The 57,671-nt window shown below is 58.6% G+C and carries 47 protein-coding genes (1 of these 47 running past the window's edge); 24 read left to right on the top strand and 23 right to left on the bottom strand.

Going from position 1 to position 57,671, the window contains the following annotated elements; all coding sequences use genetic code 11:
- Positions 1 to 46 precede the first annotated feature (46 nt).
- A complete protein-coding gene (locus tag AC5FXY_RS00005) occupies positions 47 to 391 on the bottom strand; it encodes a hypothetical protein (RefSeq protein WP_493554574.1) in 345 nt (114 codons plus the stop codon).
- A gap of 321 nt (positions 392 to 712) precedes the next feature.
- Between AC5FXY_RS00005 and AC5FXY_RS00010 the strand changes: the two genes are divergently transcribed.
- Complete coding sequence (locus AC5FXY_RS00010) at positions 713 to 1,015, top strand: hypothetical protein (protein WP_493554575.1); 303 nt, start codon at positions 713 to 715, stop codon at positions 1,013 to 1,015.
- Positions 997 to 1,395, top strand: coding sequence for a GNAT family N-acetyltransferase (locus AC5FXY_RS00015; protein ID WP_493554576.1), 399 nt, complete (start codon positions 997 to 999; stop codon positions 1,393 to 1,395). Before AC5FXY_RS00010 ends, AC5FXY_RS00015 begins: the two co-directional genes overlap by 19 nt.
- A 49-nt stretch (positions 1,396 to 1,444) precedes the next feature.
- Here AC5FXY_RS00015 and AC5FXY_RS00020 read toward each other — a convergent pair whose 3' ends face one another.
- Together AC5FXY_RS00020 and AC5FXY_RS00025 are read right to left on the bottom strand one after the other, a co-directional pair.
- Positions 1,445 to 2,413: a PorP/SprF family type IX secretion system membrane protein gene (locus tag AC5FXY_RS00020; RefSeq protein WP_493554577.1), complete on the bottom strand. Its 969-nt coding sequence runs from the start codon at positions 2,411 to 2,413 to the stop codon at positions 1,445 to 1,447.
- 88 nt (positions 2,414 to 2,501) lie between these two features.
- Positions 2,502 to 7,382: a DUF8696 domain-containing protein gene (locus tag AC5FXY_RS00025; RefSeq protein WP_493554578.1), complete on the bottom strand. Its 4,881-nt coding sequence runs from the start codon at positions 7,380 to 7,382 to the stop codon at positions 2,502 to 2,504.
- Positions 7,383 to 7,976: 594 nt separating this feature from the next.
- On the opposite strand from AC5FXY_RS00025, the gene AC5FXY_RS00030 reads away from it, so the two are divergent.
- From AC5FXY_RS00030 to AC5FXY_RS00050, 5 genes are all read left to right on the top strand, one after another.
- Positions 7,977 to 8,384, top strand: coding sequence for a hypothetical protein (locus AC5FXY_RS00030; RefSeq protein WP_493554579.1), 408 nt, complete (start codon positions 7,977 to 7,979; stop codon positions 8,382 to 8,384).
- Positions 8,381 to 9,214 (top strand): tetratricopeptide repeat protein, encoded by an 834-nt coding sequence (locus AC5FXY_RS00035; protein WP_493554580.1) that lies wholly within the window; start codon positions 8,381 to 8,383, stop codon positions 9,212 to 9,214. Before AC5FXY_RS00030 ends, AC5FXY_RS00035 begins: the two co-directional genes overlap by 4 nt.
- Before the next feature lie 199 nt (positions 9,215 to 9,413).
- Positions 9,414 to 9,860 carry a hypothetical protein gene (locus tag AC5FXY_RS00040; RefSeq protein ID WP_493554581.1) on the top strand — a complete coding sequence of 149 codons (447 nt, stop codon included), beginning with the start codon at positions 9,414 to 9,416 and terminating at the stop codon, positions 9,858 to 9,860.
- A 526-nt stretch (positions 9,861 to 10,386) separates the two neighbouring features.
- Entirely contained in the window at positions 10,387 to 11,886 is a 1,500-nt protein-coding gene (locus AC5FXY_RS00045; protein WP_493554582.1) for an alpha/beta hydrolase, read from the top strand.
- Positions 11,887 to 11,990: 104 nt separating this feature from the next.
- The gene (locus AC5FXY_RS00050) at positions 11,991 to 12,392 is read left to right on the top strand and encodes a hypothetical protein (protein WP_493554583.1); all 402 of its coding nucleotides are present in this window, start codon (positions 11,991 to 11,993) and stop codon (positions 12,390 to 12,392) included.
- Between the two features lie 268 nt (positions 12,393 to 12,660).
- Here AC5FXY_RS00050 and AC5FXY_RS00055 read toward each other — a convergent pair whose 3' ends face one another.
- On the bottom strand, positions 12,661 to 13,089 hold the full coding sequence (locus tag AC5FXY_RS00055; protein WP_493554584.1) for a hypothetical protein: 429 nt from the start codon (positions 13,087 to 13,089) through the stop codon (positions 12,661 to 12,663).
- 463 nt (positions 13,090 to 13,552) lie between these two features.
- Between AC5FXY_RS00055 and AC5FXY_RS00060 the strand changes: the two genes are divergently transcribed.
- Both AC5FXY_RS00060 and AC5FXY_RS00065 read left to right on the top strand, forming a co-directional pair.
- On the top strand, positions 13,553 to 13,780 hold the full coding sequence (locus AC5FXY_RS00060) for a hypothetical protein (RefSeq protein WP_493554585.1): 228 nt from the start codon (positions 13,553 to 13,555) through the stop codon (positions 13,778 to 13,780).
- A 306-nt stretch (positions 13,781 to 14,086) separates the two neighbouring features.
- Positions 14,087 to 14,533 carry a hypothetical protein gene (locus AC5FXY_RS00065; RefSeq protein ID WP_493554586.1) on the top strand — a complete coding sequence of 149 codons (447 nt, stop codon included), beginning with the start codon at positions 14,087 to 14,089 and terminating at the stop codon, positions 14,531 to 14,533.
- Between the two features lie 105 nt (positions 14,534 to 14,638).
- Here AC5FXY_RS00065 and AC5FXY_RS00070 read toward each other — a convergent pair whose 3' ends face one another.
- The 3 genes from AC5FXY_RS00070 to AC5FXY_RS00080 form a co-directional block, all read right to left on the bottom strand.
- Entirely contained in the window at positions 14,639 to 16,315 is a 1,677-nt protein-coding gene (locus AC5FXY_RS00070; RefSeq protein ID WP_493554587.1) for an SBBP repeat-containing protein, read from the bottom strand.
- Positions 16,316 to 16,541: 226 nt separating this feature from the next.
- Positions 16,542 to 17,705, bottom strand: coding sequence for an SDR family oxidoreductase (locus AC5FXY_RS00075; RefSeq protein ID WP_493554588.1), 1,164 nt, complete (start codon positions 17,703 to 17,705; stop codon positions 16,542 to 16,544).
- Between the two features lie 299 nt (positions 17,706 to 18,004).
- The gene (locus AC5FXY_RS00080; RefSeq protein ID WP_493554589.1) at positions 18,005 to 18,433 is read right to left on the bottom strand and encodes a nuclear transport factor 2 family protein; all 429 of its coding nucleotides are present in this window, start codon (positions 18,431 to 18,433) and stop codon (positions 18,005 to 18,007) included.
- 371 nt (positions 18,434 to 18,804) lie between these two features.
- On the opposite strand from AC5FXY_RS00080, the gene AC5FXY_RS00085 reads away from it, so the two are divergent.
- Positions 18,805 to 19,755 (top strand): hypothetical protein, encoded by a 951-nt coding sequence (locus tag AC5FXY_RS00085; RefSeq protein ID WP_493554590.1) that lies wholly within the window; start codon positions 18,805 to 18,807, stop codon positions 19,753 to 19,755.
- A gap of 15 nt (positions 19,756 to 19,770) precedes the next feature.
- On the opposite strand, the gene AC5FXY_RS00090 is transcribed toward AC5FXY_RS00085, so the two are convergent.
- Positions 19,771 to 20,259 carry an ankyrin repeat domain-containing protein gene (locus AC5FXY_RS00090; RefSeq protein ID WP_493554591.1) on the bottom strand — a complete coding sequence of 163 codons (489 nt, stop codon included), beginning with the start codon at positions 20,257 to 20,259 and terminating at the stop codon, positions 19,771 to 19,773.
- Positions 20,260 to 20,458: 199 nt separating this feature from the next.
- On the opposite strand from AC5FXY_RS00090, the gene AC5FXY_RS00095 reads away from it, so the two are divergent.
- The 3 genes from AC5FXY_RS00095 (at position 20,459) to AC5FXY_RS00105 (ending at position 22,303) form a co-directional block, all read left to right on the top strand.
- Positions 20,459 to 20,857: a YybH family protein gene (locus AC5FXY_RS00095; RefSeq protein ID WP_493554592.1), complete on the top strand. Its 399-nt coding sequence runs from the start codon at positions 20,459 to 20,461 to the stop codon at positions 20,855 to 20,857.
- Between the two features lie 248 nt (positions 20,858 to 21,105).
- Positions 21,106 to 21,420, top strand: coding sequence for a hypothetical protein (locus AC5FXY_RS00100; protein ID WP_493554593.1), 315 nt, complete (start codon positions 21,106 to 21,108; stop codon positions 21,418 to 21,420).
- 247 nt (positions 21,421 to 21,667) lie between these two features.
- Entirely contained in the window at positions 21,668 to 22,303 is a 636-nt protein-coding gene (locus AC5FXY_RS00105; protein ID WP_493554594.1) for a L,D-transpeptidase family protein, read from the top strand.
- 13 nt (positions 22,304 to 22,316) lie between these two features.
- Here the strand turns inward: AC5FXY_RS00105 and AC5FXY_RS00110 are convergent, their stop codons facing one another.
- On the bottom strand, positions 22,317 to 22,964 hold the full coding sequence (locus AC5FXY_RS00110; RefSeq protein ID WP_493554595.1) for a CatB-related O-acetyltransferase: 648 nt from the start codon (positions 22,962 to 22,964) through the stop codon (positions 22,317 to 22,319).
- 46 nt (positions 22,965 to 23,010) lie between these two features.
- Here AC5FXY_RS00110 and AC5FXY_RS00115 point away from each other — a divergent pair, with 46 nt between their 5' ends.
- The 4 genes from AC5FXY_RS00115 (at position 23,011) to AC5FXY_RS00130 (ending at position 25,714) form a co-directional block, all read left to right on the top strand.
- Complete coding sequence (locus tag AC5FXY_RS00115) at positions 23,011 to 23,475, top strand: VOC family protein (protein WP_493554596.1); 465 nt, start codon at positions 23,011 to 23,013, stop codon at positions 23,473 to 23,475.
- 1 nt (position 23,476) lies between these two features.
- Positions 23,477 to 23,845, top strand: coding sequence for a cupin domain-containing protein (locus AC5FXY_RS00120; RefSeq protein ID WP_493554597.1), 369 nt, complete (start codon positions 23,477 to 23,479; stop codon positions 23,843 to 23,845).
- A gap of 28 nt (positions 23,846 to 23,873) precedes the next feature.
- Positions 23,874 to 24,416, top strand: a complete 543-nt coding sequence (locus AC5FXY_RS00125; RefSeq protein ID WP_493554598.1) for an NUDIX hydrolase — start codon at positions 23,874 to 23,876, stop codon at positions 24,414 to 24,416.
- Positions 24,417 to 24,610: 194 nt separating this feature from the next.
- Positions 24,611 to 25,714 (top strand): hypothetical protein, encoded by a 1,104-nt coding sequence (locus AC5FXY_RS00130; RefSeq protein ID WP_493554599.1) that lies wholly within the window; start codon positions 24,611 to 24,613, stop codon positions 25,712 to 25,714.
- A gap of 150 nt (positions 25,715 to 25,864) precedes the next feature.
- Here the strand turns inward: AC5FXY_RS00130 and AC5FXY_RS00135 are convergent, their stop codons facing one another.
- Positions 25,865 to 27,262 (bottom strand): DUF5723 family protein, encoded by a 1,398-nt coding sequence (locus tag AC5FXY_RS00135; protein WP_493554600.1) that lies wholly within the window; start codon positions 27,260 to 27,262, stop codon positions 25,865 to 25,867.
- Positions 27,263 to 27,418: 156 nt separating this feature from the next.
- On the opposite strand from AC5FXY_RS00135, the gene meaB reads away from it, so the two are divergent.
- Positions 27,419 to 28,396, top strand: coding sequence for a methylmalonyl Co-A mutase-associated GTPase MeaB (meaB, locus tag AC5FXY_RS00140; RefSeq protein ID WP_493554601.1), 978 nt, complete (start codon positions 27,419 to 27,421; stop codon positions 28,394 to 28,396).
- Positions 28,397 to 28,412: 16 nt separating this feature from the next.
- On the opposite strand, the gene AC5FXY_RS00145 is transcribed toward meaB, so the two are convergent.
- The 7 genes from AC5FXY_RS00145 to AC5FXY_RS00175 all read right to left on the bottom strand — a co-directional run bounded on the left by AC5FXY_RS00145 (position 28,413) and on the right by AC5FXY_RS00175 (position 37,508).
- Positions 28,413 to 28,811, bottom strand: coding sequence for a VOC family protein (locus AC5FXY_RS00145; RefSeq protein ID WP_493554602.1), 399 nt, complete (start codon positions 28,809 to 28,811; stop codon positions 28,413 to 28,415).
- A 105-nt stretch (positions 28,812 to 28,916) separates the two neighbouring features.
- Positions 28,917 to 31,523 carry a DUF5916 domain-containing protein gene (locus tag AC5FXY_RS00150; protein ID WP_493554603.1) on the bottom strand — a complete coding sequence of 869 codons (2,607 nt, stop codon included), beginning with the start codon at positions 31,521 to 31,523 and terminating at the stop codon, positions 28,917 to 28,919.
- A gap of 172 nt (positions 31,524 to 31,695) precedes the next feature.
- Positions 31,696 to 34,209, bottom strand: coding sequence for a M56 family metallopeptidase (locus AC5FXY_RS00155; RefSeq protein WP_493554604.1), 2,514 nt, complete (start codon positions 34,207 to 34,209; stop codon positions 31,696 to 31,698).
- A complete protein-coding gene (locus AC5FXY_RS00160; RefSeq protein WP_493554605.1) occupies positions 34,196 to 34,618 on the bottom strand; it encodes a BlaI/MecI/CopY family transcriptional regulator in 423 nt (140 codons plus the stop codon). Before AC5FXY_RS00160 ends, AC5FXY_RS00155 begins: the two co-directional genes overlap by 14 nt.
- A gap of 318 nt (positions 34,619 to 34,936) precedes the next feature.
- Positions 34,937 to 35,308, bottom strand: a complete 372-nt coding sequence (gene folB / locus AC5FXY_RS00165; RefSeq protein ID WP_493554606.1) for a dihydroneopterin aldolase — start codon at positions 35,306 to 35,308, stop codon at positions 34,937 to 34,939.
- A gap of 137 nt (positions 35,309 to 35,445) precedes the next feature.
- Positions 35,446 to 36,459: a DivIVA domain-containing protein gene (locus tag AC5FXY_RS00170; RefSeq protein ID WP_493554607.1), complete on the bottom strand. Its 1,014-nt coding sequence runs from the start codon at positions 36,457 to 36,459 to the stop codon at positions 35,446 to 35,448.
- Between the two features lie 101 nt (positions 36,460 to 36,560).
- Positions 36,561 to 37,508, bottom strand: a complete 948-nt coding sequence (locus AC5FXY_RS00175) for a WD40 repeat domain-containing protein (protein ID WP_493554608.1) — start codon at positions 37,506 to 37,508, stop codon at positions 36,561 to 36,563.
- A 119-nt stretch (positions 37,509 to 37,627) separates the two neighbouring features.
- Between AC5FXY_RS00175 and AC5FXY_RS00180 the strand changes: the two genes are divergently transcribed.
- The gene (locus tag AC5FXY_RS00180; RefSeq protein WP_493554609.1) at positions 37,628 to 38,287 is read left to right on the top strand and encodes a 4'-phosphopantetheinyl transferase family protein; all 660 of its coding nucleotides are present in this window, start codon (positions 37,628 to 37,630) and stop codon (positions 38,285 to 38,287) included.
- 17 nt (positions 38,288 to 38,304) lie between these two features.
- On the top strand, positions 38,305 to 38,910 hold the full coding sequence (locus AC5FXY_RS00185) for a redoxin domain-containing protein (RefSeq protein WP_493554610.1): 606 nt from the start codon (positions 38,305 to 38,307) through the stop codon (positions 38,908 to 38,910).
- A 160-nt stretch (positions 38,911 to 39,070) separates the two neighbouring features.
- Here the strand turns inward: AC5FXY_RS00185 and AC5FXY_RS00190 are convergent, their stop codons facing one another.
- The 3 genes from AC5FXY_RS00190 to AC5FXY_RS00200 all read right to left on the bottom strand — a co-directional run bounded on the left by AC5FXY_RS00190 (position 39,071) and on the right by AC5FXY_RS00200 (position 44,234).
- On the bottom strand, positions 39,071 to 39,973 hold the full coding sequence (locus AC5FXY_RS00190; protein WP_493554611.1) for a transglutaminase-like domain-containing protein: 903 nt from the start codon (positions 39,971 to 39,973) through the stop codon (positions 39,071 to 39,073).
- A 384-nt stretch (positions 39,974 to 40,357) separates the two neighbouring features.
- Positions 40,358 to 41,821 (bottom strand): T9SS type A sorting domain-containing protein, encoded by a 1,464-nt coding sequence (locus tag AC5FXY_RS00195; RefSeq protein WP_493554612.1) that lies wholly within the window; start codon positions 41,819 to 41,821, stop codon positions 40,358 to 40,360.
- 13 nt (positions 41,822 to 41,834) lie between these two features.
- A complete protein-coding gene (locus AC5FXY_RS00200; protein WP_493554613.1) occupies positions 41,835 to 44,234 on the bottom strand; it encodes a beta strand repeat-containing protein in 2,400 nt (799 codons plus the stop codon).
- A gap of 994 nt (positions 44,235 to 45,228) precedes the next feature.
- Here AC5FXY_RS00200 and AC5FXY_RS00205 point away from each other — a divergent pair.
- Together AC5FXY_RS00205 and AC5FXY_RS00210 are read left to right on the top strand one after the other, a co-directional pair.
- Entirely contained in the window at positions 45,229 to 46,560 is a 1,332-nt protein-coding gene (locus AC5FXY_RS00205; protein WP_493554614.1) for a M23 family metallopeptidase, read from the top strand.
- Positions 46,561 to 46,571: 11 nt separating this feature from the next.
- Complete coding sequence (locus tag AC5FXY_RS00210) at positions 46,572 to 47,147, top strand: hypothetical protein (protein ID WP_493554615.1); 576 nt, start codon at positions 46,572 to 46,574, stop codon at positions 47,145 to 47,147.
- A 385-nt stretch (positions 47,148 to 47,532) separates the two neighbouring features.
- On the opposite strand, the gene AC5FXY_RS00215 is transcribed toward AC5FXY_RS00210, so the two are convergent.
- The 3 genes from AC5FXY_RS00215 to AC5FXY_RS00225 form a co-directional block, all read right to left on the bottom strand.
- The gene (locus AC5FXY_RS00215; protein WP_493554943.1) at positions 47,533 to 49,161 is read right to left on the bottom strand and encodes an acyl-CoA carboxylase subunit beta; all 1,629 of its coding nucleotides are present in this window, start codon (positions 49,159 to 49,161) and stop codon (positions 47,533 to 47,535) included.
- A gap of 167 nt (positions 49,162 to 49,328) precedes the next feature.
- Positions 49,329 to 50,366 carry an MlaD family protein gene (locus AC5FXY_RS00220; protein ID WP_493554616.1) on the bottom strand — a complete coding sequence of 346 codons (1,038 nt, stop codon included), beginning with the start codon at positions 50,364 to 50,366 and terminating at the stop codon, positions 49,329 to 49,331.
- Between the two features lie 74 nt (positions 50,367 to 50,440).
- Positions 50,441 to 51,196 carry an N-acetylmuramoyl-L-alanine amidase family protein gene (locus tag AC5FXY_RS00225; protein WP_493554944.1) on the bottom strand — a complete coding sequence of 252 codons (756 nt, stop codon included), beginning with the start codon at positions 51,194 to 51,196 and terminating at the stop codon, positions 50,441 to 50,443.
- A 154-nt stretch (positions 51,197 to 51,350) separates the two neighbouring features.
- Between AC5FXY_RS00225 and AC5FXY_RS00230 the strand changes: the two genes are divergently transcribed.
- Together AC5FXY_RS00230 and AC5FXY_RS00235 are read left to right on the top strand one after the other, a co-directional pair.
- The gene (locus tag AC5FXY_RS00230; protein WP_493554617.1) at positions 51,351 to 54,149 is read left to right on the top strand and encodes a putative LPS assembly protein LptD; all 2,799 of its coding nucleotides are present in this window, start codon (positions 51,351 to 51,353) and stop codon (positions 54,147 to 54,149) included.
- A 425-nt stretch (positions 54,150 to 54,574) separates the two neighbouring features.
- A protein-coding gene (locus tag AC5FXY_RS00235; protein ID WP_493554618.1) for a M43 family zinc metalloprotease crosses the window boundary here: on the top strand, positions 54,575 to 57,671 show its 5' portion. Its footprint extends 419 nt past the window's final position; the window shows 3,097 of its 3,516 coding nt (coding positions 1-3,097); the start codon lies at positions 54,575 to 54,577; its stop codon lies off the right edge, out of view.

Here is a 57,671-nt window from a genome sequence, read left to right on the forward strand (position 1 = left end):
AGACGCTTTTAGAGAAGGTGTACGTTAGTTATGAAAACGTTATATATTAATGTATTTCTATCAATGTTCCTTTGTTTGAATTCTGTAATTTTAAATAGTCTTCAATGTATAGCATTCTACTGCTGATATTATTTGATTTTTCTATTGAAAAGTAACTGTCGTGATGATTGACAATGATTTTATCTTCCTCACAGGTTATGATTCCTTTGAAATAATCATCAAATCCTTGAAGTTTCGGAATCCGAATATAATTATTTTCCGGCATTCTATTTAAAGCGTATTTTCCAGGGATAAATAAAACCTCTCTATTTGTAAACCCTGAGTAAATCAAAACTGTTACATCTTTATTGCAAGTTCTTTCGTGATAATAAATAAGTTCTGTGGTAGGCATGAAGACCCACCACAGAACAGTAATTATAGCACATGATGTTACAAGGAGCAGAAGTCGTGTTTTCATAGGTTATTGGCTGGCTATTTCCACATACTGTTCCAAAAGTAATTTAAGTAACGTCCTAGACCTGATTTGATGGCCTTGTAGGTTAGAAGGTCTTCCCTCATCAAGCTCGAGCTTATAGCTCGTGCGTGCAATTCGGGCGGGGCTGCGCCGCGTCCGGCTCGCCACCCCAGCGGGCCGGCTTTGTGTACTCCCTCCTGCTTCCCCTACGAACCATTTCTTACTATTGTCCCTGCTTTTATCCGCTTTCCAGCCTCTATGGAGCACCCATTAGCTAACCCGATCTGGAACGCTTTGCTGACCGGCAACCAGTCCTTGGCCATCGGCGACGAGCTGGCGCGGGTGTTTCCGCGCGACGTGGGTGCCTTAGCGGGACTGGCCGACTACTCCCCGCGGGCCTTTGCCCGCCTGCACGCACTGACGCCGCCCGCGGCCACGGTGGTGCTGTTCACCGCGGAATCCATAGACATCCCGGCCGAATGGCAGGTGACGCTGCACAAGGAGCTACAGCAGCTGGTGTACCCGCTGGCGAGGCTCCGGCCGTGGCTGGCAGCCGTATAGTGGCGTTGCAGGAGTTGGATGTGCCCGCCATGCTGACCCTCACGGCCCTAACCAATCCGGGGCCGTTCTTGCCGCGCACCATTGCCTTTGGCAGCTATTACGGCATTTTCCAGGGCGGGCAACTGGTGGCCATGACCGGCCAACGGCTGCAGCCTTCGCCCTACACCGAAATCAGCGCCGTGTGCACTCACCCCGCCCACCTAGGCCAAGGGTACGCCAACGAACTGGTGCGTCATCAGCTGGGGCTGCTTCTGGCGGCCGGCCGCACTCCGTTTTTACACGTGTACGAAGACAACACCAGCGCCTACGGCCTGTACCGGAAGCTGGGCTTCGTGCTGCGCAAGCAGCTGTGCCTATACGTGCTCCAAAAGCACGGCTAGCCACCTTTTCGGGCATAGCATCATAGTACAGCCCACCACGCGACAGGCCTTACCAGAACCTGTTGGTACACACCACCTGTCGCTTCTTTTTGATTCGCAGCCCCACCAGCACTTCATGGCTACCGCCGTGGTAGCCGGCCAGCTCAGACAAGCCGGCATCGTAAGAATACCCTACCGTGAACTGCTCGTAGTTCAGGCCCACCAGTGCCACCACCGCATCGGTGGCGCGCCAGGAGACGCCGGCCCACAGCAGGTCCTGATACTTGAGTTTAGCATTGAGGTCGACGGAAAGCGGGGCTGGGTTCATGGCTTTCACCAGCACCGAGGGCACCAATGACCAATCGGTGCCGAGCGGTACCCGTACCCCGCCCGTGGCGAAGTAGTGCCGCTCCAGCCGGTTGCCCGCGCCCGCGCCCAGCGAGTTTGAGCCGTAAGCGAAGTCCAGCCGATTGGCCAGCAGCTGCGCGCTGGACAGCCCCACGTAAAAATCGGAGCTGTACACCCACAGGCCAATGGAGCCATCGACCACCCGCGCGGCTTCGCTGGCCGCCACGGTGGTAGGGTCGAAGAATTGCAGCTTGGTGCCGTCTACCGCAAACTGCTGCAGGCCTACCGAGGCGCCGAGGGCGGCCCGCAGGTTGGGGCGCAGTACCAGGTTGTAAGCATACGAAACGTAGGCCCCGCTGCGGCTGGTGGGGCCGGTTTCGTCCTTGTACACCATGCCCCCTATGGCGTGAAACGGCCGGCGCAGGTCGCGCAGGGTACGCTTGTTGGTGGTGCGCCACCTGCCCAGCGAGGAGCTGGCCGTGGCGTAGTAGGTTTTGGGGGCGCCTTGCAAGCCCGTCCACTGGGTGCGGTAGCTCAGCTTGACATCGATGTAATCTTCCACCCCCGTTGCGCCAGGATTGAGGATGTAGTTATTGTTCATGTACTGGCTGTACTGGGGCTGCTGCTGCGCCCAGGCGGGCACGCTGGCCAGCAGCACCGGAAGCAGCACGAGGGTTATAAGTGTTTTCATATTAAGAAAGGCCTGGGTCACGCGAAGAAGAAGGAGGTCGGGCCAGGCTGCGCCGGCCCGTAGTGGACCGGCGCAGTAGCACCTTCGGTTAGTACAGAATGGTAATCGAACCGCTGTAGGACCTGCCAAGCGGGCCTTTCGTGACGATGACGTAGTAGTAAGTGCCCACCGGAGCCGGCTGGCCGTTGATGTCGCCGCGCCACTCGTTGGACCGGCTGTAGTTGTTGATTGAAAATACCTTATTGCCCCAGCGGTTGAAAACGGTCACGGTGTTGTCGGGGAACTGCTCGATGAACTCGATCTGCCAGGTATCGTCGCGGCCGTCGCCGTTGGGCGTGAAGGCGTTGGGAATGCGAATGGGTGGGCGCACAGTTACCCTTACCTCATCGGAGTCGGCGCAGCCGCCAGCCCCGGCCGAGAGGGTGTAGATGGTAGTGACGGTGGGCGAAGCCATGGGCCGCAGCGAATCACCACCCACGAAGGTGAGCCCGGCGGCCGGCGTCCACCGCACGCGGTAGTTGCCATCGGCCCGGCCATCCAGCCGCACCGAGGTGCCCGCCAGAATTTCTTTATCGGGGCCGGCGTCCACGTCGACGGGCGGCTGAATGCGTACGGGCACCGCGTTGGAAACGGCCGTAACTGCCTGGTCGCAGCTGTTCACGGTGATGAGGCGCAGCGTCACGGTCTGGCCGGCACGCAGCGTGGTGCTGGTGAATACCGGCCCCGTAGCCCCGGGTACATCAGCGCCATTTACCTGCCACTGGTACTGGGGGGCCGGGCCGGGTTCCGTCACGCTTGCAATGCTGAAGGTGAGCGGGGCGCCCAGGCACACTGGCTCGCCGGGCTGCACGGCAATGCTGAGCGCAGGCGCCGGCGTGGGAGTACGCGTGACGGTAACGGTGGCAACAGCCGGCCCGGTGCTGCACAGCCCGGCTGTGGGCGTTAGCTCCACGCGCACCTGGTCGCCGGTAACCACCGTGCTGCTGGTGAAGGTGGGGCCAGAAGTCACAGCCACGTTATTCACAAACCAGTTGAAAGTAGGCGCAGCCCCGGCGTTGGTGGCCACGGCCGTGAAGGTTAGCGCCGTGCCGGGGCACTGCACGGGTGGGGGTGCCACGCTCACGGTGGGCGTTACGGCGGGCAGTACGCGCACCGTCACCACGTTGGATACCGCTGCGGAGCAAATACCCGTGTCGGAGCTTACCCGGCGCCGGAAGTACGTGGTGGCCGTGAGGGCACCCGGCGCGTAGCTGGGCCCGGTGGCCCCGCCGATGGCAGCCCAGCTGCTGTTGTCAGGCGAAGATTCCCACTGGTACACAAAGGCGCCGGTGCCGCCACCCGGGGCCGCCGCGCTGGTAAGCGGGGCCGGCAACACGCCGGGACAGATTTCCTGATCGGCCGCGATGCTGCCCGCAGTCAGCGGCGGCAGCACGTTGATGACGACGGAGTTTGAGTACTCCGGCCCGCAAGCACCGGCCGATACGCGGCGACGGAAGTAAGTAGTGCTAGGAAGTGCGCCGGGCGCAAACGTGGGTCCAGTAGCGCCTGGTATATCCGTCCAAGCCGCGTTGTTCGGCGACGATTCCCACTGGTAAGAGAAGCTGCTGGTGCCGCCGGTGGGCGCCGTGCTGGTGAGCGGGGCGGGTGTGCTGCCCGCGCAAATGGTCTGATCCGCGGCTATGGTGCCAGCCGTCAGAGGAGGCAGCACCGTAATCGTGACGACGTTGGACACCACCGGCGCGCAAGCCCCGACAATGGCCAGGCGGCGGAAGAAAGTAGTGCTCGTGAGCGAACCGGGTGCGAAGGTGAGGCCGGTAGCCCCGCCGATGGCGCTCCAGTTGGTGTTGTCAGGCGACGATTCCCACTGGTAGGCAACCGTACCGTTCCCACCCGTGGCGGGGGCTGTGCTGGTCAGCAGGGCGGGCGTAGCGCCCGAGCACAGCGTTTGATCTGCAGCGATGGTTCCCGCCGTAGGGGCCGGCAGCACCGTGATAGTGACCGGGGGCGAAAACTGCGGTACGCAGTCACCCGACGTCACCCGGCGGCGGAAGAACGTGGTGGCCGTGAGCGGGCCGGGCGCGAGAGTGGGACTCGTAGCCCCGCCAATGGCTGCCCAGGTGATATTGTCAGGCGAGGATTCCCACTGGTAGGCAAACGTGCCGGTGCCGCCGGTGGGCGCCGCCGTGCTGGTGAGCGGGGCGGGTGTGCTGCCCGCGCAGATGGTCTGGTCGGCGGCAATGGCACCAGCCGTCAGGGCGGGCAGTACCGTGATGGTGACGGAGGATGAAAACTCCGGTCCGCAGGCGCCGGACGTTACCCGGCGCCGGAAGAAGGTAGTACTTGTGAGCGGACCCGGCGCGAAGGTTTCGGTCGTAGCGCCTGGTATATCCGTCCAGGCCGCGTTGTTCGGCGACGATTCCCACTGGTAGGCGAAGCTGCCGGTGCCGCCGGTGGCGGGGGCGGCGCTAGTAAACGGGGCCGGCGTAGCGCCCGGGCAGATCGTTTGGTCGGCGGCGATGATACCGGCCGTGAGCACCGGCAGCACCGTGATGGTAACCACATTGGACAAGGCCGGCGCGCAAGCGGCGCCGGTGCTGGCACGGCGGCGGAAGGAGGTGGTAGCCGTGAGCGGGCCGGGCGCGAAGGTTTCGCTCGTAGCTCCGCCAATGGCCGTCCAGGTCGCGTTGTCAACGGACGATTCCCATTGATAGGCAATGGTACCCGTACCGCCCCCGGCGGGAGTGGCACTGGTAAGGAGAGCCGGTGTGCCACCGGCGCACACGGTTTGGTCGGCAGCGATGGTGCCCGCCGCCAGGGCGGGTACTACAGTAATGATAACCGGGCCGGACACCGCGGCGCAGGGCCCAGAGGTTACCCGACGCCGGAAGGAAGTAGTAGTGGTGAGCGGGCCCGGCGTGTAGATTTCGGCCGTAGCGCCCCCAATAGCCGTCCAGGTTGTGTTGTCGGTAGAAGACTCCCACTGGTAGGCGAAGGTGCCACTGCCGCCCGCAGCGGAGGCCGTGCTCGTCAGGGGCGCCACGGGGCCGCCCGCGCACACGGTCTGGTCGGCGGCAATGGTGCCCGCGCTAAGCACCGGCAGCACCGTAATGGCTACCGAGGCGGTAAAGGTGGGCGTGCAGTAAGGACCCGACTGATCGGGCAGCAATAACTGGGCGCGGCGGCGGAAGTACGTAGTGCCGGCAGGCAGCGCCGCCGCCGGCTGGTACGTGGGGCCGGTAGCCCCGCCAATGGCCGTGAAGGTGACGTTGTCGGTCGAAGATTCCCACTGGTACACCAGCGGCAGGCTGGGGTCGCCGGAAGCGGCGGCGGTACTGGTGAGCAAAGCCGGCGCCGTGCCGGCGCACAGCGTTTGGGGGGCCCCGATGCTGCCGGGCACAGGCACGTCGGGCACCCGAATGATGCCCTGGGTTTCGCGGCAAAAGCAGTCATTGGTGATGCGCAGCGTAACGGTGTAGTCGCCGGGGGCCGCGTAGGTGTGCACCGGGTTTTGCTGCGACGAGGTGGTGCCGTCGCCGAAAGTCCAGGAATACACCAGATCGGGGGTCTGGACGGCAAAGCTGGACTGGAAAGAGATTTGCCGGCAGGCGGTGATCTGCGCTCCTATGCCAACCCGGAGCAGGGAGCTTTGGTTGAAGTTGGGCAGGCCCAGGCCGCTGCGTCGCCCGCCCAGCTGCAGGCTATCGGAAGCGTAGCCCACGGAAGCTCCCAGCGAATCGGGGTAAGCAATGAAGCCCAGGGTGGGCTGGTTTTCGCGGGCTACGTAAATTTTCCCGTCGGGGCCGGCCTGCATCGAGCCCAGCCGCGCGGTAGCGTTCCGGCCAAGCGGAATGGCCTGCTTGCTGGCCGGAATGTTGGTAGCTGTCAGGTCATACTGCAGCAGTTGGGGCGGATCGAGCACGGTGGCATAAAGCCGGCTGCGGCCGGGCGAAAACTCCACCCCGTAGTAGCCGCCTTCGCCGCTGTCGATGATGCGGGGGTTGCTTACCACGCCGGTTTCGGCATCGAAGTCAAATAGCTCGACGCTGCTGCTGGTACCACCGGGGGTTTCGCTGAAGCGGGCCACGGCCAACTGCTCGCCGTCGGGGGTCACTTTCATCTGGCCGCGGTAGCCCTGGGCGGCGGCGCTCGGTGAGTGCACGGAGCCCACGCTCGAAATAATGGGCGCGGGTTGCACGCCAGCGGGCGTCACGCGGTAAGCCAGGAAGGCGTCGCCGCGGTTTTCGGTGCCGGTGGTAGCATTGCCCCAGCCGTGCACGATAATCCAGATGTCGCACCCGTTCTTGTGAAACACGCCCGTCATCTTTTCGGCCGTACCGCGGGTGAGCAAGGTGTTTTTGGTAGCGGCCACCACCTCGCCCTGCCCGCCGGGGGGAATCACGATTTCCGAATAGCTCAGGCCTTTGGGGCCGCCCGCGGCATCCTGGGTAAAAATGAAATAGCGCACGGGGGCGCCCGGCGCCACTATCCCCGGCCGCCGAATGGCCAAGGGCCCGTCGGTGGTGAGGCGGTTGCCGCCCATTCCGGTGCCGTTGAGCATGATACTGTGATTGCGGCTCCAGACGGTGTCACCGTTGCTGTAGAAGAGCAGGTTGCCCGTACCGTCCGACATCACGGCCGAGCCGGCGGGCGCCACCATCTGCCCGTCGGTCAGCACCGTGGGCGGAATGGAGTCCGTGGCCTGGTTGAAGTCCAGGCCCGCTTTGTGGCCGAAGTACCAGTTGTTGATGTACTTCTCATCCTGGCTGCACTCCGGGGGCGGTGTACCTTGCGCAAGGACTCCGGTGGCCGCGCCGCGCAGCACCCAAAGCAGCAAAAGCAGCCACCAACGGGCCGCCGTACGCATCCGCTGGGCAAAGCATCTACCGCCAGCGCTGGCCGGGCGGCCCCGCTGGGGTGAGCTTGCAATGGCGGTACTGGTGGAAGCGGAGATGTAGAACACTGCAGGCATAGAAAGCGGTGAAGTGAACAGGCAAGCAGACCGTGTGCAGGAGATACAACACTCGCCGCCCCAGTTATTTTGAAACCGATGGTCAGCTGCACTAAAAAAAAGCGCTGTCCACGGGTCTTATTAGCCCTACGCACTATTGGGCAGGAGCGTCTAAACAATTCAGTAACGAATTGAACGCCATTTACTTGTTAGGCACACACATAACTTTCTCCTGACAACAGGCCAGTCTGCTGCATGTTGCTTTTACGAGGCTATCGGCTGGCAGGTACGGGCATCAAGCGCCAGCTTCAGCCTGGGCAGGCGCGACGGCCACTTGTCTTGCAATAATGCACTTGGCACAGCAGTTATGTATTGAAACGCCTCCCTCCCAGCGGCCAGCTTTTTTGGCGGTGTTCGGCCCCGGCCTTTCGCTGGACTGTTCTATCGATTGATGACAAAACGGTATCTGTTTTTAGGAGTTGGGCTGCTCGCCTCAGCACTCATCGGGCTGCTTTACTGGCAGTCCTCGTCTGGCAAACTTGTACTACCCGCCGCCCAATCAGCCAGCCCGAAGGCGCCACAGGGCAACGTGGGGACATAACCTACGACCCGGCTATGGACCACCCCGGCTTCAAGCCGTGCGACTTGCGGGAGGGAGTGCAGTATTACCACACGGGCACAACCTACACCGGCGGCACGCAGGCGTTGCGGCGCTTTTTCCTGCAGGGCGCGGAGCTGCCCCACAGCGCGGCTGCGCACCACGGCTACGTCACCATTCGGTTTCTCATCAACTGCCGCGGCGAGACGGGCCGGTTCCGGGTCATGCAAATCGATACCGCCTACCAGCCGACGCAGTTTGCGGCGCCCCTGGTCCAGGCCCTGCTGAGCCGCACCCAATCCCTGCGCGGGTGGAAGCCGGGCACCGTCACCCGCCCGGGCATGATTCAGGGGGAAGTGCCGGACAGCTACTACTATCTGTTGTTCAAGATTACCGATGGGCAAGTAGTCGACGTGATGCCATGAGGAACCTATTCCTCACCTTAATCCTGCTGGCTCTCGGGCCGGGGCTCCGGGCCCAATACGTCAACTGCAACCTGTACCCGGTGGGCAGTCCCTGCCGCCGGGCCTGCGAGCTGTACGAGTCAGACCAGCGGCGGGCCATGCCGCAAGGCAGCGCCGCTTCGCAGCAACGGTTCGACGAGGTGCTGGCCATCTGCCCCACGTTTGCGCCCGCCTATCGCGAAAAGGCGGTACCGTACCTGAAGCGGGGTGATTTTGGCACCTGGAAGAAGCTCATCGATGAGGCCGTGCGGCTGCAGCCCGCGCAACACCTGGGTTACCGCGGCTGGTGCCGCTTCGCGTTCCTGCGCGACTACCGCGGCGCCCGCGCCGACCTTACCCGGCTCCTGTCCCTCAGCGGCGGCAACCCCGGCGGCAGCAACAACGGCGACTACGACCTGCGCATCGTGCTGGCGCTCTGCCAACGCGAACTGGGCGACAGCCGCGGTGCCCTGGCCCTTTTCGATCAATGCATAGCCGCCAACGAAAAGCTGCAACGCGTGGGGCTGTACGACTACCTGCACCGGGGCGTGACCAAGCTGCGGCTGGGCGATTATGAAGGCGCATTGCGCGATTTGGAGCGCGAAACGCAGCAAAACAAAACTTTAGCCGACACCTATTATTACCTCGGACTGGTACACCTCCACCGGCAAAACCGCACTCAGGCGCAGCGCCATCTAACCCAGGCCAAAAGCCTCTTTTTGCAAGGATATGGCCGGCACGACCCGTACACGGAAAGCCTGGATCAGGTTTATCTGGCCGATATCGACCAAGCCCTTGCAAGCCTGAAATAGCCCGCAGCCAAACGCATTCTACAGCGCTTCTCCCCATGGAAACGGTCGGCAGCACTTTTACCAGGCCGCCGACTGCACCTTGTTACAAAGCAGAACTTCCAACCAGCTTGTTGCCCTAATTATTCGGCTTCGTTTGGCCTCAGCTGGTCAACATACTCCAAAAGTTTCAGTTACTTTTATTAAAGAATTATAATATCACATGAGTCCTACAGCGACTAGTCCAGTGTATCGGGAGGTGAAGAATGTCTTCGGCCGGGTGTTCTACCGCATTGAGTACAAAAGCTTGTTGAACATTGTAGAAGCCGAATGGTACGGCACGGCCACGCAGCAGGATTTGAAAAACGCCGTGGTTGCTGGATTGGAGCTGCACGAGCTTTCGCATTGTGCTTACCGCTTAAATGACAACACTGGATTTTCGGGCCCTTGGGCCGATTCGGTGGCTTGGCTGGAAGAAGAATGGCTGCCGCGGGCGCACGCGGCCGGCATCCGGTATCTGGCCCACGTGGCGCGAACGGGTTCTTTTGGAGAGCAAGCCGGCGAGGCCGTATTGCGCGGTAAGATTGGCTCTCAAATAGAGGTTGCTATTTTCTCCAATAAGCACTCTGCCATTAAGTGGTTAATGAAGAAGCAACAACTGCAGGCGTAAAAGGCTCTGCCTACACCAGACGGGCCCGGGCTGGCCAGCAGTCGGTCAGCTTATCTGAAGACATAATGTTGGTGGTGCATTTGGTGTAGGCGCGGCGTTTCAAGCAGGAAGAGGCTCACCCCGCCGTCCAAGGCTTATGGACAATAACACAAAAGGACCGCGCTGCTTCATCTGACGAACGTGCAGGCGAAGCAAAGCGCAAGCCTGATCAGGCGTGGTAGAGGGGCCTTCGGTACGTTTATCAGTGCTAGTTGCACAGTCTGGCACGAGCTTGTGCTGTTTTGGGCCAAGCAACTCCTTCCCGCAGATGGTAATTTCTGACCGGCCCGCCGCCGTTGCGAGCCAGCTTGGTTTCTCCCAATTCTTCCGCCGCATAAGTAGTGGTAGGCTGTCCCTAAGCAGCCCTACCCCACAGGAAAAGCCCGCTTGCGCAGGCAGCGTTGGGTTCAAGCCAGCTCCACTCCTACCGAAGCCGTTTATATTGGCCGCCAAATATATTTTGGCAGTCAGCAATCCGCATTCGGCTATGAGCAAATGGGCGGTAATTCTTTGGCTAGGATTGGTAGTGAGCGGAGCACGGGCCCAATCGGCTGCGGAAGCGAACGGTCCCAAGCAACAATACCTAGCGGAGCAGAAAAGCACAGGCAAGATTTTCGGGGCGTATTTCTATCCCCGGTATAGCCAGCTGCATGCTTTGGCGCCCGAGGCCTTCGTGGCCCGGATGGATTCGGCCCGGCAAGTGTTTGATGCCTTGCTCAACCGGCATGCATCGCGGTTGGATGCCCGGTTTGTAGAGGAACAGCGCACCGAAACCCGCTATTACTTCGACCGCCTGCTGCTGGATTACCCCGACGCCCACCACACTCACACCGGCCAGATGGCACCTTTGCCGGCGGCCGTCACGCGGCGCCTGCGCCGCAACCTGGCCGACTTTGACAAGCCGGAGCTGCTCACCAACGACGACTTCAAACAGTACTTCCGGGCTTACCTGCGGCTGCAGGTGAAGCAGGAGCTGCGCAAGCCTGCCTATGCCCACCACGACAATCAGTGGCTGCAAGCTACTTGGCAGTTGCTGCCGCGGCTCGTCCGCAACCAACAGTGCCGCGAGTACTGGCAACAGGAATACCTGTACGCCCACCTCGACAACCACGGCGTGAAGAACACGGCTGACTTGGTCAGCAGCTTCAACGCCAGCTGTCAGGACACGGCCTACCGGGGCAAGATCAATAGGCTGTACGAGCAAGAACTGGCCGGCCGGCGCGGGCACCTGACGCGCACCTACAAGACCGTGGGGACGCAGGCGCTGGATCTGCACCTCTTTGGGGCGGCGCCGGCCGGCACCAGGCAGTCGCGGCCGGCCATCGTGTTCTTCCACGGCGGCAGCTGGTCGGAAGGCAAGCCGGACTGGTTTTTCGGAGCCTGCGAAGACTTTGCCAAGCGTGGCTGGGTGGCTTGCGCCGTGGAATACCGTACAATGGACCGGCATAACACCCTCCCCTTTGCCGCCGTGCGCGATGCTCGCTCGGCTATGCGCTGGCTGCGCCAACACGCCGCAGAGCTGGGCCTTGACACAGCACGCATTGTGGCCACGGGCAACTCGGCAGGCGGGCACCTGGCCGTGGCTACCGCCCTCGCCACCGGTCACGACGAATCCACAGATGACCTGCGCTGGAGCCCACGCCCCAACGCAATAGTGGCCAATGCCGGCGTGTACGACCTCACTACCCCAGGCAACGCCTGGATCAGTAAAGATTTGGCTGATAAAGCGCAGATCCGCAGCATCTCGCCCGTGCACCTGATCCGTCCCGGCTTGCCGCCCATGCTGCTGCTGCACGGCACCCACGACGGCAACGTGCCTTTTGCCACCGCTGAGGCCTTCTGCCAAGCTGCCACTGCCGCTGGCAACCGCATCGACCTAGAGACCTTGCCCAACGCTGGTCACTTTATCTGGTTTGACCCGCGCTTTGGCAAACAAGCCACGGAACGCCGCAACACTTACTTGCAAAGGCTGGGTTATCCTATGTAACCAGAGCGCATAGCTCCAAGCCCATTTTCCCTTATACCACTCTGGTCGCTCAAGTAGCCATGGCGGCGCGGGGCGTTACTTCCCATACCTTAGCCAACCAATCCATGCTGTTTCAGCAAATGCAGCCTTCCTTCACACCAAAAAAGCTCTTCTTGCTAGATGGCTTGGGTGGCTTGCTGTCGGCTTTGCTGTTAGGCGTCGTCCTCGTGCAGTTTGACCACATTTTCGGAATGCCTCGAAAGCCGCTGTACTTTCTGTCCTTCGTAGCGTTCCTGTTTTTTATCTATTCGCTTGCTTGTGCCTTGTTCACCCCTGCCAACTGGAGGGTTTTTATGCGGGTAATTGCCGGGCTAAACCTGGCGTACTGCGGCCTCACCATGGGGTTGCTGTTTTATTGGCGCCAACAGCTTACTATGATGGGCCTACTCTACTTCATCAGTGAGCTGATTCTTGTAAGTGGCCTGGCGGCTATCGAACTGAAAACGGCTGCGGCAACGGGTAGATAACCGCTTGCACACCTCTCCCACGAAACCTTCACCAGCAGAATGCTCTATACAGGGCCCGGGCCTTTCGTGCCGGCTGCGCATCGACCGAGGCCTTGGGGTTTTTCGGGTGCTTTTCCTGAACGTCCTGTCGAGCGAAGCCGAAACAGCACGCCTGCTAGCTCTATGCACCTCCCCACCCCTATTTTACGCACCGGTCCGCTTCTTTTCTCCCCACTTTCCGGTTGCTTGAGCAGCCGCACGGGCCAGTTCTTTATCGAAAAAGCCAGGGCTAGCGTGCAAGTAATTGCCGTGACCATGTCCCAAAGAACCGCCGGTGCGGCCAGGCTACTACTGCCACGAGGCCCAGCATTACAACGCCCATCCACAGATTGGCGCGGTCGAAGCAGAGGTGAAACAGGAAGACGTTGAAGGCAACGGGCGCCTCGAGTACCACTGCCAGCCTCGGATAACGGTTGAAGAGCAATAGCAGACCAGCTACCGTTTCGATGATTTTGGCCGGGGCCAGGAAGCCAGAGTCTATCATCAGGTGCATAAAATCGACGGGCACCACCGAGACCAGCGACTTAAGGCCCAGGACCACACTCAAGCCGCTGAGCCCCGTACCAAGCAGCAGTAACCCGGTGAACAAACGAATAATGGTAATGAGTGCGTTGGCGGGCTTCGTAGGTACAAGGGACGCTTGGGCTGTTGTACTCATAGCAGCAATGGATAAGTTTTTTCTCGCCCTCGATCAGCTTTTGTACTTGTGGTGGCGCAGTTACAGGAGCTAAACCTATTACCCGTCGAGGTGGCAGACAATAGCATTTTCATGTGCCCTAAGTAGCCGGAGTCTGCAATCAAGCCTGGATTTGAAGGGTACTGATTCGCCACAAAGCGGCCTTGCCATCATGCCTGCCCCAATAATTTAGCCTCTTTCTGCTTTCTAAGTCGTTCTGTCCAGCAGAAGGTTGTAGCTCTCGCTAGACGGAACAATGCGCGGTTGGCAACACAACAGGAAACACCACTGGGCCGCTAAAAAGGGCTGGTTGGGTTCCTACCCTGCTGCCTCTCCCATCACCTACAGCGCAAGGCGAGTGGTCTGAGCCTAGACTTTGCTGAGATGCAAACGCGTCCCATTTATGTTTACTTTTCCATTCCGTCAAGCCTAACCCAAAACATACATGACTGCTGCCTTTCGACTGCCGCGCTGTTTTTATGGCTACTTGCTCTTGCTTCTCGGCCTGTTGCCAATTATGATGGCTGGGCACCAGTTATTAATACTGATGATTAACATCTTTGGGGGTACGGTTCCACTTTCGCGCAACTTGGTGCTGGCAGGCGAGGCACTCGTGGCAGCAAGCATAGCTGCCCTTGTGCTGCGCAAAGCATTTCAGCTGACGGATAGATAAATAAGCAGCCTACGAAGTGGCTTTACTCTGCTGCTGCTATAGCAACCGCGGCGGCATTGGGCAGGTGGGCATGGCCCTTAACTGGAACCGCCGCATAAGAGGTTAAGTAGAAATAAGAAGAAAGAGCAAGAAACCGACTGAACAGCATGCGTGGTTTCGTGGAACGCGGGTCTGAGCGTGGAGACATGCCAAACTTCCCCTTCATCGACAAACCCACATGGTTTTCCTTGAAGGCCGGCAGCCCAACTACATCCGCCCAGAACCGAATAGCTTTGAAGTAGCTTCTACCAAACGACCCTTTGCTTCATGCGCATCGACGAAACTGAACAGGAAGACTCCGACATCGACTGGTTTGCCGTGGATAGCGACGGGCACGTCGTCTATTTTTCCTCCGGGGGCGGCGTGTTGCCTGAGTCGGTAGCCGCATCGGAGGAAGCGCTGCTACAGCTGCACCAGTACTTCCTGACGCTGCCCGAAACACCCTCGGCGGCGCTGGTACAAGTGGAACCCAACGCCGGGCGCAGTGGGCGCAGCGCCGAGGGCTTTGTGCGCTATGCCCGCCGGGGGTTGTTTGCCTTCGACAAAACCCGACTCAACGAGCATCGGGACACGCAATATCACTTGGTGGCTCGCCCCACGCAGCCCCTTACTATCACGGACCTGCCGGGGCAGTTGGCGGCGCTGCTACTCCGGACGCAGCTGCCGCTGCCGGTGCTGGAGGCTACGCAGGTAAATACGGCCAGCATCGGGTAGTACCCGATTTTCCTTATCCCGTTTCGGTCGTCGGCAGAATCGATTTTAAACCAAAAAAGCCAGGCAAACAGCCCGGCTTTTTTGGTTTAAAATCGGCGTTGGTGCCTAGCGCACCGACAGACGCGTGGTGGCTATCTGCCCATTGCCGAGCGTAGCCCGTAGCTGGTACACGCCCGGGGTTAGCCCCGCCAGCGACACTTCATACTGGCCAAGTGTGGTATTAGGCAAGGCTTGTTCCCGTACCACCCGGCCCAGCGCGTCGGTTATTGTCAGCTGCCCACCGCCGGAAGGCAGCACCAGCGTGGTGCGGCCGGAAGCCGGATTAGGATAAGCGCTCAGGGCAAAATCGGCTGCTTTGGCGCGGGCACCGGTAACGGTGCCACCCGCAGTCAACTTGGCCACGATGCCGTTGACGCCAGTATTGGGGCTAGTGACCGAGCCAAAAGTCACGTCGCCCATCACTGCTCCGGCCAAGTAAGCATTGCCTGCAGCATCGGTGGTCACGTCGAGGAAAATGCCTTCATCGGAGCTGGCGGCAAAAGTGGGGCTGGTGGCCCACAGTGCGTTGCCCTGCCCATCGAAGCGGGCCACGTAAGGACGTTCCTGGTTGGCCGTGAGCGTGGTAGCGCCCAGCGTGAGCGTACCTTCCCAAAAGCTCACTATGTAGATGCCGCCCCGGCCATCGTAGGCCACGCCAGGGATGTTGTACTCATTGCCTACGCTGCCAGCAATTCGCCGCGACCAAAGCGGCGTGCCTTGGGCATTGTAACGGGCCAGGAAACCGGCGCTTTCGTAAGAAAACGAGCCGACTTGTACCTCATCGGCGAAACCGGCTACTACTACACTGCCAGATGCGTCCACGGCTATGGATTGGCCACCATCAGGGTTGGTGCCGCCGGCCCGTTGGGCCCACAGCGCGCTGCCCTGCGGATCGTATTTGGCCACGAACAGGTCCTGATCGGTAGTGGTGGTATTCAGGGCGATGGTGCCAAACTGGGAGGACTCGCTGATGTTACCAGTCAGGTAGGTGTTGCCGGCGGCATCGGCTGTCAAGGCATTGCAGTAGTCGCTTGCAGGGCCACCCGCCCGCCTTGCCCAGATAGGGGTGCCCGCCGACGAGAGCTTGCACAGAAAAATGTCGTTGCTGGAGGCCGTCAGCTGATTGCTTGCACTACCAAAGCTGAGCATTCCATTGAAGTCGCCCGCTACGTACACGTTGCCAGCGCCGTCAGTAGCTATTCCGGTCAGGTAAGCACTACCACCCGTTACTTGGCCCATTTTCGACCACAGGAGCTGGCCTTGCGGGTCAAGCTTCAGGATGAAGGCATCTTCGTCAAATGCTGAGGTCGTGAGCGTTACGGAGCCCATGGTGAGGCCGCCGCTGAAATAACCGGCGAAATACACGTTGCCAGTGGCATCTACAGCCAGTGCAGCATCGAACTCGTCTTCGCTTATTTCCACATGTCGCACCCAGGCCAAGGAGCCATTGGGGTTCAGTTTGGCTAGGTAAAGATTGACGTCGCTCGGTCCTTCCGTGATGGTGGTTCCGCCGATTTGAATGCTGCCTTCGAACCGACCGTAAACAACCTGGCTGCCATCGGCCGCCATCACTACTTTTTGCGTGATGCTCGACGAGTTGGACGGGGTAGCATTGCTCAGTCGCAGTACCGATGACCAGGCAGGAGGTGCCACCTGTGCCTGAACTGGTGAGGCACTCAGGCCCAATGTAGCTGCCAGACCCAAAGCTGGTAATACAGCTCGTAATGAAGTAGAAATACGCATGTGGTAGAAGTAAGAAAACCCAGAGTTGACGTCAAAGGTATCTTACTTCGGAGCCGGCACCGCATCCGGCCTCGCAAATCCGTGCTAGCACGTAGCCTGGCATTTACGCACCGCTTTGCCCGGTTCGGCGGGCCACCTGCTACATAGTATTGCCATCGGAGAGCAGGCCCTTAAAGCAAGCGCCCGCGCCGTTCGGGAAGAAAGGCGCGGGCGCTTAAACTTTAGACTAAGGAGTCACGTCGGGGGTAAGCGGCGTGGGTGGCGGCAGCGACACGGGCTCCTGGTAGCGCTCGGTCACGCCGTGGTCGTGGATGTGCACCACACCCCGCTCGCCCTGCAGATTGGCGATGGAGGCGCCGGCCCGGGGCTGCGTGGTGTTGGGCTTGCGCTTGCCGGTGAGCCACCAGGTAGCAGCAGCGGTGGCGGCGGCCATGAGCGTAGCCGTCAGCATCGGGGAGCGGTTGGCCCGGGTGTACAGGCTGGTTTTCATGACGTAGCCGGGATGGTCGCCGTGCACCTGCCCATCGCGGCCAGGCTGGTGCAAGGAGCCTTGGGGATTACGCGGCCGCTCGTCGCGCTTCTGCTCCTTCACCATGATGTTTTCGCTGATCTTATCCATCATGCGCGGGGCATGCTTGTTGAAGGAGCTCATCATCTTGCCACCCCCTCCGATATAAACATCACGCTCGGGGTGCGTGGCAGCGTGCAGAATGGCTTTGGCTACTTCCTCGGGCTCGTACACGGGCGGGGGCAGTTTGGGCTCTTTGTCCATGTAATTGCGGGCGTGCTGCGGAAAGGGAGTGTTGATGGCCGCCGGCTTGATGAGCGTGACCGATATAGGCGCTCCTTCCTCTTCCAGCTCCATGCGCAGGGCATCGGTAAATCCTTTGAGGGCGTGCTTGCTGGCGCTGTACATGCCCTGCAGCGGAAGGGCCACGTCGGAAGCCACGCTACCCACGTTGATCAGGGCACCGCCGCGGTTTTTGAGGTGGCGCACGGCGGTGAGCGAGCCGTACACCATGCCCCAATAATTCACATCGAACAGGCGCCGGTGGTCTTCGTCGGTTCCCTCTTCCAGGCGCCCCCAGATGGATACGCCCGCATCGTTTACCCACGTATCGAATCCGCCAAAATGCGCAAAGGCAGTTTCGGCGATGCGTTCGATGTCGTCCTGGTTGGCTACGTCGGCGGCCACGGCCACCACGCGGGCGCCCTGGCTGCGCAGTTGCTGCTCGATCTGGTGCAGCTGAGCTTCGTTGCGAGCAGCCAGCACCAGCTGGGCACCTTTAGCGGCCGCAATTTGGGCCGTTACCAGCCCGATGCCGCTACTGGCGCCCGTGATGACGAGGGTTTGTTGCTTGAGGGGTTTGAGCTTGACCTTGGTTGCCATTCGTCAGTTGCTTTACGCGGTGAAACATCCTTTCTGCCAGCCGGTGCCGCTACGCAGCTGCCATAATCCATACGCAGGGCCAGTGGCAGAGATATTGACCAGTTTGCAAACCAAACGTGCTAGCGAAACTGATTCCGGTACCAGACTAGCAAGGTGGAAGACAAAGGCGGCAAAAGTCAGACGACTGATTGAGAGCCAGCCGTTTTCACCATCTGCCCTTGTGTACGTAGTGAGCCCATTGCCTACCCCTGCTTTTGCGCTCAGTAGATAAAAGCAGCTGCCAACCAGCCTACTGCGGCTTACCGGATAAAGGTTACCCGCCGGATAAGCCCGTTTTCGACTTCGTAAACGGCCATGGCCTCCAGCACCTTGCCGTCGGGCAAGCCGGTTACGCGCTCGTGGTCGATGATGCGGTTACCGAACACGGAGCGGTGCACAATTTCACAATGAAGCTTGGGGGCAGAAGCGAAGAACTGCGCGTAACTGACTGCCAACTTATCCCGACCAGTAAGCTGCACGGTAGCCGGAAATTGCAGCAGTTCCACGTTCTCGGCGTACGTCGCCGCAAACTTGGCTACGTCGCGGGCATTGTAAGCATCTAGTTGCCGCTGCACCAGCTGCACGGGTGTTTCGGCCACAGTCGAGGTGCTGGTGGCAGGCTTTGCAACCGACTGTGCCTGGGCTTTGCTCAGCATCAGGACCCCGCAGATAAGGAGTAGTTTTTTCATGACCCGCTTGAGTTGAAAGTTCTATTCTCTGGCTTCTTGAACAAGCAGCAAAATATCAGAGCCAAGCTACTTATTCGAGAAGGTATCCTGCCCGGAAGTCAAAGCAGTTTAAGAAGCAAACACAAAGTACAGTTCAGCCCATTACTCCCAGCTTCGGCATCCTCAGCCGGGTGGTCCACGGCTGGATGGCCAAGTAGCACGGATTTACATGTAATTAATTACCAGGTGAATAAGTCCCTAAAAAAGGCTTTCAACCCCTGGCCCACATCATCATGTGAGGTCGGTTTTGCAACGAAAAGCCGCATACTTGGTCCGTCAATCAATTATTCAACTGCCCCCGGTTTATGCCCAGCTTTCGTCTTGCTTACCACATGCCCCTACTTTCTTTCCTGCTGCTAGGCCTTGCCAACACCAGCTGTGTGCGGCCCAGCGCTACCGCGGAGCGTGGTTTGTCGGCGCCTGATTTTGCGGCCCTCACCACGGGACCGGCAGAACTGGTGGGCCTAGGCACGCTGTCGACGGCAGCTAATGAGTACAACCCCAGCCTGACGCCGGATGGCCGCACGCTGGTATTTGCGCGCAGCCAACCCGACTTCAAGGAGGCCCGCATCATGATAAGCCGGCTGGAGCGCGGGCAATGGCAGGTACCGCAGCCGGTATCGTTCACTGATGAGCGTTATGCCGACTCTGACCCTACTTTCGCTCCCGACGGCCGCACGCTGTACTTTGCCTCCGACCGCCCCGCGCCCGGCCGCGACTCTACGCGCCGCGACACGGACCTGTGGCAAGTATCCTGGGACGGCCGTAGTTGGGGCCAGCCGCAGCACTTGGGCACCACCCTCAACGGCAAAGGCATGGAGCTTGGACCGGCTTTTCACGCGGGCTACCTGTACTTCAGCTCGGCCCGGCGCAGCGGCCTAGGAGGCCTCGATGGCTACCGGGCACGCCTGGAAGCATCGGGCTTTGCCGCACCCGAAAACCTGGGCAATATGCTGAACACGGCCGCTTCGGAAAGCGACCTGGAAATAACCGCTGACGGACGCTGGCTGCTGTTCTGGAGCGACCGGCCCGGCGGCTCCGGCGAAGCCGACCTGTACGCCGCTCCCCGTACCGAAACCGGCTGGGGCCCAGCGGTACGACTGCCCGGCGAGCTGAACTCGGCTCGGTTTGACTTCACCCCCACGCTATCGGCCAACGGGCAATGGCTGTACTTTGCCAGCACCCGCACCACGGCCGCTGGGGGCAGCTCCGAGGTACTGAACGGACAGGCCAACCTGTACCGGGTGCGCCTGCAGGCCGCTCGGCCCACAGCGCGCCGGTAGGTAACGGACGTTGGCTTACTGCGGCAGCAGTTGCAGGGCGTGCTCGTTGCCCTGCTGCAGGGCCAGGTCGCGGGCCGAGAGGCCGCGTACGTCGCGGATGGTGGTATCGGCCCCGGCTTCCAGCAGCACCGGCACGATGTCGTGCCGCCCAAACAAGGTGGCAAACATCAGGGCCGTGCCCCCGTTGCCGTTGCGCTGGTTCAGGTCGGCGCCGTACTGAATGAGCAGGCGAGCAATTTCGGGGTAGCCTTTAAAGCTTACGCCCATCAGGGCTGAGTTACCGCTGACATCCTGCGCGTTGGGGTCGGCGCCGGCATCCAGCAGCACTTTGGTTGCCTCCAGATGCCCATCGTAAGCGGCGATGATCAGCGGCGTAAAGCCGCGGCCGTTAGGCTGGTTGATATCGATGCCCGTGGCGATGAGCTCTTGCAGCAGGGCCACGTCGCCCCGGCGGGCGGCATCGATCAGCACATCTTCGGGACGGTCGGAGGAGAAAGAATTCATTGACATCAGATGAATGTTGACGAATGTTTTGCTGACTACTACGACAATAAACAAAACCGGTGGCGCTTGGTCGGTAGTACGTGCGTCCCGGCCACGGCCAGCTTTTGGGCAAAGACTCAGGCCAATGATTGGTGATTAGTCCCTGATTCCGTTACCTTATCAGAGTTTATCTTTTGTTCCTCAATCCGTTCCCGTTCCCATGGAAGCATTAACCCTGAGCATCACCGACGAAATTCAGCAGGCCAACTCCCGCTTCGAAACCTTGTTCGGCCGGGGCGACACAGCTGGCCTGGCCGCCCTCTACACCACCGATGGCATGCTGCTCCCTACCGGCAGCGAGCCGGTGCAGGGCGCTGAAGCCATTGCTACCTATTGGAAGCGCCTTATGGATGCCGGCAACAAGCACGTGGTGCTGCATGCCGTGGAAGTAGAGCAGGTAAATGAGCACACCGCCGTGGAGCTGGGCACCTACCGCCTCCACGACTCCGGCAATCAACTACTTGATCAGGGTCAGTACATGGGCGTGTGGAAGCGCAAAGCGGGCCAGTGGATGCTGCAGCGCGACATCTGGAACAGCACCCAATCGGCACAGCGCTGATTTCGCGTACCGACTGCCTCCTTGCTTCTCGCCCCCCGTGCCGCCCGGCACGGGGGGCGAGTCGTTTTTTCGGTAGCTATAAAGCTGATTCCTCCTGGGCGCTACTCCTTGGGCCATCCGTGGCATTTATCAGCCCCGGCTAGCTAAGGAGCCAATCTTGAATCTGGCGTACCAACCAAGACTTCCGTCTAGCGGTGACTTTCGCGTACACCCTGCGTAGAAGAAAACCATACTTACAGCTCATGACCATGGATTCATCGTTTCCCGTTGGCCCCGCCGGCACCTTTTCCACCAGCCCCACAGGCGTGTATACCCAGTTTGAGCAAGACGGCCAGACCGTGACGGTAGTCAAACTGCAGGACGCCATTCCCGACGGCGAACCGGGCCTACAGGAGCACTTATGCAGCCGCCTGGGCATCGGCCCCCAAACGCCGCTGCTGGTGCTGCGCTCTGAGGGCGCACCGGTATTGGTGCACGGGCCGGCGCAGGAGCTGTACGACAGGTTTATCTCGACCAAAACCGACGCCGTCACCGAACACACCTGGAAAACGCTGCCGTCGTAGCACACCGACGACGGTCCAGTTCCTAGTGTAGGTGCCGCACTGACGCCCAAGAGCGCATCAGAAAACAACCATAGAACATCTATATGAAGATGCTCGCATAATGCCGAGCTTCGCAGCAGCGTTATGGCGGCATTAGCTGCTGATGCTGTCCTGTATGCGCGTCCTGATTTTCTTATTGCTCCTGCCCGTTTTCGCTTTTCGGGCTTCCGAACCTGACTTTCGGGCTGAGCAACATTGCTTCCCGCGCGTGCGCACCGCTTACGCCAACCGCTGGGCCGGGCTGCAAGCCGATTTGCGCCGCCAAGGCATTCGGCCCGATGAGTTGGAGCTGTTTCTGCGCGCCTTCAAAATAGGCCGCCGGCTGGAAGTGTGGGCGCGCAACCAAGGCCAGGGCCAATTTCGCCTGTTCCGCTCCTACCCCATTGCCGGCACCTCTGGTACGCTGGGCCCGAAGCGCCGCTCGGGTGATGGGCAGGTGCCGGAAGGCTGCTACCAGATCGACCGGTTCAACCCCAACAGCCTTTACCACCTTTCGCTGGGCCTCGATTACCCCAACGCTGCCGATCTGGCCTGGGGCGAACCCAACCCCGGCGGCGACATCTTCATCCACGGTTCCGACGTTACCATCGGCTGCTTGCCCATTACCGATGCGCTAATGGAGGAGCTGTACGTACTGGCCGTGGAAGCCCGCGCCGCTGGTCAGCAGCAAATGTTAGTTCACATCTTCCCGTTTGAGCTGACCGAAGCTGCCTTACAAGCTCGCCACACGGAGCGCTACTACGCTTTCTGGCAAAACCTGGCCCCTGCCTACCGCTACTTCGAGCAGCACCACACGCTGCCCGAAGTAAGCATCGAGCCGACAGGCAGCTACGTGGTGCGCTAACACAAGACCGCTTTTACTCCGCCCGCTCCAAAGCCTCCAGGTCGCGGGAGCAGATGGCGGCGAGGTTGCGGGTGATTTTGGCTGCATCCCAGTCCCACCAGGCTACTTGCTCCAAGCGGGCGATGGTGGCCTCATCGAAGCGCATGCGCACGACGGTGGCGGGGTTGCCGGCCACCACGGCGAAGGGCGGCACGTCCTTGGTCACCACGCTGCGGGTGGCGATGATGGCGCCGTTGCCCACGGTCACGCCGGGCATCAGCAGCGCTTCGTAGCCGATCCATACATCGTGGCCGATGGTCAGGTCGCCTTTGTTGGGCCAGCTGTCGGCGTCGAAAGCGGTTTCCCAGCCGTTGCCGAAGACCGGAAACGGGTAAGTGCTAAGCAAATCGGTGCGGTGGTTGCCGCCGTTCATCACAAACTTTACCCCCGAGGCTATCATGCAAAAGCGCCCGATGCGTAGCCGGTCCTGGCTGAAGGGAAAGTGGTAGAGCACATTACGCAGGAAGTTGCGCGGATCGTCAAAATCGTCGTAGTAAGTGTACTCGCCTACTTCGATTCGCGGGTCGTCGATGATATTTTTCAGGAATACCAGCCGCTGCTGACCAGGCATCGGATAGATTGCAGCCGGATCGGGACCGTGGGCAATGGGAAGTTCAGCCATTCGTTCACCAGTAGAAAAAGGACCATACATCGGTAGCCGCAAACTTATGCATAAGCCTTTACTCTCCGCCCGCTACGCCCACACCAATCTTATTGCCGAGGATTGGGAACGGCTGGCGGACTTCTACCAACGCGTATTCGGCTGCGTGCCTGTGCCGCCGCAGCGCCACTTCCGGGGTCCATTGCTGGAGGCCGGAACCGGCGTGCCGGGCGCCAGTCTGCAGGGCGTACACCTGCGCCTGCCCGGCCACGGCGACGATGGCCCCACGCTGGAAATCTTCGAGTACGACCCGCTGGCCAACCGCGCCCGCACCGCCGCCAACCGCCCCGGCTTCGGCCATATTGCCTTCGAGGTGCCCGATGTAGCGGCCGCCCGCGACGTGGTGCTGGCCGAAGGCGGCAACCGCCTCGGTGATGTAGTGACGCTGCAAACTGCCACCGGCGCTCAGGTAACCTGGGTGTATGTCACTGACCCCGAGGGCAACATCATCGAACTACAATCCTGGACCTGATATGACGCTGCAAAAAGTAAATCTGGAAGAGAAATTCGGCCTGTTCGCGGAGCAGTGGCAGCCCAAAATCGTGGGCGAGCTAAACGGGCAACACGTGAAGCTGGCCCGCTTGCAGGGCCCTTTCGTGTGGCATCACCATGAGCACGAGGACGAATTGTTCTTCGTAGTGAAAGGCACGTTGCGCATGGAGCTGCGCGAGCAGGAGGCGGTCCTCATCGAAGCGGGCGAGTTCCTGGTGGTGCCGCGCGGCGTGGAGCACCGCCCCGTAGCCGACGAGGAAGTACTACTTATGCTGTTTGAGCCGGCCAGTACACTAAACACCGGCAACGTAGAAAACGAGCGCACCGTAGCCGGTCTGGAACGCATCTGACATAATTTCCTCACCGAAATCATTGTGCATGGCTGACGAAGCTGTCATCACTCCGCTCCGCGATGCGGCCGTACTGGTACCAGTGTACCGCGACGATGCCGGCGAGCTGCGCCTGGCGTTGGTACGCCGCAGCAACTTCGGCGTCCACGGCGGACAGTTAGCTTTTCCTGGCGGCAAGCGCGACCCCACCGACACGTCGCTGCTGCATACTGCCCTGCGCGAAGCCGAAGAAGAAGTGCATCTGGCGCCGCAGGAAATCGACATTTTGGCTGAGCTGCCGGTTATCAGCACCATCACCACTGGCTACCGAGTAGCGCCGTACCTGGGCCGCATCCGGCGCCCGGCTGCGTGGCGCTGGCTGGAGCGCGAAGTGGAAGAAGTGCTGGAAGTACGCGTGGCCGATTTGGCCGACCCCACGCGGCACTTCACTGAAGAATGGCAATTGGAGGGCTGGCCGCGCCCCGTGCCCATCTCCTTTATCCGCATTGGGGAGCACCGGCTGTGGGGACTCAGCTACCGCATCGTGCGCGGTCTGCTGCCCCGTTTGCAAGCTGGCGAATGGTCCATATGACGCCAAGCGCGGCTCTACGTGCCTGCCCGATACCTATAGCTTCCATCGGGCAAATGCTGCGCCTGCATCCTTACTTGGACCTACCCCGTTAGAGCGCACAGCAGCTCGGCCATACCTTACTTTGGCACGGTCTTGCGTTTTACCCTTCTGATGGCCGCTTCTGCTTGCCTCACCCGCGGCCACTACCTTCGCTTATGCTCACTCGTTTCCTGTTTCTGCTCGGCAGCATGCTGATTGGCATGCATGCCCAAGCCCAGCAACAAGCCTCCATCTGGTATTTCGGCCAGGAAGCCGGCCTCGATTTTCGCCAAGGCGCGCCCGTGCCACTGCTTGATGGCAAACTGGCCACTTACGAAGGCACTTCGGTAGCTACCACTTCGCGCGGCCAGCTCCTGTTTTATACCAATGGCGTGACCGTCTGGAACCGGCAGCACCAGCCCATGCTCAACGGCAAAAACCTGCCCGGCAGCAAGTCCAGCTCGCAAAGCGCCCTCATTGTGCCCGACCCCGGCAGCGGTAACGTGTTCTACATCTTTACCACGGCTGCCGAGGGCAGTTCCGTAGGCATGCGTTACTCGGTGGTGGACATGGCCACCGAAGACGGCCTGGGCGAAGTGCGGCGCAGCAACATGCTACTCATCTCGCCGGTAGCCGAGAAGCTCACCGCCGTGCGCCACCGCAACGGCCGCGACGTGTGGGTGGTGGGCCACCGCTGGAATTCAAACGCCTTTGTGAGCTATCTGGTGACGCCTAACGGCGTGCAAACCAAACCGATCCTGAGCAACGTGGGCAGTTCGCACTCTGGCCCAGGCCGCAACGCCATCGGCTGCATGAAGTTTTCGCCCGACGGCAGTAAGCTGGCCGTAGCCATCTGGCGCGAAGCCAACAAAGTAGAGGTGTTTGATTTCGACAACGCCACCGGCCTGGTGCGTAACCCCAAATCGTACGGACCTTTTGAGGAAGCTTACGGCGTGGAATTCTCGCCCGATGGCTCCAAAGTGTACGCCACCGCCAATGGCAACGGCGGCGGCAACGCTCAGGTGTGGCAGGTGAACCTGCGCAGTGGCACCAAAACCTCCATCGGCAACTCCGCCAACCGCAAAATTGGCTCGCTACAGCTCGGACCCGACGGCCGCATTTACGTAGCTCGCGAAGACAACCTACACCTTGGCGTCATCGAAAACCCCAACGCCGCCGGCACGGCCTGCAAATACGTAGATGACGGTATCAAGCTCGGCGGCCGCCGCGGCAAGCTTGGCCTTCCAAACTTCATCCAGAGCTATTTTTTAGTGAAGTAACGGGTGATGAGGTGACAGGTTGCTACGTGGTATTTGTCTGATAGAACTGAAAGCGAAATGGCCCGCTGAGTTAGCTCAGCGGGCCATTTCGCATTTTACCTAACACCTGGTTAGTGTCACTTATTACCTGTCACCTCATTACCCGCTACCTCATTTCTGCTCCCCAAACTTGAAGCGCAGGAAGCCGGCCGCTACCGACACGTAGGGATTTTCGGAGGTGAGCAGCCCCACCACGTCGCGGGTGCTGATGCCGGCTTCGTAGTGCTTGGTGGCTAGCGTCACGCCCAGCGGCAGGCTCACGCTGTAACCGGCGCCGGCCGTCACGCCGCTGCTAAGGCGGAGCCAGCTCACGGGCTTGAAATCAATGCCGGCCCCAACGAAGGGTGCGGGCAGGTTGCCGGCTACGTTGTTTAGCGGCACCGTTACATCCAGACCGGCTTCGAAATACTCGCTTAACCGAATGCCAAAACCGCCGCGCACTTTGGTTGGCAGATTGGCCTTACGTTCGGCGCTGGGCTGGTACTGAAAAAGGCTATCGGTGCCGGCCGTCATCAATTCAGCAGCTTCCTTGAAGAAGTCGTACGAGTTGATACCCGTTGATTGCAGGCGCTTCAGTTTCTGGTCATTGGCCGTAAGCAGGTTGCCCTCCCACTTCATGCTGCCGATGTCCGTCACGGAAAGGCCTACCCGGATGGCTTTGCCGATTTCCATGGCCGCGCCGATGTCTACGCCGTGCCCCTTGCCTACGGGACGCAGCCCCGTACCGCCGTTGCGGAGGTTAAATTGCGGATTGCGGGTCAGTTCACCGTAATTGATATCAAACAGCGGTGACATGGCGCTGTACGCCTCTATCCTGCCCGAGCGGATGCGCAAATCGGTGATGCCTACCCCCTCAATGTAGCGGTAGCCCACGCCGCCTGTAATTTGCAGTACTTCGTTGTCGATGATGCGGTTGGCATAGGCGAAATTGAACTCGTTGAGCCACGACATCTGCATATCCGTCCCGTCCAGCGCCTCCGACACCAGCGGCGACGTTCGCGGGTCGTAGTTGCGGTAAATGGGCGCGTCGCGGCCTAGGAACAAGATTTCGGCGGCGTTCTTGTTCAAACCGATGTGGCTCAGCACGCGCTGCTGATTGCTGATGGCAAGCGTGCCCACCGACGGCAAGGCTATCGACAGGCCGAACGTGGTGACGTCGGCGTTCAGGTTCAGGGCATTGTCGGAGGTAAAAGCCCGCGCCAGCTCCTGCTTCTCGGCCGGCGTCAGCGGGTCGCTGGCCCGATTGATGAAACGGTTCAACTGCTCGCGCGTGAGCGACTGAGAGCCAATGCCCACCCCGAACTGCGCCAGTCCAAAAGCCACTTTGGGGCTGCCGATACGCGCCATGTTGGCGGGATTGATGCCGATGGCCTGGTAGTCGCTGACGAAGGTGTTGGCCACGCCACCACGGCCGGTAGCCCCAAAATTGCTCAGTTCATTCTGAGCACGCACGCCCAACGGCACCAACGCCAAAGTGCCCAAGGCCAGCGTCGTCAGCAGGTGTTTCATAACCAAAACCGGTGAAGATGAGGTTGAGAGAAGAGACGCCGCCGCTGGTTGTACCGCAGCGCGGCGGCAAGTACTTATTTTTAGCCGTCGGAAACAATGCGGCTGTCTCCGTAAGCTGCTGATCGACCTACCTTTTACCTGAATTCTACCCTACTCTTGGCCCGACGTCTTACCGCCGATCAGTACACCGAAGGCCTGCTTGCCGGCGACCGGCTCGTGCTCAGCCGCGCCATCACGCTCGTAGAAAGCACGCTGCCTGCCGACCAGGCCCTGGCCCAGCAGGTGCTAGCGGCCGTGATGCCTCGCACTGGCCGCTCAGTGCGTCTGGGCATCACGGGCGTGCCAGGCGTGGGCAAAAGCACCTTCATCGAAGCGCTGGGTATGCACCTGGTGGAGCAGCTGGGCCACCGCTTGGCCGTGCTGGCCGTGGACCCCACCAGTCAACGCAGCGGTGGTAGCATCCTGGGCGACAAAACGCGCATGAACCAGCTGGCCGCGCACCCGCAGGCCTACATCCGTCCCTCGCCGGCCGGCCGCTCGTTGGGTGGTGTGGCCCGCGCCACCCGCGAGGCCATGCTGCTTTGCGAGGCTGCCGGCTTCGACGTCATTTTTGTGGAAACCGTGGGCGTGGGCCAGAGCGAAACCGCCGTGCACGGTATGGTAGACTTCTTCCTGCTGCTGATGCTGGCCGGCGCCGGCGACGAGCTGCAGGGTGTGAAGCGCGGCATCATGGAAATGGCCGATGCCGTGGTTATCACCAAAGCCGATTCGGGCAATGAGCTGGCCGCCAAGCGCGCCCGTCGCGAGTACCAGAGCGCCCTACAGCTATTCCCGCACGCCGCCTCGGGCTGGGGACCGGTGGCGCGCACCTGCTCGGCCGTAACGGGCGAAGGCGTGCCGGGCGTTTGGGAAGAGGTAGGCCGCTACCTGGAAATGACGCGCGGCAACGGCTTCTTTGGACAGCGCCGCCAAGAGCAAAACCTGCAGTGGCTGCATCACAGCATCCGTGAAGCGCTGGAAGAGCGGTTCTACGCCCGCCCTGCTATACAGGCGCAGCTGGCAGGCATTCGGGAGCAGGTGATGCGCGGCGAGAAGTCGGCTTTCACCGCCGCCGACGAGCTATTGAACTTGTAACCGGGCCTGAGCAGCGCTATTTGCGGGGCTGCAGCAGGTCCCACTTATTGCCGCAGATATCTTCGAATACGACTACGGTAGCGTATACTTCTTCGCGCGGCGTTTCCAGAAATTTCACGCCGGCTGTGCGCATTCGGTCATAATCAGCCCAGAAATCGGTAGTGTGCAAGAACAGCACTACGCGGCCTCCACCTTGCTGACCGATACTCTGCACTTGCCGCTCATCGGCGGCCCGAGCCAGCAGCAGGCAGGCTTCCTGCGCACCTCGTGGCCGCACAAGTACCCACCGCTTTTCGTTGCCCATGTCGGTGTTTTCCACCAGCTCAAAGCCCAGGGCTTCGGTGTAATAAGCTATGGCTTCGTCATAATCACGCACGAGCAGCGTGACAGCTCCTATAAATTGATTTGATGCCATGGTAGCTAGCTGGGCGGCGGGTTGAGGAAAGGCCCGCAAGGTAAGCCCCTTTTCAGCCGTAGCTAGTCATAAGCCCAAGTTGACGCGGTTTGCAACTAGCTACAATCAGCTACCCACTGGCCGCTTGCGCTTCAGATCCACGTAGTCGAGGAAGTAGAGGATGCGCACCGACAGCGAGTTATTGTGTGGGGTGTTGATGGTACTGCCGAGGTTATCGAAGTACTGGGGCGTGGCTTTGTCAGCATTGAATTGCGAGAAGGCCGCGTTTTTCCACACGATACTTACTTGCGAGCCAGGCGCAAACCACCACTCGTATATCGCGTCCACGTTGAAGGCGTTGAAGCTGGTGTTGCGGTTGCCGTGGAATGCCACCGTTTCTTCCTGCCCGCCGGGCCGCAGCCGGATGAATTCCCGGTAATTTACGTGGCTGGTGTAATGCCGCGTGCGGATGCTCAGCGACATGCGGTTGTTGAAGGTGTAGTTGCCCGACACGGTGTTGGTCACCGTCACTACGCGGCGGCGGCCCAGCAGCGGGTCGCCCAGGGCCTTCATTTCTTCTAGCTCGAAGAAGCCCCGCACGTCGTCGTCGCTTAAGCCACCGGCATAGCCGATTTGGTTGGCCTGCTGGCTCCAGCTGAAGTTGTAGCGAAAATTCAATTGGTTGTTTACGCGGTAGCGCGGGCTCACATCAAAGCCCAGGCCGGTACGCCGCGGGCGACTGCCGTCCTGCTCGTACACGCGGTAGGCCCCGCTGATGTCGTAAGCGAATTTCTTTCGGTAGTCACTCGATATCCAGCCGTTGCCGCCAGTGTTGGCCGGCAGCCGTACGTAGTACTTACCCAGCGGCTGCACGCGCGGCTCGAAGTAGTCATTGTTGCGGACGCTCAGGTCCAGGTTGTACCCCACGCTCAGGAAGTTCTTCGTGAACGTCGTGTTGGCGCCCTGGTAGAAGCCCAGGCTTTGGTACAAAGTCGGCCTGTACAGGTAGCGGTTTTCGATAACGAAGTAGCTGTTCAGCCGGTTGACCTTCCAGAAAGGCTTGAACTTGTAGTAGTTCATTTCGGCCACCTGCGAGATGTAGTTATTGCCGAACTGAATGCCCAGGTCGCTGATGTTGTAAGCGTTGGACTCGATACCCTGACTGACGCGCCACTGGAAGTTGCCCCCAATCTTGCCCACACCCACCAAATACTTAAAGCCGGATTTATCGTCGACAGGTCTTTCCTCACCAAACGACTGCCCGCGGCGGCGCGAGTGAATCAGGCTACCATCTACGGCGTAGGAGTTCTTTTTATTGGCGAAGCGAAACAGGCCGCCGGTCACGTTGGCGTCGTAGGTTTCGCCGGCGCGGGTCACGTTCGTGTTGATGAGCGAGACGAAGGAGTTATTCTTCAGCGACTGATCCAGCACCACGATGCTGTAGTTGGTCAGCGGCTGCGTCAGCACCCGGCGCTGCGAGCCGTCAAGGCTGTCGCCGATGATGGCGTACGAGCTTTTCGACACGGCATTGAACACGCCTACTCCCAGGCCCTTGCTCGTGCGGCCCGATATCTTAGTTGCGTTCAGCAGGCGCGTAATGTCGGGGTTTTGCACCACGTACTCGCCGGGTACCAGTTGGCCATCGGGCCCGCGAGTGGGCTTGCGCAGTTGGTTGCGCACCCGACCCACTCCCATGGGCTGCGCGCCCACGCGGCGGGAGTAAAAGAGGTTGCCCTTGTTGAAGAGCTCGGTGCCTTCGGTGAAAAACTGCCGGTTTTCGTTGAACTGCACTTCGAAGGGTCCAAGGTTCAGCACTTGGTTGTCGCTGATGACTTGGCCGAAGTCGGGCACCAAGGTAGCGTCCAGCGTGAAGCTCTCGTTGATGCCGTATTTCACGTCGGCGCCGCCGTTGAAGGAGGTGGAAGCGTTGCTCTTGCCGGCTTGGTTATAGGGATAATGATTGACGTAGCCTGACACGTACGGCGTGAGCGAAAGTCGCACTGGCGCCTTGATGTCGCGGATGCCGGTGAGCTGGCCCCACTGATTCACGAAGCCATCAACCTCGGGCTTTACTTCGTTCCAGAAATAACCCTGCCGCGTGCTCTGGCGGTTGCGCATGAAGTTCAGCCCCCAAAGCTGCTCCGGCGCATTGGCAAAGCGGATAGCGGAGTACGGAATGCGCATCTCGGCCACCCAGTCGGTGCCTCGCAGGGCGGTACGGCTCGTCCACACGGCATTCCAAGCGAAATCTTCGCCACTGGCCGGGGAATAGCGGGCATCCAGTTGAATGCCCGCCGGCGTTACGAAGAAGCCGTAGCCGTTGAGCTTGTCGTTGTAGGTATCGAGGAAGATGGCAAAGAAGTCGGTGTTGCCGAAGTTGTCGCGCTGGCTTAGCTCCCGCGGAATGGAGTCGAGCGACACGTCGTGCATGATAGCGCCCACGTACAGAGCGGCATCATCGTAGAGGATGCGAACTTCGGTGGGGTGCCTTTCCTTCGGACCGGGATTGGGCCGGTTCTGAATAAACTCGGTGGCCACCTGGGCTTCCTGCCAAGCGGGCTCGTCAAGGTTGCCATCCAGCTTGATGGGCTGTGCGAGGCGCGTGGCTGCCAGTTGCTTGCGTACGATGTTGACTGCTGGTTTGGCCGACGCGGCGCTTTTGTTCGCCGATTGGGCCCAAGCCGCTAAACTTGGTAGAAGTAGCAGTAACAATAGCAGCGTACAAGTGCGCATAGAAGAGATAAGCAGGAAGCGAGGTATTGAAGTGGTCGATAGATGAAGCCCGCCGCTAAAGCGTTGCTTGCCCGGAATAAATTTTCCCAAGGGCTGCAGCGGCCCCGCCAGAGTGCAACCAACAGGGCACAAAAAAGCCGGCCAAAGGTACTTCCCCGGCCGGCTTCTTGGGCTAATCGTTGGTCAATACAATGTCCATGTTGACTTTGCTGCCTTTGTCTTCCCCGAGCAGCTTGCGGTATTTCTCGGCGGTGGCGGCAGACTGCTTTTTGCCGTTCACTACCATCTCGCTGCTGTTGATGCGAAATTGCAGGCTTTGGTCGGCTTCCCCAATCAGGCCATCCTTACGCAGCTCTTCGCGGATGTTGACCCCGTTGAGCATGGTGGTTTTGGGGGCCTGGGGGGCACGGGGTGCCCGCGGAGCACGGGGCGCTGCTGGCGGCCGCGGCACGCTGATAGAAGGACCCGCAGGCGGCGTGGGCGGCGCAGGTGGTGCCGGCATAAACTCATCGTTGGAGCTGCTGCTGGTGTAGATGCGGTTGATGTGATTGCCGTTGTGGCTGAGAATCACCTTGCCGGTTTCCCCGATGGTACGGCCTACGCCTTCCTCGTACATCTTGCGGTATTTGGCGGCCACCGCATCGGGCTGAGCCTTGCCATCTACTTCCATCCCGCGGGCCGTGAGCGTGAACGTAAACATGCTCTTGTCCTTGATCAGGCCGTCTTTTACCAACTCGGCAATGATGGCATCCTCGGTTTTGTTGATCCGCTCGTTGCGCTCAGCCCGAACTTTGTCGCGCTCTATGCGGGCTGCTTCCCGTTCGCGGGCTTGGGCCTCCCGCTCACGAGCACGGGCTTCGTTTGCCCGCGCCCGTTCTTCATTGAGGCGGGCGCGGTCTTCGGCTTCGCGGGCACGACGCTCTGCATCCCGCTCCCGTAGCTCATCGCGTTGTTCGCGCAGACGGTTCAGTTCCTCGTCCAGCCGTTCGCGTTCGGCTTCGGACAAGTCGCTGCGCAGGCGCACCTGCCGCAGAGCCTTTTCGGCGGAGCTCAGGGCATCGCGCTTGAGGCTGTGTATTTCGGCTTCCGAAATCCGGTAAGTATTGGCCCGGCTCAGGTCTACTTCCAGGCGGTTCATTTGCTCACGGAAGCGCTTTTCGTCGAAGCCGTTGTCGAAGTGGAATTCGTAGGTACCCGGCGCGTAATGCCGGCCGCGCACCGTGGAGGGCAATTGAATTACCTCCACGCGGTCGTCCTTTTTGCTTTTGCCGCCGCGCGTATCGGCCGCTGCGCCTTCCACGCGCTGTCCGTTCACGTACAGGTCGGTCAGGCGGCCTTTCTTATCCTTCTCCACCACCACGGTGCCGCTGGCGCCGCGACGCGAATCGCCGGAAGCCAACGAGCGGTCAACCACTACCACGCGGGTTGCGTTGTCCTTCCGCTTGGCTTTGCGCTTGCGTTTGTCGTCATCGTCTGCCACGAGCCCGACAGGCGCCACGGCCAATTCTTGCAGTTCCTCAGGGCACACTTCCTCGGGTTGCACAGGCACAGCCGCCCGGATGAAGGGCTTCAGCACGGTGGAGCGTAGCAGCTCCGGGGCTCCGGCAGTCAGGCGCGGATTAGCCAGCGCGGCGGCAGCCGTAAATGAAAGCAGTACCAAGCCTACCATAACCACGCAGGCGGCCATAAAACCTTCAGAGAAAGTAGGCGTGCTACGGCCCTGCACCAAGCGGCGCACCCGACTCAGCAACGAGCCCTGCGGCCCCACGGCGGCCATCGTCAGGCGCGGGGCTACGGCTCGCTCCAGGCCCAGTTCGGCCAAGGCAGCCAAGGCACGAGCCAGCACCAATGGATTGCCGCAAAGCGAGGCGGCTACATCGTCGCAGCAGTTTTCGCGCTCGGTGCGCAGCGTGCCGCTCAGAAACCACACCGCCGGGTGGTAGAACAGCAGCGTTTCGGCTACCGATTGCAGCAAGTTGATTAGGTAGTCGCGCCGCACTACGTGGGCCAGTTCGTGGGCCAGAATGGCTTCCAGCTGTGCCGCCGAAAGCCCGGCCACGGCTCCCAGGGGCAGCAGAATCATGGGACGCAGGTGCCCCACCACCACCGGCACGCGCACCAGCGCCGACTCCATCAGCGCCACCGGACGCTTCAGGCCGGCGCGCTCCGCTAGCACTGCCAGGCGGTCTTGCCAGGCTTGGCCGAGCGGCTGCACGCCGTAATGGCGCAGGCGCTGCACGTAAGCCAACCCACCCAGCATGCGCAGCGTCATGGTGAGCATTCCCATAAACCACAGCGCCACCAGCAGCGGCAGGTGCTGCTCCAGGTAGCTCAGTACGGCCTTGGCGCTCAGCGGCCCTTCTCCCATTGCCAGAATGTCGCCATCGGCGTCAGCAGAGGCACCAGTGGTTTCCGAAATGGTTACCCACGTGGTAGTGGCTCCGTCTGCGGCTGTCGGCAAGGCTGAGGTATAGTAGCGCAGAAAAGTGGCCACGGCCAGCAGCAACACCAGTGCCAGCGCAGCGGCTGTCACATTATAGCGCACCTGGGCTGAGTGCCGCCGCAGGAGCAGCATCAGGCCGGCCAGCGCCAGCGCCACCACCGCGCCCTGCCAGAGCGAATGCAGAATGGTGTAGCCAACGGCCCGGACCAGGGCGGGCGTCAGCAGGGTTTCAAGCCAGTTCATCGGGGGTGTCGGTTGCGGGTGAGGGTTGGTCGTCGTCGATGTTGTCGAGCAGATTGCGAATCTGATCCAGCTCCTCGCGGCTCGTGCGGCGGTTGCCGAGGGCCTGCTGTACCAGTTTCAGGGCCGAGCCACCGAATGCCGCTTCCAGCAGACGGTCGATCAGCATGCCTTGCGTCTCCTGCTCGCGCAGGGCTGAGCGGTACACGTGCGTGCGGCTGCTGTCGTCGCGGTCCACGATGCCTTTTTCGTGCATCAGTTGCAGCAGCTTCAGGGTAGTAGTATAGCCTACGTCACGGCGCTTGCTCAGCTCATCGTTCACAAAGCGCACCGTACTCGGCCCGTGCTGCCACAGCACTTGCAAAATCTCCAGCTCCGATTCCGTCGGGCGCGGTATATTTTTCTTCGTCATCGTCGTATTCGGGCATTACGAAACCCTTCGTAACAAACATATACGAAACCTATCGTAGAAGTCAAGTTTTTGTTACGAAATATTTCGTGCAAGCCTGACTATTGACGCTCACAGTTCACCACGGCTGCTTGGTAAGCCTATCTAAATCAACTTACTGCTTCTTCTTGATTTCACACCAATTAGCCGTTGCGGCGAACTTCAGCTTGTTTTATCACACATAAATTTGTCATCGTGTTGATGACTATTAGCCGTTATATTTCAACCAAAAAGACCGGCCACGAAGCCGGTCTTTTTGGTTGAACAAGTAGCATGCAGATGCTACATGGCCGGTGCTGGCCGCTTGCGCTTCAGCGTAACGCGCGCCCGGTTGCAGATGCCGCCCAGCGGCGGGTTGAACTTCGACACACTCACTTCCACCCAACGCACGTGCGGAAACTCCGTTAGAATCCGGTCGATAACGCGGTGCGCAATGTGTTCCAGCAAGCGGGCGGGGGCTTTCATCTCCTCCGATACCACGCGGTACAGCACCTCGTAATTCACCGTTTCCGATAAATGGTCGGAGGTGCCGGCCCGGTACAGGTTGGTGCGCACGCGCAGATCTACGCCGTACTTATTCCCGATTTTCTGCTCCTCGTCGTAATACCCGTGAAACGCAAAAAATTCCAGTCCTTCCAGCGCAATCAGACCCATAATGGTGAAGTGGTGAGATAGTGAGGTGGCGGGTATGAGCGGCCTTTTACCACTAGCAGCCCACGAAGCCGCCACGCCACAAAGGAAACAAAAAAGCCTGCCCCAGGGGCAGGCTAATTCGTCTAGTAAATCTGCGGTTAGATTTCGTCGAAGAAGGATTTTTCGGTTTCCACGGCTGCCGGAGCAGCTACCCCAGCGGCTATCATGCCGGGGTGTGTAGCGGGGCCGGGCGGCGCTATTTCGGGGCTGCCAGGGCCGATGGGTTGAAAGTCCGGGGCCGTCGGCTCGATGCGCGGCGCGTCGGGTGTGGGCACGTGTACGGGGTCGGGTATGTGAATGCGCGAAGGCTCGGAGGTGCCAGGGTTTTCACTCGGGCGCAGTGGATCAATTTCCGGTCCCGGTGCGTGGGCCGGTTCGCCTGGTTGCTTGCCGGGCTGTGGGCCAATGGGCCGATTTACGGGTGCGCCATCAAACGCCGCGCCCCCCGTGGCGGGGGCAGCCGACGGAATGTAGGCAGCAGAAGAAGCGGAAGAGGCGGGCACGTACATGGGCGTTTCGGTTGGGGGCGAGGCGGGTTCCTCGCGGTTTACCTTTACGCTAGCTGCACGGGAAAGGATGGCCGCCACCGAGCCCCGGGGGCGCTGCTGGGCCTTTTCCACCTTCTCCTGTACGCCGGCCGCCAAATGCTGCAGGTCGCGCACCAGGCTATCGAGCACGCCTTCCAGGCGCTGATGCTCACGGCCCAGCACGTTTACCTCGCCCTGCATATCCCCGATGGCTTTTTCGGCCTGCTTGTACGCCTCATCTACCACCATACGGGCCTTCTGTCGGGCTTCCGACAGCAACTGCTCGGCGGCAAACTGCGCCTCTCGTATTTTGAGCTCCGCCGATTTTTGGGCTTGCTCCACGATGCTGGAGCTGGTGTCTTCGGCGGTTTTGAGCGTGCGGTAAAGCGAGGTTTCCACTTCGCGCATCTTCTGCACGTCGTGCTGGGCCTGCTCCAACTGCCGGCGCAGCTCGCGGTTTTCGTCGGTCATCCGTTCCCACTGCTGCGAAATCATCACCAGGAACGCATCTACTTCGTCTTTGTCCACGCCGCGGAAAGCGCGTTCAAAGGTTTTCTGCCGGATATCGAGGGCGGTAATTTTCATGAATCAAAAAGAAGCTAAAAGCCGGTAGGAAGCAGCAGGAAGAAGTGACGGGGTGAGTACCAAGCAGTACGCCACAAGCAGAAGCGCTGGGCTCCTGACTCCTAGCTTCTATCTCCCAGCTCCTCCAACACTTGCCACACGGCGAGGCTACGGTCGTCGCTACACGAAACTAACCTATTCTGCCGCCCCGACCAAAACAAGCGGTTTACTGAGGTGCCATGCCCGGCATTACGCGCCCGGTCCACTACCCGCAGCAGGCGCCCCGTGGCGGCGTCCCACACCTTGATGCTTTTATCCATGCTGCAGCTGGCCAGCAGGCGCCCGTCGGGGCTGAAGGTGAGGTGATTGATGGCAAACAGGTGCGCCACCACGGTATAAACCTCGGTATAGCCGTGGGCGGCATCGTACACGCGCAAGTGCGCATCGCGGCCAGCGGTAAAAAGAAACTGCCCGTCGGGGCTGTAGACCACGCTGAAAACCGAATTGGTGGCGTCAGCAATGGTGTGTTTGAGAGCGAGGGTATCGGCATCGAGCACGCGCACGCGGTGGTCGGAGCTGCCCACGGCCAGCTCGCGGCGCTGCGGGTTCAGGCTCAGGCTGCGTAGGCTTTTATCGGCGAGGCGCACAAGTCGCTCTATTCCAAAATCGGCCAAACGCAGCACGGCCAGCGTGCCGTCGCCGAGGGCTGTGAACAGGCGCTGCTGCTCGGTAGCGTACGCGAAATCGAAAATGGCCACCGGTGGCAAGGCCGTGGCGTGCAGCAAGGCCTTATCGGCCAGCCCAATCACCTGCACGCCTTGGTAATTGTGCCCGATAATGAGCTGTTGCCGCGCCGGCTCATAGTGCAGGGCGTACACCGAATTCTCTACGCGGGCCACCAGCTGGCCGTCCTGCTCCGGCTCGTCGAGGCTCCAGCTGACTACAAAGCCATCGGCCCCCGACGAAAAGAACGCAGCTTCTGCCGGATGTCCGGCCAGGGCGTACACGCAGTCGCGGTGCCCGGTCAGGGCCGCCAGTTTCTGCACTTGCGGACGAGGAATGGTGTTCATGAAGCACTGGGCCGATTTACCACCGGCAGTAAGCCGCCGCGAAAGTACGGCCAAGTGCTCGGTCACGCTGAAATTGCGGTCAAACTTTGCTTCCTTTCGCCTACTCTTTTCTCTGCTCTGTGCCGCTTCACCGCCTTTCTTCACTTCCCACCTCCGATGCCCTGCTAGGTCTATGGCAGCTTTCCGAGCCCGCCGAGGACCTGCTAGCAGCGCTGCCGGCCAGCTATGTCCCCCTGGTACCAGCGGGCCGCGACCCGGAGCGCCCGCGCCAGTGGCTGGCGGGCCGCGTACTAGTGCACGAGCTGCTGCGCGAACTGACCGACCGGCCAGTTTGTGTGCGCAATGATGCTTCTACTGGTCAGCCGCTTATCGCGGAGCTGCCGGAGTTCGGGGTGTCGCTGTCGCATTCGGGCGAATGGGTGGCAGCGTTGCTCACGCCGCATGGCCGAGTTGGCATAGATGTTGAACAAGTGCGGCCCAAGGCCCGGCAGCTGGCCACCAAGTTCCTCACCGACGCCGAACGCGCCGATGCAGGCCTCGACGATACCAAACACAGCTTGTACTGGAGCGCTAAAGAAACGCTTTACAAGCTCCACGGCCGCCGCCGCCTCATTTTCAAAGAACACATTCTACTGGAGCCCTTTTCGTTGCAAGCTGCCGGCACTTTCACCGGCCATTTGCGCACCGCTGAGGCCCATACCCAGCACGACCTCCACTACGAACGCCTTACCTCTGACTGCGTGCTGACGTGGTGCCAGGCTCCTCCCCTCTCCCTCTGACCTTCTTTCTACTCTCTATGTCGCTTCGCCGCTTTTCCTTATTGACGGCCGCTGTTCTGGTTTTGGCAGTTGTTGCAGCCGGCTCGGCTCGTGCCCAAACGGCGCTGGTCACTGATTTTGCCCTGAAAGGTGCCAACAACGCGACCGTTAGCCTTAGCTCCCTGGCCAGCCGCAAAGCCGTGGTGGTAGTCTTTACCAACCCGGCCTGTCCGTTTTCGCGCCTCTACCAGTCGCGCCTAAACGCCCTGACCAGTGCTTACGCAGGCCGCGAAGTGGAATTTCTATTGGTGCAAGCGCCTATCAACATTGAGCAGACCGCTGAAGCGCTGGAGGCCGAAAAGCTGAAAGTGAAAGTCAGCAGTACCGATGCCGCCTACCTCACCGATGAAGGCTCACAGACGATAGCCTTACTAGGCGCGACCAAAACGCCCGAAGCTGTGGTGCTGCAGCCCGTGGCGGGTGGTTTCACCATCCGCTACCGCGGCGCTATCGACGACAATCCGCAGATGGAGGCTCACGTGCGGGAACGGTACCTTAAGTCAGCAATCGATGCCGTGCTAGCCGGACAGACTACCCAATTAGCTGAGAAGCGGGCCGCTGGCTGCCTGATCAAGCGCAACTAAGACCTGAGCATTGAGACGGATGGGGGCTGGGCAATGGTTTAAGCAACCTGAGGCTCACGTTTGCGGATAGGATTATTCCTCCCGATTAACTGTATACAAAGCCGCTGCGAGCTTGGGTATTGCCTAAGCTCGCAGCGGCTTTGTAGCTTCTTTATGCAGCTTACTCTTCGTCTGGCTCTGATTCTTCAGGCGCGGCCGTTGGGGTATCGTCGCCGGTCAGAATAGCCAGCAGCTTATTCACTTCGTTGGCCTTCGCAGGCTCCTGCATCTTCTCAAAGCTCACAGCCAAGTTGCGCAAGGCACGGCGCACGATATCGAGGTGCGAGCAAGGCTCGAAAAAGATTTCGTTGGGCGGCAAGTTTAGCTGCGCCACGTAGTGCTCGATGTCGGTGCGGGTAAGGATGAGGCCGCGGTTGTAGCAGTTGATGTAGAACGGCTGCTCTTCCTCCTTCTCGGGCCGGTAGGTCAGGATAAAAAGGTTGGGCAGATTTACGCCGAACACCGGCAGCCCCAGCCGCTGCGACACCAGCAGGTAAATAACGCAGAGGGTTAGCGGATTGCCACGGCGCGTTTCCAGCACCAAGTGCATCATAGAGTTGGCCGGCGCGTGGAAGTTCTGCGTGTTGGCCGCGAAGCGGTGTACCCGAAACAACACATGGTTTAAAGCCCGTGCCTGCTCGATGGGCGTCATTTCGGGCAGCATCAAGGTCCAGGCTTCGTAGCGCAGCTGCTCGATGGCCCGGTTCAGGGCCTGCAGATCGGCGTCGGGGTACTGGTAGGAATTGATGAGCCACATGCCCTCCAGCAGGTTTTCGCCGCCAGAGTCACGCCACACGCGCAGGCGTTCCTGCAAGCCCGCGAATTGCATGTCGTGAATAAGCTCCTCCAGCCGATGCTGCTGATCGGGGTCCAGCGTATTTTCCCAGGCTTCTTCCAAGAAAGGAATCACGCTTTCGCCCAACTCGTGCAGGCGCTCCAGTATCTGGGGGCGCAGCTCAGGGTCGTCGAGCAGGGATATAAGCGCTTTGAGTTCGTTGTTGGTCATCAAAGAATCGGCGCCCAAATGGAGTGAAAAGGTATTGGCGCAGCTTTTGGGTTGTCAAAGTAACTTATAAAAACCGGGCGGATAACTAAAAACCCAGCTTCTAATGCCACTCAACCAGCCTTGAGGTAAGCCCGTTCTGGCCGCCGCTTAGGTGATTATTCATACGGGATTACCAAGTGCTTAGGCGACCTGCCAAGCCGGATAATTGAGCAAAAAAACTTACAAAGCACGTCAAACGATGAGCTTTGCAGCGAGGCACAAGCTTTATACCACTCGTTTTCAGCCGGCTGGCTTCTAAACTGGATTACGGAAGTTGTCAAGCAAAAACCCGGTACCGGCATGTATGTGCCAGCACCGGGTTTGACCGGCAATTCACTTAAGCTGGGGCAGCGAGCCGTGCCGTTATCGGCACACCACTTTCAGCACCCGCTGTTGCCCGCCGTGCTGCAGGCGCACAACGTACACGCCTTCCGGCAGTCGCGCTGCCTGAGGCAGCGCAAGAGTATTAGCGCCTTTGCTCAGGCTGGTTTGCTGCCGGTGCACCAGTCGGCCTACGGCATCGGTCAGCTCCACAGTAGCTGGCCCGGCTTGCGTAGTCTGCACCAGTACGCTTAAAGCTTCATTCCGAAATGGATTTGGCCAGGCCTGCACTGCTAGCTCTGCCTCGGCCGGTACGGCTATGGTGCGCACCGGTGAGTATGTTTCGGTGCCGTCCTGGTCCACCTGCCGTAGGCGGTAGTACACGATTTCGGAGGCGTAGCGGGCCAGGTTAGGGTCAGCGAGCTGATAGTCGCTACGGCGCGTGGTGGTGCCATTGCTGCTCACTTGCCCCACCGACCGAAAAGAGCGTCCGTCGGGGCTGCTTTCCACGACGAAGTAAGCACTTCGCAGCTCCGACGCAGTGGACCAGCGCAGCAAGGCATCAGTGCCTCGCCGATCGGCCGTGAAGCTGATTAGCTCTACCGGTAGTGGGTTGGCGGCGTTGCTAACGGTAAAGCGCCCAAACGTAGTGGTGCTGGTGTTGATGGTGCGGGCGGCAGCATCGGCCCGAGGACCCGCCATTTCCCACGAGGCAGCCGGGTTATCTTGCCGCCACATCTGCGCTTGGGAGAAATCGGCTAGGCCGTTATCGTCGTCGGTAGGCCAAGAAAGACGTAACGGCACGGCGGCCGTGGGTGCTTGGCTGCCGCTGATGGTCCAGATGCGGTCAATGCCTTTGGCCGTAGCACCTAAGTTGGTGCCATAGCTGACCCCGGCCGTACCCAAGCCAGCGGTGCGCGTTACGGTTACTTCGCCCAGCGTTTGGCCGCTGCCGTCAAGCCAAGCGCCGTGGCCAAAATCGGTGGGGCCGCTGACGCCGGTGCGGGTGATGCGCAGGTTGCCTTGCACGTACCGGCCGTTTCCCTCGCCCATTAGCGTTGCCCCGTGGGGCAGGCTGATGGTTTTGGAAGCTGGGGTGCGCACCCGGCCGCTGGTCAGCCGCAGCTGCTCAGAAACAACCACGTTATCGGTCACCAGCAGTTCGTTTTGTCCAGTTGGGCCCGTATTATCGATTTCGACCCGCGTAAGTGAGGCGCCGCCGGGCACAAGGCGCTGCCGGGCGCTACCACTGAAGTGCAGCAGTCCGTCAGAGGTAAATGTCCCAGTGTTGTTCAGCGTCCGGCCCAGCCGCAGGGTACCAGCGTTGGTCACTTGGCTGCCAGCGCTGTTCAGCAGCGAATCAGGCACAGACAGCGTAGTGCCGGCCTGCACCGTTAGGCGCGCACCGTGGTTGGTAATGGTTTGGGCTGCCAAAGGACTGCCGAGTCCGAGCAGCGTGGCGGTTGCCACGAGCCGTTGCAGGGGGATGTGCAATACGTTTTTCACGCGAAACACTCCGTTAGTCGCGGTTGATGACAATCCACGTCGTGCCGCTGCTCTGCACGGTCAGGCGCTTGTTGCTGGCCAGCGTGGTTACGCTGCTGGCTTGCACATCGTCAAAGATGGTTGTGCCGCCGCTCACGCTCAGGCCCAGCGTCACGCTGCCTCCCGCCGTGGAGTTGATGATGGTGTAGATCCGCCCCCGGCAGGTCGTAGGGTCGGGCAGGGAGATGGAATTGCACGAGTTCACGCGGCGCACGGTCTGGTGTAGCGTATTCAGCGCAAAGCTGCTGCCGGAAGTAGTTTCCACGAAAGGCACGGCTAGGGCGCTACCTACCGTCACGGGGCTGGTGACATCAGCCGACGAGCCTATGGCCAAACCTACGTTGCCACCGGTGAAGTTAAACGACTTGTTGTTTTGGATGATGTTGGTATTCTCTGCCAGCGTACCGCCCAAGTTGATGTCGTTGCCGGTTTTGGTCAGGCCGTTACTGGCCGTGGTAGCTGCGGCCGGCGTGGCGGCAGTGGTTTGTACCGAACCATCGGGAAAGCGAAAGCCGCCGCTGCTGCTGTACACTTGGCCGGCTACTTCCAGCTTCTGGGTGGGCGCCGCCGTTCCGATACCTACCTGGCCCGCGCCGGTGAGAGCCAGCGTGGTAGCCGAGCCGGTGCGCATGGTAGTGCGAAACACCAAGTCCCATTCAGGAGCATTAAAGCTGCGGCCGCCGGGGTAGCTGTTGGCGTAGTTAAGGCGCCAGCTGCCGAGTGCCGTATTCGGTATCACGCTCACAGTGTATACTTGCCCGGCCGTAACCGTGGGCGGCGCCGGAAAGGTAAAGACCGTCATCGAGCCGTTTGTCGGGATGGTAGTCGACTGCGTGAAGCTGTACAGCGGGGTGCTGCCCGTGCCCGTGCCGGCGTGCAGGGCTACAGTAAAGACCGTAGAGCCCGAGCCGCTGTAGCCCGTTTCGAAAGTCATCAGCTCACCCGTGACGCTGGGCGTAAATGACTGCCAGCCGCCCATGGAAGCTCCCGCCGAGCCGATGGTATTTTCCTGATCGACAAAGGAGGCTGTGCCGTCGCTGCTCAAAAAAGCCAACGAGTTGTTGCCGGTCACCACGCGCGTTGCTTGGGAGAGCGAACCACCAAGGCTGATGTTGTTACCGGTTTTGGTCAAGCCGTTATCAGCCGTAGTGCTGGTGCCAGGGGTAGCGGCGGTGGTCTGGATGGTGCCGTCGGGGAAGTGCAGCCCGTTGCCGGTACCGCTGATTTTGACGTTGCCGGCCACTTCCAAAGCTTGCTCTGGCGCAGTAGTTCCGACGCCTACCTTCACGGCATCGGCGCCGGTGCCGCCCAGCACCAGCGAGTTGCTCTGGCTGACTTTGGCCCGGTAGCCGATGGCGCCGGCATTGGTCAGGCCGCCAGTCGTCGGACCGGCCTGGTAGCCCAGGGCCAGGTTGTTGCTGCCGGTAACGTTGTCGTAGCCGCTTTGGTAGCCGACGAACACGTTGTTATTGCCGCCAGTGTTGCTATAGCCGCTGTTGTAACCACTGAAGTAGTTGTGACTACCTGTGGTATTTGCCAAGCCGCTATGGTAACCGCTAAAGTGGTTACTTGTGCCGGTAGTATTTGTGTAGCCGCTCCGATAGCCGTTGAAGAAATTATAACTGGCGGTAGTGCTGCTATACCCGCTCTGATAGCCGCTGAATTGGTTGTTGGTTCCAGTGGTGTTGCGCCAGCCGGCTTGGTAGCCCACGAAGTGGTTGCCCGACGCGGTGGTGTTGTCCTGCCCCGTCATGTAACCGCTGAAGTAGTTAGCCACCCCAGTAGTGTTGCCACTGCCGCTGCTGAAACCGTCGAAGTGGTTGGCCGAGCCCGTTGTGTTGTTAGCGCCAGCTTGGTGACCTACAAACTGGTTATACTGCCCAGTGCTGAGGTTGAGGCCGGCACTTAGACCGATCAGAATATTGTAGTTCGTATCTGCCGACCCAAGTTCCAACCCACCCTTGCTGGTGATGCCAATTCCAGCTGAGCCGCCTTGGCCGAGCAGCTTATGGTAGCCCAAGCTAATATTCTGCGTAGCGGTATGGTTGCCCAGCCCGTCGCCCACGCGCTGCCAGTTGGGCGCGGCGGCGGTGCCTTGGTTTTGCCACAGGCCCAGTAGCAGGCCGTCGGTCTGGTACACGAGCAGGCCGGGGGCGGGGCTCTGAATAGCCGTTCGTTGTGCCGAAGTCATACGCGGGGCCAGCAGGCCTTGGGTAACCGATTTCAGCTCTAGCACGGCGCTACCGTCGGGCGTGAACGAGGTGGCACCGATGCCCACGCCGGTGGTTTGGGCTAATGCCGGCGTGGCAAGAGCGCCTGCCAGGGCAAACGCGGTCAGCATGCCCAGCCGACGCAGGGTAAAGGGAGTTTTCATAGCAAGAGGGGGAAGTGGAGTGTAGACCGGCTTGATTGCAGAATCAGCCTCCACAAAGGTCCCTGCACAGCTTATGCAAGGATATCACATGTACATGCCCATTTTCCCTCTCCCCTACTGTCGAGCTTACTGCACAATCCCCCGTTCATGTGAGTATTGCCAGCATCCCAAAGGCTAGCCACAGCCAGACCTTCTAGCTGCTTGTAGCCCATAAACACGCAAAGTCTGTCTAACTCCAACACGTCAACCGGCCGGACCGCCTGCAGCGAGCGTCCGGCTTAAGGACGGCAGTTGCAGGGCTGCTGTAACTACGCCGTCACTGCCTGTCGCAACATACCAAGTCGCGCAATGACGTGCGCTCCTGTTAGGTGCGCAGGTTTTACGCCTCGCGCGCCATATCGTAGGCTTTCGCTCCCGGTGCCGCACGGCTTGTGCGCCGCCACCCAACCCAGGAGCGCTGTTTGATGTTCGGCGCCAGCCCGTGCATACGCAGAACCGAGGCGGGCAATAGAATAGGATATGCTTTCATGCTCACTTTTACGCTGAATCTTTGCCTTAAGGCACTACCATTTACTATATGTTTTAAAGCTTTAAGTCACATTGATTCGTCGAATACACTCTTTGTTTAACACTTTCTTTCACTATATAACTATGGCAAAGAACCATTTTCCTAACCACGCACCATTTGCAAGTCCTTGACACATGACACTATATTACAGCCATTTATATTGATTTTTCACACAAGTTTTAACCAAAATTCCAAACTTTATACGAATGAAACTTTAACATAAAAACAATTATAGTCCCTAAGCACTATGTCGAGCTAAATGACAACCCAAGTTATTCATAAAAAAGTTATAGTCCCTCTAGATCCATAATCTTCCTTTTATGCTTAGGCAAGGTCACCAATCTTTGTTATACATAAACTCGAAAAAGCACTAACACTTAATCATACCACTAATCTTTCCTTCACTCTTAGCCCACTTGCTTAAAAATGAAAAGGACCTACCATTTATTTACATGTTTGGCGTTTTCTACAGCACTGTTAATAAGCTGTAATAAAAATGAAATTGAAATAACGAAATCAGAAAGCAAACACCAGACTGAAGATAATTTAAGGATAGCAAAGCAATTATATAGCAATAGCGACACTCAAAAAGCAATAGAAAAAATTTTGCGCAGCAAGCCAATCAATAATATCAAATGGTCTTGGGAACCAGATTGGAATAACACAACTACTAAAATAATAAATGGCAAAGAATATTTATACATACCATTAGAACCAAAGACAGATTCTGGAGTGAAAATAAAGCTTTATGGCACCAATAAAATATTAAGGCTTAAGAAAACAAATAATGATTACGAATATGAATTATTGAATTATTTTTCATCCAAAGAATACGAGCAATTCAAAAAAGAGTTGCTCACAAAGGATTTAACATATTTCACAGGTGATTTAATTGTACACAATTTAAACACCAAACAGGCGTATATATATCAATATAAAACAGGAAACAAACAGCCAACTTCACAAAAAAAGCAAAACACGAATAAATCATTTTCTCAAGAAAGCTCTTGCTACGATTACTATTATTGCTCATGGGGCCTATATTGCACAGACAGGTTTGAGTTTGGGATAGTACAGAATAGTGGAATAGGAGGATGTGAAACTCCGTATGGCGTAACACTATCATGTGGTTATTATACACAGTACACTTTAAACGATTACTACTTTGAGACTGTATGTGAACCATCAGATCCCAGTGATGACCCAAATCCAGGGGGAGGGTCTGGAACACCTGGATCAGACCCTAATCTCCCTTGTCCAGGAGATCCACTTAACAATCCAACAATAGCCCCCTCATCACCTGGTAATATTGCCGGAGGAACATTTGGAAACACTCGCGATGGAGGGACCAAAGCTCATTACGGTTTGGATTTAGCTGCTGAACCTGGTACACCTATCGTTGCTGCTTATGGTGGGGTAGTTACAGCAATAAGAAGTTCCTTTGCTCCTGGCGAATACGCAAATAAATCATATGGCAACTTTATCGAGGTCAGGAGCCGCATTTTTGGGCAAACAGTATTCATAAAATACTGCCACTTAGATGGAGTAGATTCAGGCTTGGCTGTTGGGTCTACAGTAAGTCAAGGAAGTAACATAGCCACATCAGGCAGCACCGGCAATGCAGCATCCGCAAGCGTAAGAGTTAAGCATTTGCATCTTGAGGTACGAGATGCAAACCGGCAACTCTTAGACCCACAACTTTACATCAGCACTCAACTTGATCTAACAACCGGTACCGGAACTAGACCATGCAACTAACCCAATCAATCATGAAAAAAGCACTAATCTTTGCTGTAACGTTAGCCATTCTAAGTCTAACAAGTATCACCTTAGCATTTAGCCAGGCAAGGATTGATATTATCAACTTTGCTTTGATGAAAGCAAATGATACAAATAGCGCTCGTGTATATTTAGGCAATAGCAAAGGCACTGTTATTGCTGCCTTTGGGAATCCTCATCAGATCAGCAATGAACACTGGGAAACAGCTAACGAAAATGCAGAAAAATTGACATACGGAAACAATACGTTGTATTTCTTAAATGACATTTTAGTTAGTTTTGACATCAAAGACAGAACCCTTATAGTAGGGCAAGACTATTCTTCTGCTTTTGGAATTGGTTCGTATATGGATACTCAAGAAATAGGCCCTCCTGGCAAAACCAGAACGACTGACTACTTTTATGGTTACAATATCACTAAGACACCGGGAAAGACAAGAAACATTAATTATGCTATTATTAGCTTAAACTTTCTCAAAAGAGGAACCATGAATTTGGACACCTCAATTGAGGTACTATTCAACAATAATAAACAAATTACCAACATTCATTTAGGCAGCATATAAACAATCAACCGGCCAGGAGAATCTTGTACTCCTGGCCGGTTGATTGTTTATATGCTGCCTAAACACAAGGTTTATCTGAATAGCATGCTCCTTGGCTAATAGTAGTCTAATTCGAGAGCACATTGTCGCCTATACTTGTCAATGATTGATTAGTTGAATGCACACCTGGGGCAGGGCAACGAGTGAATAAACAGGAGGCCCTGCACATGAGCAAGCTGCTGTGTTATTACAAGAAATTATCAACTAGATTCTACTGTCATAATCTTCCCGCGTCCTTTGAGTGAGTAGGCAAAACGCTGGCCTGCATCCGTTAGTGTTAAGGTTGATTTTATCTGCTTAGACACACTCGTACATGCCACGCTCGCCAAGCGCACAATGGTACAAATCACACCTGAATCACGCCCACATTGTACGCCTTCTCAATCGGCGCATGGTTGGCCATCTTGATGCCTTCGCTGATAACCTGCCGCGTTTCCAGCGGGTCAATCACGGCATCCACCCATAGGCGGGCCGCTGCATAATAAGGCGACAGTTGCTCGTCGTATTTGGCTTTGATGCGGTCCAGCAATTCCTTTTCGGCTTCGGGCGTAATGGTCTCGCCTTTGGCTTTCAGTGAGGCCACCTGAATCTGGAGCAGCGTATTGGCGGCAGCGGCACCGCTCATTACGGCTAGCTGGGCCGAGGGCCAGGCCACAATCAAGCGCGGGTCGTATGCTTTGCCACACATGGCATAGTTACCGGCGCCGTACGAGTTGCCGATGATGACCGAGAACTTCGGCACCACGGAGTTGGCCATGGCATTAACCATTTTCGCGCCGTCCTTGATGATACCGCCGTGCTCTGACTGCGAGCCAACCATGAAGCCTGACACATCGTGCAGGAACACCAGCGGAATCTTCTTCTGGTTGCAGTTCATGATGAAGCGCGCTGCTTTATCAGCGGAGTCAGAGTAGATGACGCCGCCCATCTGCATGGCGCCCTTCTTCGACTTCACAATTTTGCGCTGGTTGGCCACGATGCCTACTGCCCAGCCGTCAATACGGGCCAAGCCGCAAATAAGCGTCTGGCCGTAAAGGTCTTTGTAGGGCTCAAACTCCGAGTTGTCGACCAAGCGCCGGATGATGTCCATCATGTCGTAGGGCTTCACACGGTCCGACGGGAGAATACCATAGATTTCCTGCGGATTCTCGGCCGGAGCCTGAGGCTCTGCACGGTTAAAGCCCGCCGAGGGCGTGGCCCCCATCTTGTCGAAGATGTTGCGGATGTGGTCGAGGCACTCCTGGTCGTTGGCGAACTTGTAGTCCGTTACGCCCGAAATTTCCGAGTGCGTAGTAGCACCGCCCAATGTCTCGTTGTCGATGCTTTCGCCAATGGCTGATTTTACGAGGTACGAGCCAGCGAGGAACACCGAGCCGGTGCCATCTACGATCATGGCCTCATCAGACATAATTGGCAGGTACGCACCGCCCGCCACGCACGGGCCCATAATAGCCGCAATCTGCACGATGCCCATCGACGACATCACCGCGTTGTTGCGGAAGATGCGGCCAAAGTGCTCCTTATCAGGAAAAATCTCGTCCTGCATGGGCAGGTACACCCCCGCCGAATCGACGAGGTAAATAATCGGCAGCTTGTTTTCGATGCTGATTTCCTGAGCGCGCAAGTTTTTCTTGGCCGTAATCGGAAACCAGGCCCCAGCCTTCACCGTGGCGTCGTTGGCCACGATGACGCACTGCCGGCCCTTCACGTAGCCAATCACTACCACCACGCCGCCACTTGGGCAGCCGCCTTCCGATTGGTACATACCCTCACCGGCAAACGCGCCGATTTCGGTCATCTCGGAACCGTTATCCACCAAGTACTCAATCCGCTCCCGGGCGGTGAGCTTGCCTTTTTCCTTGTGCGCCGCGATGCGTTTTTCGCCGCCGCCCAGGTACACCCTTTTCAGGCGCTGGCTCAGCTGAAACACGAGCTGCTTGTTGGCGTCTTCGTTCTTGTTGAACTCCAGGTTGATCTTCTGGTCGGGCTGGGGGGAAGCAGGTTGATTCACGGGACGAAAGGGAATGCAGAATGGAGCGAATAATGGCCGCAACCGGCCGCTTTCAAAGATAGGAAAACAAAAAACCTAACGAGCGTTCGTAGCCCATTAGGTTTTTTCTGATTAGAACGACTGTGCCGGCCCTACGGCTTGACGGCGGTATCTACCGGGGCGGCTTGTTGCGTCACCGTCTTGGTTTCGCGCTCCACGGTACCGTCGGGGCTGGTTTTGGTTTCCGTTTTGCGCTTGGTCTTCTTCTCCTTACCGCCTCCCCCAAACACCGAGAAGTGCACATAACGCTTGGGGTTAGCCTTTAAGTCGATCAACAAGGCGTTGGAGCTGGCCGCCGTGGCGTTTAGGTTAGTGTAAAGTGAATCGTCGTTGATGAGCTTGCCCAAAGAGCCCTTGGTGCTGGTCAGCGACTGGTTCAGTTGCTTCATGGCCACTTGGGCCTCACCGACGGTGGTATTGAGCTTACGCACGGTACTGGCCATCGGGGCTGATTTCAACGTGTCGGTAATCAGCGCCAGGTTAGTGGCCAACCGGTCAAACTTCTTTTCCGTCACGGTCAGCGCGCGCGTCAGTTCGGCCATGTTGGCCGTAATCTGATTGATGTTGCGCTGGTTCATCACCAGCATATTTTTCATGGCTTCGGTAGAGGCCTGCGTGTTCTGCAGGGTCTGCTGCAAGCTGATGCGCGCTTCCTTGCTCAGAAAGCTGTTTACCTTGATCAGCGTGGAATCGACGGTACCCAGTACGGGCAAAGCCCGGGCCTGAAACGCGTCGGTGATGCTAGCGGCGTGGTACGAGCGCAGCTCTTGGCCACCTTCGTACACCTTTGTATTACGGCCTTGCAGCAGCGTAATCGTCTTGGACCCCAGCAGCGTCCCCGACAGGCTGGCAATGGTAGAGTCGCCAACTTCCACGTCGCGGCGCACTTCAATGGCCACCCGGATGCGGTTGCCCTTGTCGGGCTGCAGCTCCAAGTTTTTGACCTGACCGATCTGGATACCGTTGAGCATCACCGGGGCCGAAGCATTCAGCCCGTCGACGTTGTCGTAGGTGGCGTAATAAGTGAGGTCAGAAGAGAATACGTTGCTGCCTTTCAGGAAACGAAAGCCGAAAAACAGCGCCACCAGGGCTACAATGGCCAATAGGGCAACTTTGGCTTCTTTGGACACGGGTATGGCGAAGAGAGGGAAGGATAAGGCGTATCACCGGCGCTCGGCGGTGCAAGATGGGGAGCGACGACCACTTATTCAGCGGGACCGTCTGATTCGAGCTCCTGCTTGTACTTTCGGAAGGCGCGGTAGATACCCGAAGCTATATACGTCTGCCCGGTCTTATCGTTCAGGTAACGCTCTTCGGCGGCATTGGTCAAAAATCCCGCTTCGATCAGTACCGATGGCATGGTAGATTTCCACAGTACCAAAAAGCCAGCCTGCTTTACCCCGCGCGACGACCGGCCTACCGAAGTGCGGAACTCATGGTCCACCTTGGCCGCGAAGCGCAGCGAATTGTCCATGTGGGCACTTTGGTACAGCGAAAACAGGATGTGGCTTTGGGGCGACGTGGGGTCGAAGCCGCTGTAGCGCTCTTTATAGTTGTCTTCCTGCAGAATTACGGCGTTTTCACGCTTGGCCGTGGCCAGGTTGGCTTCGGTTTTGTGCGGCCCCATGGTCCAGACTTCGGTGCCGTAAGCGGCCGAGGGTCCCGCGTTGCAGTGCACCGAGACGAACAGATCGGCGTTGTGCTTGTTGGCAATGCCAGCGCGGTCGGCCAGCTCCACAAACTCGTCGGTTTTGCGCGTGTACACCACCTTCACCCCGGGCATATTCTGCTCGATCAGGCGCCCGAGCTCCAAAATAATTTTCAGCGACACATCAGCCTCGCGGGCCTGCTTGCCGGCGCAGCCCCGGTCTTTGCCGCCGTGGCCAGCATCGAGTACTACCGTGCGCAGGCGGTAGGCCGGTGGCACATTGGGCCTAGCCCGGGAGGCATCGGCCAACAGGGTGGGCGCTTGTGCTACGCTGGTTGCCGGGCCGACATGCAGCGTGAGCAAGGCGGCACCAAGGAGGACAATATTCCGCACGGAGTTCGTTAGATGGGGCAGCTACCCGCTACTTTTGCACACTTAGCCACAAAATAAAGCAATTCCGCTCTACGTGACTCTTTCTGCGGCACATATTCAACCGCTTTGCCGCGGCGGGCTGAACTGGCAACGCCTGTTTCGGCTCTGTCTGCTGACCTGCCTGTGGCTGCTTTCCCAGCTTCCGGCGCATGCCCAGCAGCGCCCCACTACGCCCCCAGCCCCCCCCACGGCCCCGGCCAGCACCCCACCCGACTCGCTCCAGGTAGGCGTGGGTGGCCGGCGCAAAGGCGATATTGAAACGACGGTAAAATACCAGGCCAAAGACTCCATCCGCTTTAATGTGCAGGAGCGCAAGGCTGTGCTCTACAACAAAGCCAACGTGGATTACGGCACCATGTCGCTCAAAGCGGGCGTCATCACCGTCGACTACAGCCAGAATCTGCTGACGGCCGAGGGCCGCGCCGACTCCACCGGCCGCGTACGCGACCGGCCGGTTTTCAAAGACGCCGCCGAAACCTATCAGGCAGGCCGCATTGCTTATAACTTTAAGACCCGTAAGGGTAAGATCAGCGAAGCCGTAACTCAGCAGGGCGAAGGCTACATCCACGCCGAAGTTGTCAAGAAAAACGAGCGCAACGAGATATTCGGCCTGCGCGGGCGCTACACCACCTGCAACCTGGAGCACCCGCATTTCCACATCAACGCCACCAAAATGAAGGTGGACCCGGGCAAGCGCGTGGTTACGGGACCGTTTAACCTGGTTATCGGCGACATCCCGACACCGCTGGGCTTTCTGTTCGGCTACTTTCCCACGCCGGGCAAAAGCCGCTCATCGGGCTTCATCATTCCCACATTTGGCCAAGCCATCGACCGTGGTTTCTACCTGACCAATGGCGGCTATTATTGGGCCGTGAATCAGTACATGGGCCTGCGCGTAACGGGCAACGTGTACTCCGGCCGGGGTGTCTCCTTTGGTGGCTGGGGCGTGACCACCGACCTCACGTACCGCAAGCGCTACAGCTACGACGGCCGCCTAGACTTCAGCTACCAAGAACGGCCGGAAAGAATTCGACAAACCGAAGCTGTTGCGGTGGGCCCTGATGTGCGCCGTAATTTCAAGCCGCGCACATACTGGCTTAGCTGGTCGCACTCTCCTACTCCGCGTCCCGGCGGCGGGCGCTTTTCGGCCAACGTGCGCACGGGCAGCCCGGAATTCAACCGCCAGAATTCCTTGGACGTGCGTAACTACCTCACGCCAGCTTTCAACTCCTCCATCAGCTACCAGAAGCAGCTGCGAAACCTGCCCATCAACTACTCCATCAACGCGGCGCAGGATTTGAATACCATCACCGGCACTGCTAACCTGACCTTGCCCGACATAACAGTGGGCGTGCAGCGACAGCAGATCTACCGGCTGCTAGGAGTGCCCACGCGCGACCGTTTCTACGAGCAGTTTGCGGTGGCCTACCAGTTTACGGGTCAGAACCGTCTTAGTAATACTGTAGCGGCCCGCACCTTGGAGAGCGGTATTCCTCTGCTGGGTGGCTCTACCCAACAGCGCACCATTCCGGTACAGTTTTCCAACCTGACGCCGTTTCTGCGCAATGCCCAGACGGGTATGCAGCACCGTTTTGATATCACGCTCGGCAACTACAGCGTGTTTCGGCACTTCTCGTTTACGCCTAACATCAACTACGGCCAGAACTGGTACCTCAAGAAGCTTAAATATGAGTACGTAAATGCTGCCCGGGCTATTAAAATCGATACTATAAGAGGGTTCAACGTGGTGCACAATTACTCGGCGGGCGCTTCGCTGTCGACGAACGTATACGGCACCGTCAACTTTAAAGGCAACAAAGGCATAAAGGCCATTCGCCACCGCGTAGCTCCCAGCTTGACGTACAGCTATGCCCCCAATTATTTTGGTTTCGAAAGCCTGTATCAAACGAACGTACTGCCCGGAGGCTTGCGCACTCCTTCCGGCCAGCTTTATACGGAAAACCAAAACCGCTTTTCGCGCTATGCGGGTTTTCCTTTTGGCATTCCGGGCAGTGGCCGCCAAAGCTTGGTAAGCTTCTCGCTGCAAAACCAGGTGGAAGCGAAAGTGCACAACAAGCAAGATACCACCGGTAGTCAGCCATTCAAGAAAGTCAGCCTGATTGACGGGTTGGACTTTGGCACCAGCTACAACTTCGCCGACACAGCGTTCCAACTGGCTCCGCTCAGTGCCAGCTTCCGTACACAGGTAGCCCAAAAGCTAAACATTCTCGTAGCTTCCAACTTCAATTTCTACCAGCGCGATTCCAGCGGTAACCTGCGCAACAAGCTGCTGCTTGACCAATCCAATCGCCGCCTGGCCCGCCTAGACAATGCCTCGGTACAGCTGTCGTATCAGTTCGATAGCAACCGCCGCTCGGGACAGCCCAACAACCGCCAGCAGCGCGTAGCCCCGGTAAACGACCCGGTGCTAGGCAACCCCAACCCGGTGGATTCTTACATCGATTACCTCGATTTCTCAATTCCCTGGACGCTGAATGCTTCATTGGGTGCCCTTTATCAGAACGCTGGACCGCGCCCCGACCGTAACGGCCAGCTACGGCCCCGGTCTTGGTCGGCCGTGTCGCTGAACATGAGCGGCGAAATCAAGCTAACCAATAACATGCGCCTGAGCTACACCACGGGATACGACTTCCTATCGAACCGCATCACGCTCACCCAGATCAACTTCTTCCGCGACCTGCACTGCTGGCAGATTACCGGTAGCTGGACGCCCACCGGCCAGATTCAGGGTTTCAACGTGACCATCGGAGCTAAATCGGCGCTGCTGCAGGACCTGAAGCTGAACCGCAACCGGACTTTCCTGAACCGATAGCAGTTCGACATTAACAGGCGAGGCCCGCCCTGAACCTTGTTTTTGGTTCAGGGCGGGCCTCGCCTGTTAATGCCTAAAGGGTCTTTATCTGGTGGCACTACTTATCTGTACATTGTACAATACGCACTTGATAAAGATCTATACATTATTCATAATAATTAGGATTCTAATCACATTATAATAAAATCAGTCATTACCCATTTACACCTTGCAATTCACTAATTTTTATCAACTATATTCGTCATTTAGGTTGATTAAAGCACAGTAGATCAAAAACCAAACATAGTGCTTTAGGCTGCCCCTCTGCACTCGTATCCTTTTCCTGTTCTTAACGGAGTCCTACTTTGGAGAACGTATGCTTCTGCATGCTTGCTCTGGGGGTTGCTCCGTTTTGTCATACAATTCCATACCACTTTCCTTTGTTGATGAAGCACCTTTACCTTCTGCTTACTGGATTCTTCATGACGTTGCTGGCCTCGGGTCAGCAAGCTCCCGGAGCTCTTCAGCGTACCCCGATGGCACCTTCTCCGACCGCCATCGGTCCGACGCGCACTTGCGCTACCGAGGAGATGAACGTCCAAATTCAGTCTCTGCTGCGCCAGCAGAACCCAAATTACGACCCGAACCGCCGGGTCGCTACCAGCTCGACTCCGTACCGCACGTCCAACACGCTCTACACCATCCCCGTGGTGGTACACGTTATCCACAATGGGGAAGCCGTCGGGACCGGCTCCAACGTAAGCCAAGCGCAGATTCAGGCTCAGATTGATGTGCTGAACCAAGACTTCCGCAACACCAACGCAGATGGAGCTCAAGCCCCTGGCGTATTCCAACCGCTCCGCGCCGACGTGCAGATTCAATTTGTGCTGGCCCGCATTGACCCAAGCGGCAATACGCTGCCGGAACCGGGGATTAATCGCGTAAACCGTAACACCAGGGGCTGGACGGCTCCGCCCTATACGCGAACTTACATCAACTCGACAATCAAGCCGGCCACCTCCTGGAACCCCAACAACTACATGAACTTCTGGTTGGCGGATCTGGATGGCGGCCTGCTCGGCTACGCCCAATTTCCCGATAACACGGCAGGTTTGCAGGGCTTGAACACCAGCGGTGGCAACGCCAACACGGATGGTGTAGTTTGTCTGTATTCATCGGTACCCGGGGGCGCGTCCACTAGCTACAACAAGGGCCGCACTGCGACGCACGAAGTGGGCCACTGGTTGGGCCTGTTCCATATCTGGGGCGATGCCAGTTGCGGCAACGACTACTGCACCGATACGCCCACGCAGCAAGGCAGCAACGGCGGTTGCCCTACCTTCCCCAAGATTACTTGCAGCAACCAAGGTGATATGTCGATGAACTACATGGACTACACCTACGATGCCTGTATGTACATGTTCACCGTTGATCAAAAGGCGCGTATGCAGGCTGTGATGGCCGCTGGCACTCCCCGCCGCACCTCGCTAGCCTCGTCACCCGCGGGCTGCAGCTCCTTTGTAACGGCTTCGGCTTCGAACAACGGACCGGTGTGCGAAGGCAGCACCATCAGCCTTTCCGCTACTGGCCCTTCGGGTGCGACCTATAGCTGGAGCGGCCCCGGAGGCTTCACCAGCACTCAGCAAAGCCCCTCTTTGAACAACGCCACGCTGGCCATGAGCGGTACCTATACGGTAACTGTGAGCTTGGCTGGCAGTTGCCCCGGCACGGCCAGCACCTCTGTCACGGTGAATGCTGCACCTGCTACTCCCGTAATCAATTCCACGGCTTCGACCTTATGCGTAGGAGGCTCCGCCATCCTTTCTACCCCACCGCCGCCCAGTGGCTCGGTACTTTCCCAAAACTTCAACGGCTCCCTTACGGGGTGGGCTTATAGCAGCTCCGGGACACCGGATCCGCTCGTAACAGCCTGGAAAGCCCGAACTGCGCCTTATAACTATCAAAGCGGTAACGTCAGACTGGAGAACTACTCCCTGAATGGCAGCACTTTCCTACTGGCCAACAGCGACGAAGGAGGACGTAATTCGGTAACCCATACTGCACTGAATTCGCCAAGCTTCAGCACAGTAGGTTATGCCACGCTGGAGCTTACGTTCCAGCACTTCTTCCGCCAGGCGAGCAGCACAGACGTAGCTACCGTGGAAGTATCCACCGACGCCGGTGCTTCCTGGAGCAGCGTAGCAGCCTACACTTCTACCCAGGGCAGTTCTACCACTCCTGCCTCCGCTACGGTTAACCTCAATGCCTACGTTGACAAGCCGGACGTGCGCCTGCGGTGGCGCTACCAGTCCAACTGGGGCTACTGGTGGGGCCTGGACAACGTTGTCGTGAACGGCACACCACGCGCGGTAACGTATGCTTGGAGTGTAATCAGCGGCGACGGCCTGCCAACCACCACCAACACGGCCAGCATAACGGTTACGCCCACCCGCACTTCTTTTTACAGCCTGTCGGTTGCTTACTCCGGCAGCCAGTGTACCTCAGCCAATATCGTAACCGTAACAGTGGCCCCGCCTACCTGGAATGGCTCTGCTTCTTCTGACTGGTATAATCCTGCCAACTGGACCGGCTGCGTTCCTTCACGTAGCATCGACGCGGTTATTCCGAGCGGATTAGCTACTTACCCAGTTATTCTGAGCGGCACGGCCGAAGTGCGTAACCTGACTCAGAATGGCAGCTTGACGCTCACTGCCGGTGAGTTGGCCCTTTACGGCAGCCACACCGGCAGCGGCACCTTTACCCAGAACGGCGGCGTTGTGTCGACGCGAGGAACGGCAGAACAGTCCCTGCGCGGCATTTCGTATTACTCACTTACTGTAGCGGGCAGCGGTGCCAAGCTGCTGCTTGGCCCAGCTACCATTCAGCACAGCTTGGTGCTGAACGGCGCGGTGTTGAATACCGGCATCAATACCATTACCCTGAGCCCGACGGCAACCATCACGGAAACGTCCGGCGGTTATGTGACTGGCCGCGTTCAAACCACCCGAAATGTGGGAACCAGCCAGGAAACGTTTGGCGGTATCGGCTTGAGCCTGACCCCGGCCGTGGCGCCAGGCCAGACTACCGTGCTGCGCGTGACGGGTGCTCCCCAGAGCGGCACGAATAACTCACAAAGCATTGCCCGCTATTACGACATCACGGCGCAGGTAAATACTGGACTGAACGCCACCATGGAGTACGCCTACTTCGACCATGAGCTGAACAGCATCGCAAAAAGCACACTGGACCTGTTTAAGTCCACCGATGGCGGCAGCAGCTGGACCCGCCAAGGCTTCACTTCCCGCGACGCAACAGCCAATACCGTTACCCGCACTGGTGTCGACGGCTTCTCCCGCTGGACCCTCGGCGACGGAACCAACCCACTCGGCACCTCACCGCTGCCCGTTACGCTGGTTAGTTTCACGGCCGAACGCCGCGGTGAGGCCGCCCTGCTGCGCTGGACCACCGCCCAGGAGAAAGATAACGACCACTTTGTTGTGGAAGTAAGCACGAACGGCCAGACTTACCGACCCGTAGGCCGTG

The organism is Hymenobacter sp. FMD4 (assembly GCF_058932745.1).

What these genes read in the sequence shown, in the direction of transcription:
- AC5FXY_RS00030 (WP_493554579.1), top strand. Translation starts at nt 7,977, where the DNA reads ATGGACCACCCCGGCTTCAAGCCGTGCGACTTGCGGGAGGGAGTGCAG.
- AC5FXY_RS00075 (WP_493554588.1), bottom strand. Translation starts at nt 17,705, where the DNA reads ATGGCAACCAAGGTCAAGCTCAAACCCCTCAAGCAACAAACCCTCGTC.
- AC5FXY_RS00005 (WP_493554574.1), bottom strand. Translation starts at nt 391, where the DNA reads ATGCCTACCACAGAACTTATTTATTATCACGAAAGAACTTGCAATAAA.
- AC5FXY_RS00115 (WP_493554596.1), top strand. Translation starts at nt 23,011, where the DNA reads ATGCATAAGCCTTTACTCTCCGCCCGCTACGCCCACACCAATCTTATT.
- AC5FXY_RS00205 (WP_493554614.1), top strand. Translation starts at nt 45,229, where the DNA reads ATGAAAAGGACCTACCATTTATTTACATGTTTGGCGTTTTCTACAGCA.
- AC5FXY_RS00110 (WP_493554595.1), bottom strand. Translation starts at nt 22,964, where the DNA reads ATGGCTGAACTTCCCATTGCCCACGGTCCCGATCCGGCTGCAATCTAT.
- AC5FXY_RS00125 (WP_493554598.1), top strand. Translation starts at nt 23,874, where the DNA reads ATGGCTGACGAAGCTGTCATCACTCCGCTCCGCGATGCGGCCGTACTG.
- AC5FXY_RS00175 (WP_493554608.1), bottom strand. Translation starts at nt 37,508, where the DNA reads ATGAACACCATTCCTCGTCCGCAAGTGCAGAAACTGGCGGCCCTGACC.
- AC5FXY_RS00070 (WP_493554587.1), bottom strand. Translation starts at nt 16,315, where the DNA reads ATGCGTATTTCTACTTCATTACGAGCTGTATTACCAGCTTTGGGTCTG.
- AC5FXY_RS00200 (WP_493554613.1), bottom strand. Translation starts at nt 44,234, where the DNA reads ATGAAAACTCCCTTTACCCTGCGTCGGCTGGGCATGCTGACCGCGTTT.
- AC5FXY_RS00020 (WP_493554577.1), bottom strand. Translation starts at nt 2,413, where the DNA reads ATGAAAACACTTATAACCCTCGTGCTGCTTCCGGTGCTGCTGGCCAGC.
- AC5FXY_RS00210 (WP_493554615.1), top strand. Translation starts at nt 46,572, where the DNA reads ATGAAAAAAGCACTAATCTTTGCTGTAACGTTAGCCATTCTAAGTCTA.
- AC5FXY_RS00025 (WP_493554578.1), bottom strand. Translation starts at nt 7,382, where the DNA reads ATGCCTGCAGTGTTCTACATCTCCGCTTCCACCAGTACCGCCATTGCA.
- AC5FXY_RS00095 (WP_493554592.1), top strand. Translation starts at nt 20,459, where the DNA reads ATGGAAGCATTAACCCTGAGCATCACCGACGAAATTCAGCAGGCCAAC.
- AC5FXY_RS00065 (WP_493554586.1), top strand. Translation starts at nt 14,087, where the DNA reads ATGCGCATCGACGAAACTGAACAGGAAGACTCCGACATCGACTGGTTT.
- folB (WP_493554606.1), bottom strand. Translation starts at nt 35,308, where the DNA reads ATGGGTCTGATTGCGCTGGAAGGACTGGAATTTTTTGCGTTTCACGGG.
- AC5FXY_RS00185 (WP_493554610.1), top strand. Translation starts at nt 38,305, where the DNA reads ATGTCGCTTCGCCGCTTTTCCTTATTGACGGCCGCTGTTCTGGTTTTG.
- AC5FXY_RS00150 (WP_493554603.1), bottom strand. Translation starts at nt 31,523, where the DNA reads ATGCGCACTTGTACGCTGCTATTGTTACTGCTACTTCTACCAAGTTTA.
- AC5FXY_RS00130 (WP_493554599.1), top strand. Translation starts at nt 24,611, where the DNA reads ATGCTCACTCGTTTCCTGTTTCTGCTCGGCAGCATGCTGATTGGCATG.
- AC5FXY_RS00090 (WP_493554591.1), bottom strand. Translation starts at nt 20,259, where the DNA reads ATGAATTCTTTCTCCTCCGACCGTCCCGAAGATGTGCTGATCGATGCC.
- AC5FXY_RS00050 (WP_493554583.1), top strand. Translation starts at nt 11,991, where the DNA reads ATGCTGTTTCAGCAAATGCAGCCTTCCTTCACACCAAAAAAGCTCTTC.
- AC5FXY_RS00120 (WP_493554597.1), top strand. Translation starts at nt 23,477, where the DNA reads ATGACGCTGCAAAAAGTAAATCTGGAAGAGAAATTCGGCCTGTTCGCG.
- AC5FXY_RS00170 (WP_493554607.1), bottom strand. Translation starts at nt 36,459, where the DNA reads ATGAAAATTACCGCCCTCGATATCCGGCAGAAAACCTTTGAACGCGCT.
- AC5FXY_RS00160 (WP_493554605.1), bottom strand. Translation starts at nt 34,618, where the DNA reads ATGACGAAGAAAAATATACCGCGCCCGACGGAATCGGAGCTGGAGATT.
- AC5FXY_RS00060 (WP_493554585.1), top strand. Translation starts at nt 13,553, where the DNA reads ATGACTGCTGCCTTTCGACTGCCGCGCTGTTTTTATGGCTACTTGCTC.
- AC5FXY_RS00100 (WP_493554593.1), top strand. Translation starts at nt 21,106, where the DNA reads ATGGATTCATCGTTTCCCGTTGGCCCCGCCGGCACCTTTTCCACCAGC.
- AC5FXY_RS00040 (WP_493554581.1), top strand. Translation starts at nt 9,414, where the DNA reads ATGAGTCCTACAGCGACTAGTCCAGTGTATCGGGAGGTGAAGAATGTC.
- AC5FXY_RS00080 (WP_493554589.1), bottom strand. Translation starts at nt 18,433, where the DNA reads ATGAAAAAACTACTCCTTATCTGCGGGGTCCTGATGCTGAGCAAAGCC.
- AC5FXY_RS00045 (WP_493554582.1), top strand. Translation starts at nt 10,387, where the DNA reads ATGAGCAAATGGGCGGTAATTCTTTGGCTAGGATTGGTAGTGAGCGGA.
- AC5FXY_RS00145 (WP_493554602.1), bottom strand. Translation starts at nt 28,811, where the DNA reads ATGGCATCAAATCAATTTATAGGAGCTGTCACGCTGCTCGTGCGTGAT.
- AC5FXY_RS00035 (WP_493554580.1), top strand. Translation starts at nt 8,381, where the DNA reads ATGAGGAACCTATTCCTCACCTTAATCCTGCTGGCTCTCGGGCCGGGG.
- AC5FXY_RS00155 (WP_493554604.1), bottom strand. Translation starts at nt 34,209, where the DNA reads ATGAACTGGCTTGAAACCCTGCTGACGCCCGCCCTGGTCCGGGCCGTT.
- AC5FXY_RS00010 (WP_493554575.1), top strand. Translation starts at nt 713, where the DNA reads ATGGAGCACCCATTAGCTAACCCGATCTGGAACGCTTTGCTGACCGGC.
- AC5FXY_RS00085 (WP_493554590.1), top strand. Translation starts at nt 18,805, where the DNA reads ATGCCCCTACTTTCTTTCCTGCTGCTAGGCCTTGCCAACACCAGCTGT.
- AC5FXY_RS00135 (WP_493554600.1), bottom strand. Translation starts at nt 27,262, where the DNA reads ATGAAACACCTGCTGACGACGCTGGCCTTGGGCACTTTGGCGTTGGTG.
- AC5FXY_RS00055 (WP_493554584.1), bottom strand. Translation starts at nt 13,089, where the DNA reads ATGAGTACAACAGCCCAAGCGTCCCTTGTACCTACGAAGCCCGCCAAC.